Consider the following 53,265-nt stretch of genomic DNA (forward strand, 5'->3'; position numbering starts at 1 on the left):
ATGTATTAAATATAAGATTAGCTTAACCGCTAACGGGCGATTTCGCTATCCGTTGACGCTAACCTAACCAAGAAATCGACCAGATAGCTTAATCCATGTCAATTTCATGTCATCTTTCTCTCATTTTTGACCTTCCACTCACTCGCCTCAAGGGCTTTTATTTTGATGCGGAAAATAAAAATGTTGCTGTGTTTTACTAAAGCTTAATATAAAAATCAAACAAAAAAGGCCCAATTTGGGCCTTTGTTGTGGGAAGAAACCAGTTGAAGATTGCTAACCTGCTGTTACTGCTCTGTTTCCAGCTCAGTGAACATGCCAGCAAATAGTGGCGAACTGAGATAACGCTCGGCGGCACTTGGTAAAATTGTGACAATCGTCTTATTCGCAAACTCGGGGAGCTCGGCAATTTTGTTCGCGGCGACAACGGCTGCGCCTGATGAGATCCCACCTAGGATACCTTCTTCTTCCATCAAGCGGCGTGCCATGGCAATCGCTTCATCTGAGCTCACAGAAACGACCTGATCAACTAACTTAATATCCAAGTTTTTTGGGACAAAGCCGGCGCCGATGCCCTGAATTTTATGAGGGGCCGGTTGTACGTCTTGGCCAGCAATAGTTTGAGCAATCACGGGTGACTCCGCAGGCTCCACCGCGACGGTGGTAATGGCTTTCCCTTGCGTGTTTTTGATATAGCGGCTCACACCGGTCAGTGTCCCCCCGGTGCCGACACCGGCAACAAACACATCGATTTCACCGTCAGTATCTTCCCAGATCTCAGGGCCTGTGGTCTTTTCGTGAATTTCTGGGTTGGCTGGGTTGTCGAACTGCTGGAGCATAAGATATTTACCAGGCGCTTGCGCCATGATTTCCTCTGCTTTCGCAATTGCGCCTTTCATCCCTTTAGGCGCTTCGGTGAGCACCAATGTCGCGCCCATCGCTTTAAGTAGCTTACGACGCTCAAGGCTCATCGACTCTGGCATGGTAAGCGTCAATTTATACCCGCGTGCTGCGGCAACATAAGCCAGCGCAACCCCGGTATTACCACTCGTAGGTTCAATCAGCTCAATGCCTGGTTTCAGGGTGCCTTTTTTTTCCGCATCCCAGATCATGTTGGCACCGATGCGGCACTTCACACTAAAGCTTGGGTTACGTGCTTCTACTTTTGCTAACACATTCGGCTTAGCAACACGGTTTAGGCGTACCAGTGGGGTATGGCCAATTGTTTGCGTATTGTCTTCGTAAATCTTGCCCATTGTATCGTTCCTTCATGACACCGATTTAAATTACTGCTCCAAGCATATCGCTAATGCCTGTTTTTGAAAGGATCGGTTGGTTATATCTTATTGTGAGTGTGAAAGCGTAAGGGGCGCTAATTACGCCCCAACTGCTCTTTATGGCGATCGACCCACATGGCGGTTGCACCACATACTGCGGCAGGCATGACGATGAGATTCAGTAAAGGTGTCATAGTAAACAACATGACGACTGCGCCAAAGCTCAACGAGGTGCCTCGCTGTTGTTTGAGAGTATCGCGCATGGTTGGGAAAGCGACCTTATGGTTATCGAACGGGTAGTCGCAATACTGAATGGCCATCATCCAAGCGCTAAATAAAAACCAAAGCACAGGGCCTAAGGTTTGGCCAATGGCGGGGATCCAAAGCAATAACAATAATCCGAGTGCTTTGGGTATGTAATAGGTTAGCTTTTGCCACTCGCGCTTCATAACACGCGGTACATCCTTGATAAGTCCCGTGATCCCATCGTCGGGCGCGGGGGCACCGGTGAGTTTCGCTTCCAGATGCTCAGACAATAAGCCGTTGAATGGCGCCGCAATCCAGTTAGCGAGAGTACTGAATGCGTAGGAGAACACCACTAAAATCGCAATCACGACCAAAGGCCAAATCACAAACGAGAGCCAGGATAACCACTCAGGTAGCATAGCCATCCAGTGATCGAGCCATTCACTAAATTGTGAGAGTAAATAGATAAACGCCCCGCCAAGTAGCAGCACATTTACGAGGATCGGAATGATCACAAAGCGGCGTAATCCGGGTGTCATCATTAATGAAAACCCCTGAAAAAGGTAGCCCGCGCCGCTTTGAGGACGAGGGCGTGTCGCGTTGTTCATTGTTTCTCCTTGATGGTTTACGGTATCGACTGACGGTTTGCGGTTATAGTATGGGGGAGCCATGGCGATGACAATGACCCCATAATGGGAAAGTTTACGGATTTGTGTGTCTCGATTCGTTAAATTCTTCCCAACTTTTGATACAGTTAACTAAGTTGACCATGAACGCATTGCGTCAGCCATCGGGCCCCGCTTATGATTCCACTAACGTTTGCAAAGCTGTCGGCGTTGTGACATAAGCTAATCAAAACGCTGAACATAGATAGATTTGAGAATCAATGATGCAGGAATTGCGCCTTGTACTGATTGTTTTGGGAGCATTAGCAATTGCAGCTTTGCTGTTGCATGGTCTCTGGACAAACAAGAAAGAAAAGACGACCAAGTTCGGCGAAAAGCCGTTGGGAAAACTGGAAGACGATAACGACGCGCAAAAGTTTGACCAAGACGGTATTGGTGCGGTGAGAGTGGTCAGTAATACTAAGCATGGCAATGAAAAGCCCGCGCGTCAGGAGCCTGCTGTCAGCTTCGGCGACAAGCCTGATGTTGATCCTCTATTTGCCGGTGACACTCAGGTGGCGTCTGACTCAGAACAAACGCTTTACCCGTCAATGTCGGCAACCGATGATGATCCTAGCTTTGCCTCTGCGTCGGTTGCCTCCAATGATGGCGACGAGACAGGAGAGACAGAAGCTGCCAATATCGCCTCCGCGCAACCAGAAGCGGAAACAATGCATACCGACGGGGCGACTCAAGCTGAGGTTGATGAGCATGAAAGCCACGAGCGTGCGTCAGAAAAAACGGCAACCCAAGCCGATGAGCCCGACGATACCGAAGTATTAGTCTTACACGTGCATGCCAATAATAATGCGGTATTTAGTGGTTTGGACTTAATTCCGACCCTTGAGCAATATGGACTGCGCTTTGGTGACATGGGGATTTATCATCGTCATTCAGACTTATCTGGCAGTGGTAAGGTTCTATTCAGCGTCGCGAATATGGTCAAGCCCGGCACCTTTGATGTGAGTCACTCAGAGAGCTTTGAAACGCCTGGGATCAGCTTTTTTATGACGCTACCTTGCTACGGTGAGCCAGAGCAAAACTTTAAATTGATGCTGCAAACGGCACAACAAATTGCGGATGAGTTGGGTGGATTGGTATTAGATGATGCCCGCTCAATGATGACACCATCACGCCTTGACGAATACCGTGAGCGAGTGAAAGCCTTCAACGCCTCGTAACGCGCTTAACACCGATTGATGATTGCTTAGACGGACAGCGGGACATGGCTCCCGCTGTTGGCGATTTATCGATATACTTGCCTGCAACTCTGCTGATACGACGAACCAAACCATGGCTTACAGTAAACAACAACTTGATGACATTAAGCATCAGCTCAACTATCACGCCTACCGTTATTACGTTGAAGACAGTCCTGAGCTGCCCGATGCCGAATACGATCGTTTGATGCAAACGTTGCTGGCCATTGAAGCTGAGCATCCTGAATGGGTGACGTCAGATTCGCCTAGCCAGCGTGTAGGCGGCGCGCCACTGAGCGCTTTTGAAACCGTTACCCATGAGCTGGCGATGTTGTCGCTTGGTAACGCGTTCAGTGATGATGATCTCGTCGATTTTGAGCGCCGAGTCAAAGACAGACTCGGTAACACTGAACCCGTCACCTATACCTGTGAACCAAAGCTTGATGGCTTGGCTGTCAGCCTGATTTATGAAAACGGTGTATTGGTGCAGGCCGCGACGCGAGGCGATGGGACCACGGGCGAGAATATTACGCACAATGTAAAAACGATTCGCAATGTCCCATTGACCTTGCAAGCAGGGGATTGGCCTGAGCGTTTAGAAGTGCGTGGCGAAGTGTTTATGCCGAAAGCAGGCTTTGAAGCGCTTAATGAGGCAGCGTTAAAGCGTGGCGATAAAACCTTCGCTAACCCACGGAACGCTGCGGCGGGTAGCCTGCGTCAACTTGACTCGAAAGTCGCCGCCAATCGACCGCTGAGCTTTTATGCCTATGCGGTGGGCGTGATGTCGACACCGTTCGGAGAAGGGCAGAGCGAGCGCTTAAATAGGCTTAAAAAATGGGGGCTTGCCCTGAGCCCAGAAGTAAAACAAGTGTCGGGACTTGAGGGCGTTAAAGCCTACTACCAAGATATTTTGGCCCGCCGTGATGATCTGCCCTATGAAATTGATGGGGTGGTGATCAAAGTGGACAAGATAGCCAGCCAAGAAACGCTCGGATTTGTTGCACGGGCACCACGCTGGGCGATTGCCTATAAATTTCCGGCACAAGAAGAAATCACCCGCCTCAACGATGTTGAATTTCAAGTTGGCCGCACGGGCGCTATCACCCCAGTGGCGAAGCTTGAACCTGTTTTTGTCGGGGGCGTGACGGTGAGCAACGCGACCTTACATAACGGTGATGAAATAGAACGTTTAGGCGTGCACATTGGCGATACTGTGGTCATTCGCCGTGCGGGTGATGTGATCCCACAAGTGGTTGGCGTCGTGGAAAGCCGGCGTCCGGTGCAGGCGAAACCGATTGTGTTTCCCGACGCCTGTCCGGTCTGTGAGTCGGTCGTGACCCGCATTGAGGGTGAAGCGGTCGCACGCTGCACCGGCGGGCTTATTTGTCTGGCTCAGCGTAAAGAAGCGATCAAACACTTTGCCTCACGCAAGGCAATGGATATTGACGGCCTAGGCGATAAAATTGTCGAGCAGTTAATTGAAAAAGAGCTGATTGAAACGCCTGCCGATCTCTTCACTTTAACCCCAGGGCGTGTGACTCAACTAGATCGAATGGGGCCGAAATCGGCGCAAAATTTGGTTGATGCATTAGACAAAGCCAAAGCGACGACGTTATCACGCTTTATCTATGCGCTTGGGATCCGAGAAGTCGGTGAAGCCACCGCGCAAAATCTTGCCCTGCATTTTAAAACCTTAGACGCTCTGCGTGCAGCGAATGAAGAAGCACTGATTGCGGTGCCTGATGTGGGCGCCATTGTCGCGGGCCATATTGTTCGCTTTTTTGCTGAGCCACATAACCAAGCGGTTTTAGATGCGCTGCTCAACACCGGCATTCACTGGCCAGCGGTGAGTGCGCCATCAGACGAACAGGCACAACCGCTGGCGGGGAAAACCATTGTGCTGACCGGTACGCTATCGCAAATGTCACGCACCGATGCCAAAACGGCGTTACAGGCACTGGGCGCGAAAGTGACCGGCAGTGTCTCGGCAAAAACCGATATGTTGATCGCCGGTGAAGCGGCTGGCTCTAAACTGACGAAAGCACAAGATCTTGGCGTAACAGTCCTCGACGAAGACGCGATGATCGCCTTAATCAACCAGTAGTTTACATGGCCATGTGCAGCCTCTGCACATGGCCTGATTGTGGAATTTACCTGGACTGGTAAACTAACCGTTACTCATCATTCTCAGCACTGGGATAGGGATCCTAATGACTATCAAAACCCGCTTTGCCCCCAGCCCAACCGGCTTTTTGCACGTGGGCGGTGCACGTACCGCACTGTATTCTTGGTTAGCAGCACGCAGCCAAGGCGGTCAATTTGTCTTGCGAATTGAAGATACTGATATCGAACGTTCAACCCAAGAAGCGGTTGATGCTATTTTAACCGGCATGGAATGGTTAGGTCTTGATTGGGATGAAGGGCCGTACTACCAAACCAAGCGCTTTGATCGTTATAACGAATTAGTCGATCAGTTGCTGGCCGAAGACAAAGCCTACAAGTGTTATGCGCCCAAAGATCTTTTGGACACCATTCGTGAAGAGCAAAAAGCGAATGGCTTAAAGGCACGTTACGATGCTAATCACGCCAAAGTGGTTGAAGCAAACAGCCAAGCCAAGGCGGATGACCCGCATGTGATCCGTTTCCGCAACCCGAAAGAGGGTAAGGTTGTTTTTGACGATAAAATTCGTGGCCGTATTGAGATTGCCAACAGCGAGCTTGACGATCTGATTATTCGTCGAACGGATGGCAGCCCAACTTACAACTTCTGCGTCGTCGTGGATGATTGGGACATGGGGATCACCCAAGTTGTCCGCGGCGAAGATCACATTAACAACACGCCGCGCCAGATTAATATCTACGAGGCACTGGGCGCGCCCGTTCCTGAGTTTGCTCATTGCTCGATGATTCTAGGCGACGATGGCGCCAAATTGTCTAAACGCCACGGTGCGGTCAGCGTCATGCAGTACCGTGATCAAGGCTTCTTGCCGCAAGCGTTGCGTAACTACCTTGTGCGTCTTGGTTGGTCGCACGGTGACCAAGAGATATTTTCAATGGAAGAAATGATTGAATTTTTCTCATTGGGAGCGATCAGCAAGTCGGCGTCAGCGTTCAATACGGAGAAACTGCATTGGTTGAACAACCATTACATTAAGCATGGTGATCCGGACGAGGTCGCTAAGCACTTGCAGTGGCATCTTGATCAACAACAGATTGACGCTAGCCAAGGCCCTGCCTTGACAGACGTTATTGGATTGGTTGGCGAGCGCTGCAACACCCTGGTGGAATTAGCCGCACAAAGCCGTTACTTCTACCAAGACTTTGATGAAATAGACGCGACCGCCGCGAAAAAACATCTGCGTCCCGTCGCTTTAGAGCCGTTGCAAGTGGCAAAAGGCAAGATTGAAGCGCTGGATGATTGGACGGTTGATGCCCTGAAAGCGGTGATTGCCGATACGTGTGCAGAGCTAGACGTTGGTATGGGTAAAGTCGGCATGCCATTGCGTGTTGCAGTCACGGGTGGCGGTCAATCCCCATCTGTTGATGCGGTGATGCACCTGATTGGTAAAGATCGGGTAGTTGCCCGCATCGACCAAGCGATCAAGCTGGTTGAAGCGCGCGCAGCACAAAGCTAAATCCGGTTATCTTGAAGACTAGGTACGTTAGTCTGATGACAAAAGATAAGGGCGCTGAATGTCAGCGCCCTTTTTAATGGATGAAGGTTGGGGGATTAGTGCTTTTCTTCTTCCATTTGCGCACTGTCAACAATATGGTTTTCGCCCATTTGGCGCGGGAGTACTAAGTTGAGCACAATCGCTACCACACCACATAGGCTAATACCTTGCAGGCTAAAATCGCCAATGCCAAACGCCATGCCGCCGATACCAAATACCAAGGTGACGCCAACAATGGCAAGGTTACGCGAATCATGTAGGTCGACTTGATTACGAATTAACGTATTGAGCCCGACGGTCGCAATAGAGCCAAACAGCAAGATCATAATCCCGCCCATCACTGGTAAAGGAATGGTAAGCAGCATTGCCCCGAGCTTACCCACAAAGGCGAGTACGATGGCAGTGACCGCCGCATAGGTCATGATTTTGGGGTTAAACGCTTTGGTCAGCATTACCGCGCCCGTCACTTCACTATACGTGGTATTGGGTGGCGCGCCGAACAGTGAAGCGGCAATGGTTGCGGCACCATCACCGGCCATCGTACGGTGTAGGCCTGGCTTTTTCAGGTAGTCTTTACGGGTGACATTAGAAATGGCCAGCATATCGCCTACGTGCTCAACGGCAGGCGCGATGGCGACAGGGATCATAAATAAGATGGCATTGATGTTAAACTCTGGGAGGGTAAAAGCAGGCATCATCAACCAGCTCGCATTCGCAACTTGAGTAAAGTCAACAATACCAACGACGAGGCTGGCAACATAGCCCACCACAATCCCTGCCATAATCGGGACTAATTTGAAAAAGCCTTTCGCAAACACACTCACTGCAATGGTCGTGAGCAATGACAGCAAAGAGATCCAGATAGCCATGTCCCCCGCAATTAACTGCTCACTCCCATCGCCGGTTTTACCGAGTGCCATATTCACGGCGGTGGGAGCCAACCCAAGGCCGATAACCATAATCACAGGGCCAACTACAACCGGTGGCAGGAGCTTGTGAATAATATCCACGCCTTTAATCCGAATGATGGCGCCCATCAATAAATAGATCACACCGGCTGCCATGAGGCCACCCATGGTGGCGGGAATACCAAAATTGTTGACGCCGTACAAAATGGGAGCAATAAAAGCGAAGGAAGAGGCAAGGAAGATAGGGACGGAGCGGCGGGTGATGACTTGGAATATCAGGGTACCGATCCCGGCCCCAAAGAGTGCGACGTTCGGGTCGAGCCCGGTTAACAGTGGCACTAACACCAAGGCACCAAATGCGACGAACAGCATTTGTGCCCCTTGTAAAACTTGCAACATAATCTCACCTCCAAAAAAAATCGCGCAATGCTAGCACAAAGCGTTTATGTGATTCCCATCATGTTTTTAAATGTGAGATCGGTAGCAAATAAATGATGTAACGGATTTCATTTTAATCCATATGCAAACATAGTCAGCCTCATGATCGCTTGCTCGCCTTGATGGCATCGAATCAATGGTGTTTGCTGGTGGTGCGACCCCCTTTGTCCTCTCTTTTTTACAATTGAGGATTGCTGAACCTAGCGCTATCCGCTTATGATCGCTGGACGCCCATTTATCCATGTGGAAAAACTATGAATCGATTTTTGTTGGCCCTTATTGCCTGTGTTTGGTTGCCAAGTGCGATGGCAAGCCCCCTTTATCATGCCAGTATCCCGCTGGATAATGGCGCGCAAACCTCACAACAAGCGGCAAAAAAACAAGCGCTGATCGCGGTACTGACTAAAGTTTCGGGACAACGCGAGGTATCGGATAATCCTGCGGTCGAGCAAGCGCAGCAAGACGTCGATGGTTTCATCTCTCAGCTCGGATATGGAGAAAGCAAGGATCAATCTGATGGTGCCGCACAGCGAACACTCGAAGTCGGCTTTGATAGTCAAAAAATTCGCGCCGTGCTGCGCCAGGCAGGGTTGCCCTTATGGGGGAGTCCTCGCCCAGCGGTATTAGTGTGGCTCGTCGATGACCGTGATGGCGACCGGCAAATTATTTGGGAGCAAAGTGGGCGTCCTGTGATTGACCAACTACGTGATGCAGCGGCCATACGCGGCCTGCCGGTGTTAATTCCGGTGGGTGACTTTGATGATTTGATGGCGATCTCTAGCAGTGATCTGTGGGGCGGCTTTATTGATCCTGTTGAGCAAGCCAGTCAGCGCTACCAGCCCGATGGCATTGTGATCGGAAAGTTGACTGAGCAAGGGATCCGTTGGCAATTCTTCCCCGATACCAGTGACATGCAATCAGATCAAACTCGCGGGCAAGCCAATAATGCCCAAGCCATGATTGATACTATTGCTGATTACTATGCCGAGCAAACTGGTGTGGTACTCGATAACGATGATGAGCGTGCATCGCTTCAAATTGCCATTGCAGGCATGGATAACGGCGATGACTATGTCGATCTTGAGCACACATTAGCGGGGTTAAATGCGCTACAACAGGTGCACTTAGCAGAATTAAACGATGATACCCTGATTTTCGATGTACGTTTAGCGGCCTCTCAACAAGCACTAATCAACGAGCTCACCGCCAATCGACATATTCGCTTGATGACGCCTCAAGAGCGTGAGGCACGTACGATGGCACCCGCTGAAGAGCAAGATAGCACAATGTCAGAGGACAAGAGTGAGACTGCTGTATCCGACACTGATAGTGACAAGCAGACAACCGAGTTATTGTTTGCTACCCCAGCACTGACGGATAGCCGCGATGCCGATTCAACCGACAATCAACGCCTGTGGTTTGTGTGGACGTCTTAATCTGACCTGAAAAGCAATAGTCAAATATAAAGGCTAGCGACGACCGCTAGTCTTTTTGTGGATAAATAGTACGACACCAAGCAATCAGGCTCACCAGGCCACTGATAACAATCCACACCCAAAGCGGTCCGTTTCCCCATTGACGATAGGGTGTCAGCCCCTGTGTTTGAGTAATTTGTGTGGTTAAAACTTGCGTCTCAAATTGTGGCAATGAGGCGTCAATCTGGCCGCGTTCATCGACTAAAGCCGTCACCCCGTTATTGGTGGCTCGGATCACGGGTAAGCCGAACTCGAGCGCGCGCATACGCGCAATTTCTAGATGTTGCCAAGGCCCAATAGAGCGCCCAAACCAGGCGTCATTCGAGAGGGTAATAATGGCGTCGCTACTGGCGGTGAGGTTTTCACGGATTTGCGCGGGAAACGCAATTTCATAACACAGGGCGGTAATGTATTCCCAGCCGTTCGCAGGCAAAGCCGGTTGAATCGCTTCGCCTGGGGAAAATGACGACATGGGCAGATTAAAAATCGGCGCCAAAGGACGAAGCAGTGATTCAAACGGCACAAACTCGCCAAAGGGGAGTAAGTGATGTTTGCTGTACTGGGCGGGTGCTGGATACTGATAGCGCGGCGTTTTTGCACCGAGCGCGAGCACATTATTAAAATAGGTGCCATCCTCACGCTGATCGAGCGCCCCCGTGATCACCGTGGTTTGATTGTGCTTGCCCGCTTGGTCCAGCTGCGAAAAAAAGCGGGGGAGATCTCGCTCTAATGCGGGAATGGCGGCTTCTGGCCAAATCACCACGTCACTGTCCCAATGTTGACGGGTTAAATCCAGATACTTCATCAAGGTTGGCCAGCGTTGGTCGGCGCGCCACTTGAGTGCTTGAGGGACGTTGCCTTGGATCAGTGAGACCGTTTGCTGCTGATCGGTTTTGGTTGTCCACTTGACCGACCCGAGCCCTTCACTGACGGCAAAAAACCCTATGATAGCGATCATACCGAAGAGGCGAGCACGCCCCTGCCATTGTCCCCAATGGGGGGTCACCAAGGCGGCTAAGCCCGCAAGCGACACCAAGACGAGCGTGATCCCTTGTACACCCAGTACCGGGGCGATACCCGCAAACGGGCTGTCTATTTGGCTATAACCTGGCCATAACCAGGGAAAACCGGTAAATACCCAGCCTCTTAGCCAATCAACCACTAACCACAAGGCAGGTGCCAGCATCGTCCATTTTATGCCCGCTTGCTTGATGGGTGATTTATGTATCAGCCAGCCGAATAGCGCGGGGTAAAGCGATAAATAGACGATAAGCAGTGCCATCAAAAACAGGCCTGCGATCACAGGCATCCCGCCAAAATGGTCAATACTGACATACACCCAGCTTACCCCAGTTGTAAACTGGCCGAGCCCCCAGCTAAAACCTATCCAAGCCGCGCGTTTGGGCGAGGAAGCAACTTGCAGAAGAAGCAACAAGCCCCAGAGTGCGACCAACATAAAGGGCCAATAGGAAAAAGGGGAAAAGGCGAGGGTGGCGAGCGCACCAAAAAGGGCAGCCAATAATGGCTGCCCCAATGGGCGTAAACGGTTAGGCGTTTTCACTGTTCGATTCGCTACTGTCTGGAATGGTGACTTGTAGCTGAATGATACGACGACTATCAGCGGCCGTCACTTTAAAATGGTAGTCACCAATGTCGACTTCTTCACCACGATCAGGAAGATGACCAAAACTGGTCATAACCAACCCACCGATAGTGTCTACCACGTCATCTTGGAACTGGGCGCCAAAATGCTCGTTAAAGTCTTCTAAGGTGGTCAGTGCTTTCATCGAGAAGGTATGGCGACTGAGTTGGCGAATCTCTTGCTCTTCCTCATCGTCATACTCGTCTTCGATCTCGCCTACAATTTCTTCGAGAATATCTTCAATGGTGACAACACCCGATACCCCGCCGAATTCATCGATGACGATCGCCATGTGGTAGCGTTCTTCTTGGAACTCTTTAAGTAGACGGTCAACCCGCTTACTCTCTGGTACCACCACAACAGGGCGTAAGACCTTTTCGATGTCGAAATCTTCAGCATCGGGGCGCAGATAGCGCAACAAATCTTTCGCAAGCAAGATGCCTTCAACATGGTCTTTGTCATCACTGATCACAGGATAACGTGAGTGTTGGGCATCAATAATAATATTAATGATCGCTTCCAATGACTGCGATCGTTCAACGATTACCATCTGCGAACGGGGTATCATGATATCTCTCACACGCATGTCAGAGATTTGCATCACACCTTCCAGCATATCCCGGGTGTCCTGATCGATCAGGGCGTTTTGCTCTGAGTCGCGAAATACGTCCACCAGTTCTTGTCTGTCTTTTGGATCAGCTTGGAAAAACTGACCCAGCCGTTCGAAGAAGGTCTTCCTACTCGGACCGTCTGCGTTTTGCGAATTATCGTCGTTCATTCAATTTCATTCAGTTAGTTAACGCTCAATGAAGTCATTAGCATAAGGGTCACTGACCCCCATGGTTGCCAGGATCTTTCTTTCCAAGGCTTCCATTTGCTCGGCTTCATCATCCTCAATATGGTCGTAGCCCAATAAGTGTAAGCTACCATGGACGACCATGTGTGCCCAGTGATCCATCAGCGTTTTGCCTTGCTGCTGTGCCTCTTGCTCAACAACTTGGCGACATACCACCAGATCACCGAGTAAATCTATGTCTACCCCAGGAGGTGCTTCAAAGGGGAAAGATAACACATTCGTCGGTTTATCTTTGCCACGATAGTCGCGATTTAAGCTCTGGCTCTCACCTTCATCCACAATCCGGATCGTCACTTCCGCTTGAGGCTTGGCTTCGCGTATTGCATGTTCAAACCAAGCTTGAAGCTGGTCATCACTGGGCAGTCCCTGTTCGTCATCACAGGCGACCTGGACATCGACGTAATAGCTCATGATGGGTCCTGTGGTGGGATAGAGGTTGGTTGCACCGCGACTTGCTGTGCTTCACGCGCTTCTCGGCGACGTGCTTCAGCCTCTTTGCGTGCCTTCGCATCTTCTGCTTCCCACTTATCATAGGCCTGAACAATACGGGTAACCACTTGGTGGCGCACCACATCGTCGGCTTGGAAGAAGTGAAAGCTAATTTCATTCACGTCAGACAGCACTTCAATCGCATGGCGTAGCCCTGAGCGGGCATTGCGCGGTAAATCGACTTGGGTAACGTCACCGGTGATGACGGCCCGTGAATTAAAACCAATCCGAGTCAGGAACATTTTCATCTGCTCGACCGTGGTGTTTTGGCTTTCATCTAGGATGATAAAAGCATCATTCAAGGTTCGGCCACGCATATAAGCCAGCGGCGCTACCTCGATCACATTACGATCAATCAGTTTTTCGACCCGCTCAAAGCCAAGCATTTCAAACAAGGCATCGTACAAAGGGCGCAGATAAGGATCGACTTTTTGGCTGAGATCGCCGGGCAAAAAGCCCAGTTTTTCACCGGCCTCTACCGCAGGACGTGTCAGCAAAATACGGCGAATTTCTTGGCGTTCCAGCGCGTCTACCGCGGCTGCGACGGCGAGGTAGGTTTTACCTGTGCCCGCCGGACCAATGCCAAAAGTAATGTCATGATTGACCATATTGGCGATGTATTGCGCCTGATTTGGCGTGCGCGGTTTAATCACCCCTTTTTTGGTCTTGATGTTAATCTCTTTACCGTAAGGGATGCTCGATTCGGTGTTCTGTTCTAACACGCCAGACTCTTTGATCGCCAAATGAATAGCTTCGGGCTCAATGTCGGGCGAACTGCCACGCACGGGGGCCGTATCCACATACAGCCGCTTTAAGATGTCGACGGCGGCGTTGGCGGTGTGGGGTTTGCCCATCACCGTAAAGGCATTATGGCGGTGGCTAATTTCAACACCCAAGCGGCGCTCTAGTTGTTTGATATTATCGTCAAACGGGCCACATAAGTTGGCAAGACGGGTGTTGTCGGCAGGTTCTAATGTAAGGTCAAGAGAGATGATTTTAGACAAGATTATCCTCGCTTTCGGCGCCGGTCACCCGACGCCGTTGAATTGATGAACGCGTTATGGCGTGTATACACCAACACCAAGCTCGTTTTCGTTGCGCGTCTTCGCCATGATTTCGGTTGGCGAGACGGCGACACGCAAGTCCATATCTTTTTCGGTACGAACCAGCTCACCGCGGAGCGAGTTTGGCATCACTTCAGTAATTTTTACGTCAACAAATTGGCCAATCAAATCGACAGAGCCTTCAAAGTTGACCACTCGGTTATTCTCAGTACGGCCACGCAGCTCCATAAGATTCTTACGCGATGGCCCTTCGACTAAGATACGTTGTTCGGTTTCTAGCATCATACGTGAATAGCGCATCGCTTGGCTGTTCACTTGCTGCTGCAAACGGTACAGGCGTTCTTTTTTCACTTGCTCTGGTGTGTCGTCAGGCATATCTGCCGCTGGCGTCCCTGGGCGAGGTGAATACACAAAGCTGAAGCTCATATCAAAGTCGATATCGGTAATCAGCTTCATGGTCGCTTCAAAGTCTTGCTCGGTTTCTCCCGGGAAGCCGACGATAAAGTCTGAGCTGATGGTGATATCGGGACGTGCCTGACGCAACTTACGGATCTTGGATTTGTACTCAATCGCCGTGTGCGGGCGTTTCATCATGGTCAAGATTCGATCAGAGCCACTTTGTACCGGCAAGTGCAAAAAGCTCACCACTTCTGGCGTATCACGATACACCTCAATGATATCATCGGTAAACTCAACCGGATGACTGGTGGTGTAGCGAATGCGATCAATACCATCGATAGCGGCGACATAGCGCAGTAAGTCAGCAAAGGTACAGATGTCGCCATCATGGGTCTCACCGCGATAGGCATTCACATTCTGGCCTAGCAGGTTTACCTCACGCACACCTTGCTCGGCAAGCTGGGCAATTTCGAACAGCACATCGTCGAGCGGACGGCTCACTTCTTCGCCGCGCGTATACGGCACAACACAGAACGTACAGTATTTCGAGCAGCCTTCCATAATGGAGACAAACGCTGTCGCGCCATCGGCACGCGGTTCAGGCAGACTGTCAAACTTCTCAATTTCTGGGAAGGTAATGTCCATCACTGTGCCGCTATCGCCACGTGATTGTTTTATCATTTCAGGCAGGCGATGTAGCGTTTGGGGGCCAAAAATGACGTCCACATAAGGCGCACGCTCGCGGATGTGATCGCCTTCTTGGGTTGCCACACAACCACCAACGCCGATCACCAGCTCTGGATTCTTGTCTTTGAGTGTTTTCCAACGCCCCAGTTGGTGGAATACCTTTTCTTGTGCTTTTTCACGAATTGAACAGGTATTGAGGAGGAGAACATCTGCGTCTTCTGGTTGTTCGGTCAGCTCATAGCCACCGGCAGAATTTAGCAGATCTGCCATCTTGGATGAGTCATACTCATTCATTTGGCAACCCCAGGTTTTGATCAGCAGTTTCTTAGCCATGTAACTTCACGCTCATTATTAATCTTATGGTCGACATTACCCTTTCAAGCTGTATGGTTTTTAATCAGTCAATCAGCTTGGCAAGCCGCGTATTGTACTGCTTTCCTATATCGCTGACCAGATCACAGGTTGGGAGAAATGGTGTCAATCTGGATAAGTGATTGAGCCGACGCCGCAAAACGAGATCGGAAAAGCGAATTTGCCCCCACTTTGATCGGATTGATATCGAATTCTCGTTTACCTTCAGTAGAATGCTGGCATTAACGGGACAAAGAGACAGTCATGAATCAATTTGAAATTATTATTGTCGGCGGTGGCATGGTCGGTGCCGCTGCCGCATTAGGACTTGCCCGCCAAGGTCGGCAGGTGGCATTGATAGAACGCCAAGAACCGGATCCTTTCCATGCGTCACAACCGATGGATTTACGAGTGTCTGCGATATCTCATGCGTCTGTCAGTTTGCTTCAAGACTTAGGCGCATGGGCCGACATTGAAGCCATGCGAGTCTGTCCCTATCGACGATTAGAAACCTGGGAAGCAGAAGACAGCCGTGTGTGTTTCAGTGCCGACCAACTCGAATTACCACAGTTAGGATATATGGTCGAGAACCGCTTGATTCAACTCGGCTTGTGGCAACAGTTTGCTCGTTTTGACAATTTGCACCTTGTCTCACCGGCCTCGATCACGGGTATGGCGCAGGCGGGCGGTCTGCATCAACTCCAATTAGACAGTGGCGAAACACTAGAAGCGCCCTGGTTGATTGGTGCCGACGGTGCCCACTCGAAAGTGCGAGATTACGCGCAAATCGGTCTTACCAGCTGGGATTATCGTCAGCATTGCATGTTAATTCATGTCGAAACGGCCGCGCCCCAACAAGATATTACCTGGCAGCAATTCTTTCCCTCAGGGCCGCGGTCATTACTGCCATTGTGCGGCAACAATGCCTCATTAGTGTGGTATGACAGCCCGGCGCGAGTTCAACAGTTGTGTCAGCTCAATGCTGAGCAGCTTAAAGCCGAGATAGTGAGCCATTTCCCACCACAAGTGGGTGATGTCACCCCCATCAACTGGGGCGCGTTTCCGCTAACGCGTCGTCATGCCCAGCAATACCATCGTAACGGCGTAGTAGTCATGGGAGATGCCGCCCACACCATTAACCCGCTCGCGGGGCAAGGGGTGAACTTAGGCTTCAAAGACGTGAGCGCGTTGCTGGATGCCTGTGCCGATGCAGGCGCACAATGGCAAGCAGAGTCAACGTTAGCGGCGTACGAAAAAGCACGCCGTACGGATAACATGATGATGCAAACCGGGATGGATGTGTTTTATGCCGCGTTTAGTAACCGAATCATGCCTTTAAAACTGGCACGTAATGCGGTGTTTAAACTGGCTGAACACAGCGGCCCGGTGAAAAAACATGTATTGAAGTATGCGTTAGGGCTTTAGTCTTCGCGACAAGAACAAGGAGGTGACATGGCGAGCTACCAGAACATTATTTTTGATATTGGCAATGTGATCGTGCGTTGGTCACCAGAAGAGATTATCCGTCTAACCTTGGGGGACGCGGTGGATGCTCATGCATATGCCAATCAAATCTTCCCAAGTGACACTTGGCAAGCGCTGAATCGTGGCACGCTCACCGAGGCGCAAGCCAAGCAGCGTTTTGCCAATGACACGGCGCTTAGTCCCGAGCAGCTTGAGGCGCTGTTTTATTACATTAAACAGACTCAGATTTGTCTTTACGGCAGTGTCGAGTTACTTCACTCGGCCAAACAGGCCGGATATGGGGTTTATGCGTTAACCGATAATGTGCGCGAAATTGTTGCGTTCTTAAAACAGCGCTATGCGTTTTGGTCGCTGTTTGATGGTGCCATCGTGTCAGCCGAAGTAGGGTGTTTGAAACCTGAACCTGCTATTTATCAACGCTTGTTGGATGACTACCATCTTGACCCAGCTTCTTGCGTGTTTTTGGATGACAGGGTTGCGAACGTAGAAGGCGCGAAAGCGCTGGGCATGGCGGGCATACCCTTTACCGATGCACAGCAATGCCGCGCGGAACTAGCCAAAATGGGGATAGCGCTTTAACGGATTAAGTGAACACGAGCCCCTAAACGCAAAAAAGCCCACATGAAGTGGGCTTTTTTATATGGCTGGGGTACCAGGATTCGAACCTGGGAATGACGAGATCAAAACCCGTTGCCTTACCGCTTGGCGATACCCCAGTAGGTGTTACCTAACCCGGCCATTTAAACATCATGCCGAATTATAAAATTAATGGTGGCTACGACGGGATTCGAACCTGTGACCCCATCATTATGAGTGATGTGCTCTAACCAACTGAGCTACGTAGCCACTCTGTCAGGCATAGTGCCTTAAGACGCTGCGAATTATGCGGATCTGGGCGAAAGTCGTCAAGGTCTCGTTATTGTTTTTTTTGCGATTTTGCATTCATTGGCTGCAATAATCGCCATTTTGAACAATTTAACGGCAAAGCCTACCGAGTAGGTGGCGGAGAACGTTGAATGATGAGAATAAAAAAACCAGCCCGGAGGCTGGTCTAAATATCAATAGGATGGGGTCTCGACAACGCACCCTAAAGCATAACGTATGTGCGTATTAAACGTTGAAACGGAAGTGAATCACATCGCCATCTTTAACGATATATTCTTTCCCTTCCAAGCGCCATTTACCGGCATCTTTGGCGCCGTTTTCACCATTGTTAGCGATATAATCATCATAGCCAACCACTTCGGCACGAATAAAGCCTTTTTCAAAGTCGGTATGGATTTTACCCGCCGCCTGTGGCGCGGTCGAGCCAATCGGCACTGTCCAAGCACGTACTTCTTTCACGCCTGCGGTAAAATAGGTGTGCAGAGTGAGTAGCTCGTAACCGGCGCGAATCACGCGGTTTAGGCCAGGCTCTTCAAGGCCCATTTCATCCAAGAAAGCCGCCGCTTCTTCGGCATCTAGCTCGGCAATCTCGCCTTCGATTTCCGCACACACGGCCACCACGGTTGCGTCTTCTTGGGCGGCAATTTCACGCACTTTGTCGAGGTACGGGTTGTTTTCAAAACCATCATCATTGACGTTGGCAATGTACATGGTCGGCTTAAGCGTCAAAAAGTTAAGATATTGTACTGCTGCGGCTTCTTCTTTGCTCAGTTCGACCGAGCGCAACATCTTGCCTTCTTCTAGGACAGGGAGCAGTTTTTCAAGCACGGTTAGCTCAAATTTGGCATCTTTATCGCCACCTTTGGCTTTTTTGGCGTTGCGCTGCATCGCACGCTCACAGCTTTCAAGATCAGCCAGCGCAAGCTCGGTGTTAATCACGTCAATATCATCAGCCGGATCCACTTTACCTGCCACGTGAACGATATTGTCATTCTCAAAGCAACGTACCACATGACCAATCGCATCGGTTTCACGGATGTTCGCTAGGAACTTGTTCCCTAAACCTTCACCGCGCGATGCGCCGGCAACTAAGCCGGCGATGTCAACGAACTCCATCGTGGTGGGGAGCACTTTCTGTGGATTGACAATTTTCGCCAGCGCATCCAAGCGTAGATCAGGGACAGGGACCACGCCCGTATTGGGTTCAATCGTACAAAATGGAAAGTTAGCCGCATCAATGCCGGCCTTGGTCAGTGCATTAAACAGAGTGGATTTGCCTACGTTTGGTAGACCCACGATGCCACATTTAAAACCCATGAGATGGTAACCCTTTAATCAAAATTACTGTGCTTTGAAGGTATGTAGACGATTTTGCGCCTTGGCGAGATCATCTTTGAGCAGGATCTCGAGGCTGCGTACTGCCTCGTCAGTGGCCTGCTCTAGCAGGCTCTGCTCATTAGCGGGGGCTTTGGTAAGCACGTATCCCGCTACCTTATCCTTGTGACCCGGATGACCGATGCCTATCCGAAGCCGATAAAACGATTTGTCATTTGCAAGTTTGCTAATGGTATCACGCAGGCCATTATGGCCACCGTGTCCACCACCTTGCTTAAACTTGGCCACACCGGGTGGTAAGTCTAGCTCGTCATGCGCCACCATGATGGCGTCGACGGGAATATTGTAAAAGTTGGCCATGGCTTGCACCGCTTTACCCGACAAGTTCATGTACGTGGTCGGGATCAACACACGGAGATCGTGTCCATGTACATTGATACGGCCGGTTAAGCCGAAGAACTTTTTCTCTTCTTTTAGCGGCACGTTGTGAATACGTGCTAGCTCCTGAACGACCCAAGCACCGGCATTATGGCGCGTTTGGCTGTATTCAGGGCCTGGATTGGCCAATCCCACTAGTAAGCGGATTTGATTACTCACGACGTTTCTCGCTATCTATCTACTTATCGTAGCCGGTGAGCATCGAGCCCACGCAAAAAGGCGCCATATCCTACCATTGATATGGCTAAAGGATCGAGTCAGCCATTCAAAATGGGCAATAAAAAAACACCCTGCACAAGGGCAGGGTGTTTCTTGTCGGTCTATGACAATGCGTTAAGAATTAAACATTGCAGAGATCGACTCTTCATTACTGATACGGCGAATCGCTTCTGCCAGCATGCCCGACAGTGTTAATTGAGACACACGCCCGGTTGCTTGAATTTCGGCGCTCAATGGTGTGGAGTCAGTGACCACAATTTCATCAATGACGGACTCAGCGATATTCTTCGCTGCATCCCCCGAGAATACCGGATGCGTTGCATAGGCGAATACACGCTTAGCGCCACGGTTCTTCAGGGCTTCGGCGGCTTTACACAGGGTGCCACCGGTATCAATCATGTCATCAACAATGATGCAGTCACGGCCTTCAACGTCGCCAATCAAGTGCATGACTTGCGACACGTTAGCACGCGGACGGCGCTTATCAATGATGGCAATGTCAGTGTCATCCAATAGTTTGGCCGTCGCACGCGCTCGCACAACCCCGCCAATATCAGGAGAAACGACCACTGGGTCTTCTAAATTTTTCGCCAGCATGTCTTCAAGCAGCACAGGGGTACCGAAGATATTATCAACAGGGACGTCGAAAAAGCCTTGGATTTGTTCTGCGTGGAGGTCCACAGTGAGTACGCGGTCAACGCCAACGTTAGAAAGGAAATCTGCAATAACTTTTGCGGTGATAGGAACACGGGAGGAGCGTACGCGGCGGTCTTGACGGGCATAACCAAAGTAGGGGATAACTGCGGTTATGCGGCCAGCCGACGCACGTCGGAACGCATCTATCATCACGACCAATTCCATTAAGTTGTCATTGGTCGGTGCACAGGTAGATTGGATGACGAACACGTCACTACCGCGCACGTTCTCGTTAATCTGAACACACACTTCACCGTCAGAAAAACGGCCAACAGTGGCGTCACCCAGTGACATGTAAAGACGGTTTGCGATACGTTGGGCGAGAACGGGTGTCGCGTTACCAGCGAACAGCTTCATATCAGGCACGGTGGAAACCTCGGGTTGCATCCATTTAATAGTCACTGGCTCACAGTGTGTTGCTGTAGCGCATCGAGTAGGGGCGATCGGTTCAACCCTCGTGCAACAAACCCTGTCAGCCAGTTAGGCATAGTGTCGAGTGTGTTCTGGGCATCATGTGCGGTGTCAAACTCGGCAAACACGCACGCGCCTGTCCCAGTCATCCTAGACGGCGCATATTCTAGCAGCCACGAAACAGCCTTATCAACCTCGGGGAATTGTTTACGGGCTATCTTTTCGCAATCGTTTTCGTATTTTTGCTCCATAAGCTCAGAAACTGTGCGCTTTGGCGTACTTCTTTGCAAGTCTGGATGAGWAAAAATTGCAGCGGTGGAAATAGACACGTCAGGCTTAACCACCAAGTAATATTTCTCATCAGGGCATACAGACGTCAATTTTTCGCCAACGCCTTCCGCCAACGCCGCATGACCGTGAATGAAAATAGGCACGTCAGCCCCCAAGCCTAGGCCAATGTTTGCCAGTGTAGTCTGGCTCACCTGGGTTTGCCATAAATGATTCAACGCCACCAAGGTCGTGGCTGCATCTGATGAGCCTCCGCCCAGCCCGCCGCCCATGGGCAAATGTTTTTCCAGATGAATATCTGCGCCTTGTGAGCATCCGGTATGGTTTTGCAGCGCCTTGGCGGCTTTGATAATCAGATTGTCTTCCTCATCGACGCCGTCAATGGCGGGGCTAAGGTTGATCGTGCCGCTGTGATTGGGCGTAATAGCCAAGGTGTCGCCATGATCTAAAAACTGAAACAAGGTTTGCAGTTCGTGATAACCATTAGCTTGGCGTCCATTGATATAAAGAAATAAGTTAAGTTTCGCTGGCGCTGGCCAGTAGGTTGTGTCAGTCATTATCGAGTGTCCAAGTAGAAATCATCAGTTTGATCGTTTGCTGGTCGTTACTGAGCGTGATTCGAGTTGGAAGCGCAGGCTGGGTCTCGGCGCTGTAGTCTTGATAATCGATATCCCAACCTTGTGTGTCGTCGAGGGCGGCCAAGCGGTTATCGGGGCCGAGTGAGAAGCGGTCTTGTGCGCGTGGTAGGCCAATCAACCAAGGGGCAAGCGCATCAACGGGTAAATGGGCGTCGGTCAAATAGGCGATCAAACGGGCTGGATTAGGGTCTTGGTATTGCTTGCCCTGATCATCAACCAAGGTTGCGCCTTGCGCATTCATGGTTAGGGACAACAGGGTGGTTCCCAAAAAATTCGTTAGCCGCAGTGTCGATTCAGTCGGAGAATGGCGCCAGTAAAGGTTGGCAGAAAAGCGCGTATCTGGTGCGATAAAAGCCACCTTACCGCGTGCGGTATAACTGTCTATGGTCTCAAGCGATGCGCGATGCGTTTGCCATTCTGTGGTAGGAGCCGGCGCCGTTGCACAGCCAGAGAGCACCGCAAAGACGACCGTCAACATACTGATTCGTATACAAGAGAAACCAGCGCGTATACAAGGGAAGCCAGTGCGCATAAAAGAGAAACCAGCGCGTATACAAGAGAAAACAGTACGTATACAGGAGAACATGAAAGCGAGTATCCTTTTATAACGTCAACAGACAGTGATCAGCATTTGGCATTACTTTGCCATAAGCGCCGAGGTGAGAGAAGTCAGTTAGGCACTTAGCCGTGCGGGAGGAAAGAATGGGTATAGTTGTTGTTGGCCAGTCTGTCATCAATCTCGTGAGGCTTCACATTTCCGCACCACGAAAATACTGCGATACAATGTTCGCTTTAATTCACGGGGGGCATCAAGTAAAATCCCCCGCTCCAATCCTTACTGGTGCTGTCGGTAACAACGCTTCATGAGCCTGTTAGTTCTCGGAATCAATCACAAAACGGCCCCCGTCGAGCTGCGGGAAAAGGTCGCCTTTTCGCCGCAACAACTGGAGCAGGCGTTAGGGCAGCTTTCCGAGCATCCGCAGGTGCGCAGCTGTGTGATTGTCTCAACCTGCAATCGCACCGAAATCTACGCCGAGTTAAACCAACCTGGTGTCGGGGTCTTGGTTGAATGGCTCACACGCTTTCATCAACTCAGTGGCGAAAGTTTGATGGCAAGCATTTATTATCACGAGGAACAATCTGCGGTGAAGCATCTGATGCGTGTTGCCTGTGGGTTAGATTCTTTGGTGTTAGGTGAGCCGCAGATATTAGGTCAAGTTAAACAAGCGTACGCGAGTGCCAGTGATGCCGATATGATTTCCGGCTCGTTGGAAAAATTGTTCCACAAAACCTTTGCGGTGGCAAAACGGGTACGAACCGAGACCGAAATTGGTGGCAACGCGGTATCTGTTGCATTTGCGGCCTGTACGTTGGCCCGCCAGATTTTTGAATCCTTAGCGGACGTCACCACATTGTTGGTTGGCGCGGGAGAAACGATTGAACTGGTTGCGAGACATTTGCATGAGCATCAATGCAGCCAAATTATCTTTGCGAACCGTACGCAATCGCGCGCTCAATGTTTAGCTGAACAGTTTGATGCCAAAGTGATTGGCTTAGACGCGTTACCCGAGCAGCTTTGCCACGCCGATATCGTGATCAGTTCAACGGCGGCGCCCATGCCTTTGATTGAAAAAGCGATGGTTGAAAAAGCCTTGAAACAGCGACGCCACCAACCCATGCTGTTAATCGATATCGCGGTACCACGAGACATAGACGAGAAAGTGGGCAACTTATCGGATGCTTATTTGTACAGTGTGGATGACTTACAATCTATCGTAGAGCACAATCGAGAACAACGAAAGTTGGCCGCGATCCAAGCAGAAGCCATTGTCACTGAAGAAAGCGCCGACTTTATGCGCTGGTTACGTTCACGCGAAGCGGTAGATAGCATCAAGCAATACCGGACACAGTCCGAACACATTAAACAGGCGGAGCTGGCGCAGAGTATTCAAGCCCTTGCCAATGGGGCTGACGCAGAAAGCGTATTACGCCAGCTTAGTAACCGCCTGACCAATAAACTGATCCACCCTCCGACACAAGCGATGCAGCAGGCTGCCCAAAATGGTGAGCCCGATAAACTGGCCGTGATGCGTACGTGCTTGGGGCTGGACAGCGACAACTAACGAAGAGATTTATGAAAGCATCAATATTAGCGAAGCTAGAATCGCTGGCGGAGCGCTACGAGGAAGTACAACACCTGCTCGGAACGCCTGAAATCATTAGTGAGCAGAACAAATTTCGTGCGCTGTCGAAAGAGTACGCGCAGCTGGAAGAAGTGATCAAATGTTTTACGGCGTTTAAGCAAGCCAAAGAAGACCTCGCGGCAGCGCAAGAAATGGCCAACGAAGATGATCCTGACATGCGCGAGATGGCGCAAGAAGAAGTCGCGCAAGCCGAGCAAAGCATTGTTGCGTTGACCGATCAGCTGCAAATCTTATTGTTGCCGAAAGACCCGAACGATGACCGTAACTGCTTTTTGGAAATCCGTGCTGGAGCCGGTGGCGACGAAGCCGGGATTTTTGCGGGTGACTTGTTCCGCATGTATAGCCGTTATGCCGAGCAACGCGGTTGGAAGCTGGAAATGATCAGTGCCAGTGGAGGAGAGCACGGCGGCTTTAAAGAAGTCATTGCACGTGTGGCTGGCGAAGGCGCCTACGGTGTGCTGAAATTTGAATCCGGCGGTCACCGTGTACAACGCGTACCTGCCACCGAGTCGCAAGGTCGCGTCCATACGTCAGCGTGTACCGTGGCGATTTTGCCTGAAGTGCCAGAAACGGAAGCCCCTGAAATTAATCCGGCCGACTTGAAAGTTGACACCTTCCGAGCCTCAGGAGCGGGGGGGCAGCACGTCAACACCACGGACTCTGCGATTCGCATTACTCACTTGCCGACCGGCACTGTGGTGGAATGCCAAGATGAGCGTTCACAACATAAAAACCGCGCCAAAGCCATGTCAGTACTGGCAGCACGTTTGATTAAAGCGGAAGAAGAAAAACGCGCCGCTGAGGAAGCTTCAACCCGTCGTAACCTGCTTGGCTCGGGCGATCGTTCCGATCGGATTCGGACTTATAACTATCCGCAAGGTCGCGTCTCCGATCATCGCATTAACTTAACCTTGTATCGTTTAGACGATGTGATGCAAGGGGATCTCGATAGCTTGGTGGATCCTGTGATTCAAGAGCATCAAGCGGATCAATTAGCGGCCTTGTCTGAGCATCCATAATGACAGTCACGATAGGCGCGTTGCTGGCCGATAGCACCACTGAGCTCACCGCATTATCCGGTGGCTCGGCGGGCATTGATGTTAAAGCTTTGCTCTGCCATGTGTTAGCGCAACCTACCAGCTATCTCTACACCTGGCCCGAGCGCAAACTCACCGCGGCACAACTGGCGCAATTTCGTCAGCTGTTTGCCCGCCGACTGCAAGGAGAGCCGATTGCATACATTCTGGGCTACCGTGATTTTTGGACCCTGAGACTGAATGTATCGCCAGCGACGTTGATCCCGCGTCCAGAAACCGAACTCTTGGTAGAACAGGCGTTAGCGCTTCTGCCAGCGACCCCTTGTCGGGTGTTAGACTTAGGCACCGGCACGGGAGCGGTGGCATTAGCCATTGCCAGTGAGCGCCCCGATATCACCGTTGTGGGCGTTGATTTGATGCCAGAAGCAGTGATGTTGGCAAGCCGAAACGCGGATGCGCATCAAATTAACAACGTCCACTTTATTCAAAGTGACTGGTTTAAGGCGTTAAGCGATATGCATCGGTTTGATCTGATTGTCAGTAATCCGCCTTACATCGATGAGACGGATCCGCATCTGCAACAAGGGGATGTTCGTTTTGAGCCCATGAGTGCGCTGGTGGCTGAAGACAGCGGGTTGGCAGATATTCGTTATATTGGTCAATCCGCCCCCGATTACTTAGCCGCCTCTGGCTGGTTGATGGTCGAACACGGCTACAACCAGGGAGAAGCGGTGCGTCGTGTATGGAAAGAAGCGGGTTGGCACAATCTCCAAACCCAACAAGATTACGCTGGGCTCGATAGAATCACCTTGGCACAGCGACGTTAATTGAGACTGACAGGAAGCAGGAATCATTATGATCTACATGGCCCTCAAGCACACCCACTTACTGACCGTGGTATTAAGCCTCTCTTTATTCGTGATCCGTTTCGTCTGGGTGATGCGTGATAGCGAGATGATGAACAAAAAATGGGTCAAGGTCACACCGCACGTGGTCGACACCTTGTTATTGACCACCGGTGTCGCATTGATTTTTGTCACCGGTTTTATACCGTTTACAGAGTCTGGTGCGTGGTTAACCGAAAAGCTGACCTGTGTACTGGCCTACATTGCATTAGGCTTTGTTGCTTTACACTACAGCCGCGGCAAACTGTTCCGGACACTGGCGTTTTTTGGTGCATTAGGGTGGGCCTATGCCGCCGCTAACTTAGCACTGATTAAAGTTCCACACCTCATGGGATAAATATGATGCCATTAACCGATCAACAATTAGATTCGCTAACACTGGCAGAAGGGGCTATCAGCCTCAACCATGCCATTGATGCGTCGATCGACGCTCATCAAGTGAAGGCCTCTCTCGATCGTCTCGCGGATGAAGCGGAGCATCAGCTCGGCGCCGAGCCCGATATGGCGCTGCGTCTTGAGGGATTATGCCGTCTTTTTTATCACCAATGGCAGTTTAAAGGCGATATCGAGCAGTACTTTTCTTCCGATAATGTCTTTTTGGATAAAGTCTTAGCACGTAAAACCGGGATCCCCGCTTCACTGGGGGCGGTGTTTTTATACCTCTGTGAGCGCTTATCCTTACCCGTTCAACCCATCGCTTTTCCCAGTCAACTAGTGTTGAGAATTGATCAACTGGATAACGCTCCTGTGTTTATTAACCCCTTCAATGGCGAACGTGTGAGCCAACGTACTTTACGCGGCTGGTTAAAAGGGAGCCAAGGGCCGCTGGCGGAGCTTGAAGATTCACACTTATTGCCGAGCGACAATCCAACCATTATTGGTCGTTGGCTGACGGTGGCCAAAAGTGCTTTATTACGCGAAGAAAAGTACGCCCTGGCACTGCGTTGTAGTGAGCTTGCGTTGACCTTTAGCCCAGACGATCCTTACGAAATTCGAGATCGTGGCTATATTTTTCAGCAGTTGGATTGCGATCGCGTAGCGGCGACCGACTATGAATATTTTATTGAGCAGTGCCCGGACGATCCGGCCGCTGAGCTGTTAAAAATGCAAGTGAAAGCGCTTAACGAAGAGCAACCGACGTTACATTAATGCGTGTTAACGCATGATAAAGGATACCCCTATGACGCAAAAAACCGTCCATATTGGCGATACACCTGTTGCGAATGATCGCCCGTTCACCTTGTTTGCTGGCATGAATGTGCTGGAGTCACGTGATTTAGCGATGCAAATTTGTGAGCATTACGTCAAAGTGACTGACAAACTTGGCATTCCTTACGTCTTTAAAGCGTCGTTTGATAAGGCGAATCGCTCCTCGGTGCACTCTTACCGTGGCCCAGGGATGGAAGAAGGGTTAAAGATTTTTGAAGAGCTCAAGCGCACCTTTGGCGTCAAAGTGATCACCGATATTCATGAGCAATACCAAGCTGCGCCCGTGGCGGAAGTCGCCGACGTGATTCAGTTACCGGCGTTTTTGGCTCGCCAGACCGATTTGGTCGAAACCATGGCCAAAACTGATGCGGTGATTAACGTGAAAAAGCCTCAATTTATGAGCCCTGGGCAAGTGGGCAACATTGTTGATAAATTTGCTGAGTGCGGCAACGAGAAGGTGATTTTGTGTGAGCGTGGTAGCTGCCATGGTTACGATAACCTGGTCGTTGATATGCTGGGTTTTGATGTGATGAAAAAAGCCTCAAACGGTAGCCCAATTATTTTTGATGTGACCCACGCGCTCCAGTGTCGCGATCCGCAAGGCGCTGCATCCGGCGGCCGTCGTCAGCAAACCGTTGATTTAGCACGTGCAGGTTTAGGCACTAAAATTGCTGGCTTGTTTATCGAAGCGCACCCAGACCCAGATAATGCCCGTTGTGATGGCCCCTCAGCCCTGCCGCTGAATAAACTCGAGCCTTTCCTCGCGCAAATGAAAGCCCTGGATGATGTGATCAAAAGCTTTGCAGATATCGATATTCGCTAATCCGACCTATCGATACCCATAAAAAAGCTGCCCAACGTTGGCAGCTTTTTTTGTGCTCATTAGCAACAAACATGATTATGCAAAAGTAGGTGGCACTTAGTCAGAGAGCACAGTTAAAACCAGCCTTTGTGTCCATTCACATAGGTCGCGTCAAACTCTTTATCTGTTTTGATCAGATAAATGATGAATTCAACAAAAGCAATAGTCCCGATAATTATGCTAGGGATGCCCAGCAAGATAAAACCAAATAGGAAGGCTAACAGCATGATAAGGCCTTCTTTGGTATAACCAAGATAGAATTTGTGTACGCCAAATGCTCCAAAGAAGAAGGCCAACAAGGCTGCTGGTATTTTCTTTGAGCTGGTCGCGGATACCGCTTCACCAAACACAGCGGTCGCTTTCCCATCTGATAGCGCAAAATCAACATTCATACCAGTCTCTGGTAGCGTGCCAGATTTCCACTCGTCCATGGTTAGATTATATTCAATCCCGTCTTCACCGGTGATCAGACCTTCGCGCTTTGTATTGTCAAAGCTCTTTATTACCCCTTTCATTTTTACTCCTGTAGCGTAGAAAAAATAGACAAAGTTTTTAGCACACTTTTAATGGTTGTCCAGTAATTCATCTATTATGTTGAACTGGTTAGACGTTTTTTTTAGGGATCACGCCGTGCTGCATGTCTTCATTTAGGCGCGTCACTAAATAGTCAATTAGAGTGCGGAGTCGTTTGGGCATCAAGGTACGATTAGCATACACCAAGCTAATGGGGACAGTGGGCATTTGCCAGTCAGTGAATAATTGCATCAAGCTGCCTGATTCAAAGTGGGGACGACACAAAAACGTGGGTAAAACTGCAATGCCTAAACCATCAAGGCAGGCCTGTAACGAGGCAGTAATGGTGTTAACCCGCAGTCGATAGGGCAGATCGATGTTAAAAACGTCTCCTTCTTCGTCATGCAACTCCCAAGACAGCAGCTTGACTGCTTGGTTATACACTTTGACTTGGCGGTGTGGTGGACGAAGATCTGAGGGAGCCGTGACAGTGCCTGTTTCAGCCAAATAAGCCGGACTGGCTGCCACAACTCGAGTCGCATTGGTCAGTAGCCGAGAAACGAGGTTTGAGTCTTTGCGTGTCCCCACTTGCGCGTAGAGATCAATGCCTTCACCAATAATGTCGACTTCACGGTTACTCATCTCAAGGTGTACGCGAATATGCGGATGCAGCTTGATGAATTCGTTGATGTACGGCCCCAATACCTGATGGCCGAGCTCTACGGGCATCACCACATTCAAATCCCCTTGGATCAATTCTTGGTGAGCGGTGATTTCAACTTCCGCCTGCTCCATGATGTCTTTCGCCAACAGGCACGATTGGTAAAAGCGCTCGCCCTCCGCGGTCAGCTTTAAGCTGCGCGTGGAGCGCGTGATCAAACGCACACCTAGATTGCGCTCAAGATCAGAGACTTTTCGACTGACCGTCGATTTTGTCATTCCCAGTGCCTCAGCCGCTTGCGTGAAACTGCCTAATTCCACCACTTTCACCAAGATAGCGAGCGCATTGAAGTCCAACATCCTTCCTCTAATTAAGTTTATTTTTGCAACAGTGTTTTTGATTATAGCGCGATTATTAATTAATACGATTGGTTTACAATTCGAAACACTTTGCTTGGTATTGATTTAACTAACATTAGTGAGACCTCATGACAGCCTCAACCGCTTCGAAACGCATTAAAGCGCCGCTATTGGCGACCTTGATATTCCTCGTGATTGGTGTGCTTGGCGCCGGGTACTGGTGGATGGAGGGGCAGTACCATGTCTCGACCGATAACGCCTACCTAAAAGGGGATATCGTCACCATCAGTCCCAAAGTCGCTGGCTATATCGTTGCCCGATATGTCGACGATAACCAGTTTGTAAAAGCCGGGACCTTACTGGCCGAAATTGACGATCGCGATTATCGCACCGCGGTCTCACAAGCTAAAGCAGCACTCGCCTCGGCAAGCGCTAGTGTCGAGCATCTGCACGCACAACAAACCTTGCAGAACAGTAAGATCCGTCAAGCCGCGAGTCAGATGGCATCCGCGCAAGCCGAGTACGATCGTGCCAAGCAGCAAGTGGCCCGTACCCAGCGTTTAATCGCGCAACATTATTCCTCTGAAGATGAACTGGATGCCCAACTTGCGCAGCAAAAAGTACGACTCGCCCAGTTGGAACAAGCTAAAGCCGCGCATCATGCCGCCAGTGACCAATTAGCTGTATTAGCCAGTGAGCTGAAACAAGCCCAAGCTGCGATTGATGATGCCACCGCTAAGCTGACACAAGCGCAGCTTAACTTGGATGACACCCGCCTTTATGCGCCTGTTGATGGGGTGATTGGTAAACGGAGTTTGCGCGTTGGCATGCTGGTTCAGCCGGGTATGCCGTTAGTCAGCTTGGTGCCTCAAGGGAAGGTGTGGGTTGAAGCGAATTTTAAAGAAACACAGATCGCGCATATCCAGCCGGGGCAATCGGTGGATATTGAAGTGGACGCGTTTCCCGGACAAGCACTACATGGCGTGATCGATAGCTTCTCGCCAGCCACGGGCGCACAGTTTGCGCTGCTGCCCCCTGAAAATGCCACGGGGAACTTTACGAAAATTGTTCAGCGGGTGCCGATTAAAGTCCGGATCCCTGATCAGCCACTTAAAGCCAAGTTATTGCCAGGGTTATCCGTGATTGCAACGGTAGATACACGAGGCTGAAGATGACCGCGACTACGTTAACGGCTGATGCCTACAGCGAGCAGGTGCCGCTCAAAAACTGGATTGCTCTCTTGGGTGGGTTGATTGGGGCCTTTATGGCCATTCTCGACATTCAAATCACCAATGCATCGCTAAAAGATATTCAAGGGGCGCTGTCGGCGACCTTGGACGAAAGCTCGTGGATCTCGACGTCCTATCTGGTGGCAGAGATGATTGCGATCCCACTCAGTGGTTGGTTGTCGCGGGCGCTGGGCGTACGGCGCTATCTGACATGGACTACTGCGGTGTTTACGCTTTCGTCTTTTTTATGCTCACTGTCTTGGAATATGAGCGCGATGATCGTGTTTCGAGCGATGCAAGGCTTTAGCGGTGGCGCGCTGATCCCATTGGCTTTCTCGCTGGTGGTGCAACTGTTACCCGCCAACAAACAGGCGATTGGTATGGCGATGTTCGGTGTCACGGCGACGTTTGCGCCTGCCATTGGACCGACCTTTGGTGGCTGGCTGACGGAAAATCTGTCGTGGCACTATATTTTCTACATCAATATTCCACCAGCAATGCTGGTGATAGCCATGATCCGCTACGGACTTGAGGATACGCCGTTATCATTGTCATTGCTGAAAAAGGCCGATTGGGTCGGAATTGCCACTATGGCGTTAGGGCTCGGCTGCTTAGAAGTGGTTCTTGAAGAGGGCAATCGTGAAGATTGGTTTGGCTCGTCATTTATTATCACGCTCAGTGCGATTTCCGTGGTGAACATTGTCTACTTTGTGATTAACGAGCTGCAGCACCCCCGTCCACTGGTGAACTTGCGGCTACTGAAAGACAAGCAATTTGCCTTATCCTGCTTTGCCTATTTAATTTTGGGTATGGCCTTACTGGGCTCGATTTACGTGTTGCCGTTGTATCTCACCCAGATCCAACACTACAACGCGATGCAAATTGGCCAAGTACTGATGTGGATGGGGTTGCCTCAGTTGTTACTCTTTCCGCTCGTGCCTAAGTTAATGCGCGTGTTTCGCCCAACCCACATGGTGACATTTGGCTTTGTAATGTTTGGGCTAAGTTGTTACGTCAACACACACATGACCGTCGATTTTGGTGGTCAGCAGCTGGTTTTATCCATGATCCTGCGTGCCATTGGTAGTCCATTTATTATGGTGCCTTTGTCGATAGTGGCACTGAAGCATATCCAGCGTGATGACACGCCAGATGCCTCCACACTCACCAATATGATGCGTAATTTGGGCGGTGCGTTTAGCATTGCCATGATAGCGACCTTGCTAGATAACCAAACACGCTTGCACTTGGCGAACATCAAAGCCACCTTGTCCACAGTGAGCGAGCAAGGTTGGCAGCGTTTGCACCAACAAACAGATTGGTTTATCGCCACAGGCAGTGATGCCACCACCGCGTTGCATCAAGCACAAGCCAGCGTGCTGAATGTGATGCAACGTGACGCCGCCATCATGGCGTACAACGATGCCTTTATGGTGATGACCGGCTTCTTAGCATTGGCAGCCGTGGTGATCCTCTCGCTCGAAGACTAACCCCCGCTCGATAGTCACAACGCAAAATGGGAGCGGTGTACCGCCGCTTTCTTCGCTATCCTTCCTGATAAGTCCAAGTAGCTCGACCGACAAACAGCGTTGTCCGATGTATTCGGCTATTGTCGCTGTCTTTTCGTCTGCCACAGTGTCACTTGTTTGGGTTCGCCTTGCTGGCAAGATCAGCTTTGGTTGCGAAACACTGTCTAGCAGTGAGTACGAGCCGTTGAGGTTTTTAGATGTTTAGACGTCTATTTGTTGACTGGACGGCTAGAGGGCTGTAATCTTGTTGACAGTTTTATAAGAGGTATAACAAAACTGCCATGACAACATCAGCAAACACCACACCGAAGCCTTCTGCGCTTGCACTGCTTCCCCTGATTTTATTTTTAATCCTTTTTATTGGATCGGGCGTGTATTTTACCTTAGAAGGTGTCGACTACGCCTTTTATCAATTGCCTGCACACGTCGCGATTTTACCCGCGGTAATCTTGGCCATTGGCCTAAGCCGCGAGCGCCTGAATACGGCCATTGAGCAGCTCATTCGTGGCATGGGACATGGTGATATTATTGCCATGTGTTTAATCTATTTGCTGGCTGGTGCGTTTTCTTCGGTGGCGGATGCAACCGGGGGCGTGGAAGCCACGGTCAATCTTGGGTTAGCGCTGATCCCCGAAAGCCTTATTCTGCCGGGCTTATTTGTGATTGCGGCGTTTATTTCCACCGCAATGGGCACCTCGATGGGCACCATTGCCGCGCTTGCGCCTTTTGCATTGAACATGGCCACTGCAACCGGTCAATCGCCCGCTGTCATGGCAGGTGTATTGCTGAGCGGCGCGATGTTTGGCGATAACTTATCGTTTATCTCTGATACCACAATCGCGGCCACGCGCTCACAAGGCTGTAGCATGCGTGACAAGTTTAAAGAAAACGTTGGCATTGCCATTCCTGCTGCCATCGCTGCGATCATTCTGTTTGTATTTAATAATCAAAGTGCGCCAGTTGAAGCGCCTGAGAGCATTAACTACTTGGCGGTTATCCCTTACCTTTCGATCATCGTATTGGCACTGGCGGGACTAAATGTGTTTGTTGTCCTGACTTCAGGTATTTTGCTGGCGATGGGCGTGGGTCTGATGAGCACGCCTGACTTTACCTTGATGACGTTTAGCCAAGAGGTCAAAGACGGCTTTGCCAGCATGCAAGAAATCTTCGTACTCTCGTTAATGATTGGTGGTATTGCTGAATTGATGCGTTGCCAAGGTGGATTAAGCTTTTTGACCAACACAGTCAATAAAGTGATTGTCCGCTTTCAGAAAAACCAAGGTCAGCATCACTCTCGTGCGAGCGAGTTTGGCATCGCCTTGTTAGTGTCTTTCGCTAACTTATGTACGGCCAATAATACCGTGGCCATTGTTGTATCGGGCCAAGTGGCTAAAAATATAGCAACTGAGCATTCCGTACCGGCTAAGCGAAGTGCAAGCTTGTTGGATATCTTTTCATGTGTCGTGCAGGGCATGATTCCTTATGGCGCACAAATTCTGTTACTCGGTGCAAGCTTTGGGCTATCTCCTTTAGTGATTGTCAGCCATTCTTACTACTGTTTCTTTTTAGCCGCGTCTGCCTTAATTGCTGTTAGTAGTCGTCATTGGTGGCAAGCGCGCCGCGCGTAACCGTCACTTGATAAAACCACGGTGCTGGCTTTGCCTGTCTCATTAGATAAGCAAAGGCTGCACCGTTTTTTAATGGCTTAGAATCTTGGCTCTAGAAATTTTGCCCCGATCACCAAAGTCAGTAATTTTGGATATCGTATAGTGATCATCGCAACAAAAATATGAAATGGCTCAGCGCTATAGCAACAATTCTTTTAGACTAGACAGCGTTTTCTAACCACCGACAATGATGTCGATGGTGGTTTATCCCTCGCTAAAAAGGTCTATGATCATGAAGGAACGTCTTTGTTTAAAGGCAGCGGTTAGTGCTGCGTTAATTGCATCATTGGCAGGGTGTGCCAACTCAGGCTCTGAGACACCAGAGCAAGGTTGGGCGCCAGATACCACTTATAAACTCACCATTCTTCATACCAACGACAATCACGGTCGTTTCTGGCACAACCGCTATGGCGAATACGGCATGGCCGCGCGCAAAACGCTGATCGATGAGCTGCGTACAGAAGCACAAGCAGAAGGCAGTGAAGTGCTACTGCTCTCAGGCGGTGACATCAATACCGGTGTCCCAGAGTCTGATCTACTCCACGCGGAACCGGATTTTAAAGGGATGACGCGCATCGGTTACGACGCCATGGCGATTGGTAACCACGAGTTTGATAACCCATTGAGCGTGCTCGAGCAGCAAATGCAGTGGACCGATTTTCCAATGCTGTCTGCCAACATTTACGATAAAGAAACGGGCGAGCGTAAATTCCAGGCCTACGAGATGTTTGAGCGCAATGGCCTAAAAATTGCTGTTGTCGGTCTGACCACAGAAGATACCGCGAAAATTGGTAACCCTGAGTACATTGGCTCGCTCGACTTCCGTGATCCGAAAGCAGAAGCGAAAAAAGTGATCGCCAAGCTCAAAGAAACCGAAAAGCCGGATATCATTATTGCGGCAACCCATATGGGCCACTATGCCGATGGCAAAAGCGGTGTAAACGCCCCGGGTGATGTGGCGTTGGCGCGCTATATGGATGATGGCGACCTTGACCTTATCATCGGCGGCCATTCACAAGAGCCGGTTTGTATGGAAGGACCGAACACGTATAACGAGAGTTTCGAGCCCGGTGATGCGTGTACCCCAGACCAGCAAAACGGCGCGTGGATCATGCAAGCCCATGAATGGGGTAAATATGTCGGTAAAGCGGAGTTTGAATTCCAGAATGGCGATTTAAATCTTGTCAGCTACGATCTTATTCCTGTGAACCTGAAAAAGAAAATCAAGGTTGATGGTGAGAGCCAGCGCGTCTTTATTCAAGATGAAATCGCAAAAGACCAAGCTTTGTATGACTTCTTGAAGCCATACCAAGACAAAGGCCAAGAGAAGCTCAACGTTAAGATTGCTGAGAGTAACGGCAAGCTAGAAGGCGATCGTGATGTGGTGCGCTTCCAGCAAACCAACCTAGGCCGCTTAATTGCTAAGTCGCATATGGAACGCGCTAACGCTGACTTTGCGGTGATGAATTCAGGCGGTGTGCGTGACTCTATTATCGCCGGTGATATCACTTACAAAGACGTGCTTAAAGTGCAGCCATTTGGCAACATGGTCACTTACACCGACATGAGCGGTAAAGAAGTGATGGATTACCTCAATGTGGTTGGCACCAAACCCGCAGACTCTGGCGCGTATGTCCAATTTGCCGGCGTTTCAATGGTGGTTGAAAACGGCAGCGTTCACGATGTGAAAATTGGCGGCGAACCGATTGATATGGAAAAAACCTATCGCTTTACCGTGCCAAGCTTTAATGCGGCCGGCGGTGACGGTTATCCAAAACTGACTAACCACCCAGGTAACGTCAACACAGGTTTTGTCGATGCGGAAGTGCTTAAAGACTACCTTGAAGCAAACAGCCCTATCGACGTCAACGATTATGCGCCACAAGGTGAGATTGTTTACAAATAAAACCGGATAAAATGGCGATAAAGATAAAGCGGCACCGATGCAGTGCCGCTTTTTTTATGTAATGATAATGCGGTGTTGGAGTAGTAGAGAAACATTATGACGCCAGCAATAAAATTGGCAGAAAAACAGGGGATTGCCTTCTCGGTTCATCAATATGCGCATGATCCAAATAATCCAAATTTTGGCGATGAAGCGGTTCAAGCGTTGGGGCAGGATCCGGCCCGAGTCTTTAAAACCTTATTATTTTGTATCAATGGTGACAGTAAACAGCTGGCCGTTGCTATTGTGCCGGTAAAAGGAAGCTTAAACCTTAAAGCCGCCGCAAAAGCCGCGGGCGGGAAAAAAGCAACCATGGCCGACCCTCAGGTGGCACAACGCGCAACCGGATACCTTGTCGGTGGCATTAGTCCGCTCGGACAGAAAAAGCGTCTACCGACGTTTTTAGATGCCTCAGCAAAACAGTTTTCAACCCTGTGCGTTAGCGCGGGCCGTCGCGGTTTAGAAATTGAACTATCCCCGGACGATCTGATGACGTTAACCGCGGGGCAGTATGCCGCGATTGGCGAGTAAAAAAGAGGATAAACAAGCATGACATTGACCATTTGGGCATCGTTAGCCTTAGTTTGTATGCTGGGAGCGATGTCACCAGGGCCCAGCTTGGTGGTGATGGCAAAACATAGCCTCGCTAACAGCCGCCTACATGGCATTGTCGCCTCATGGGCCCATGCGTTTGGTGTTGGCCTGTATGCGTTAATTACCATGTTAGGGTTAGCGGTTATCTTTAAACAATCGCCTATCTTGTTCACGATTATCGCCTACGCAGGGGCGGCGTATCTCGGTTGGTTAGGGATCAAATCACTCCTGAGCAAAGGCGGCGTCGCGGCAAAGCTAGAGGCGGGCAAAACCGCAAGCCTTAGCGAAGCGGCGCGTGATGGCGCGATGATTTCCATGCTAAACCCTAAACTGGCGCTCTTTTTTATTGCCTTATTCAGTCAATTCGTCGCAGTAGGGTCTGACTTATTCAGTCGCAGTGTGATTGTGCTAACCCCGTTATTGATTGACGGGCTTTGGTATACATTGGTGGCATTTTTGCTCTCAAGCCCCACCATTGTTGACAAAATCCGTCATCGTGGCGCTTGGATTGACAAGCTGTCAGGGGTGGTTTTAATCGCGCTGGCAATACGCGTGGTATTTACGCTGCAGTAAAGCAGTAAAGCAATAAAGCAAAAAGACTGGCAACTCGCCAGTCTTTTTGTTGTTCAGGCACGGTGACTGAGATGTCGTTCGCGGGTTTCTAACTTTTTCTCTTGGCTCTTTTTGAGCATCACATACAGCGCACCCGAGCCGCCTTGATGCCGCAGAGCAGAATGAAAGCAGAGCACGTCAGAAATTTGTTGCAGCCACTGGCAGACATAGCTTTTCATCATTGCCGGTGGGTTGCTCCTTTCGCCTTTACCGTGAACGATAATCACGGTACGCACGTCCATTCGTTGGCACTGCTTTAGGAAGCGGAGAATTTCATCACGAGCTTTTTCCAACGACATCTTGTGCAGATCAAGCCGAGCATTAATGTCATATTTACCCAAGCGTAGCTTGCGAAAGACCCCGTCTTGCACGCCATCCCGCTTATAAGCCATGACGTCGTCGGGTTTAACCATGGTGGCATAATCCAGTGATAGATACTCAGGATCACTGTGAGCTAACCTTTGTGCTGCGTACTGACGGGCAAGTTGCGCTTCAGTCGGCGAGTGTGGTCCGGCTTGGTCCTCAACCGTGTCCTGTTCGATTGGCGCCACGTCAGACATCATTTCTCGGAATAGCTCAAATTCGTTTTTATCACTCATCACTACAGGGCCATCTACGTCGTGGAGTCATTTGGGACAGTATAAACGAAAATAAAAAAAGAAACCTAGCGCCACACTCTGTGACCAACCGTGTAACACTAGGTTAAGCAAGTTTGCTTAAAGATAGGTAGGCAATAAAACAGGTTATTGAGGTTTAGATGTCATCACTTTGTAGACAAAATAGCCGCCAAAGAAACTGATCAGGGCAAATGTACAGATGATGACAATCATGGATGACAAGCCCACGGCGTTGCCGAAAAGTAGATCAAGCCAAAAGTCCATAGTCTGTACCCTCGTGTCCGTTAATGTAGGGTCAGAATGCCAATAGGAACTGTGTTGAATACTGATCAAGATCAATAGAAATGTCGAACAATTTATCAACACTTGTTAACCACGATGCGATCACAATTTGCTCGCAACTGATGCGACTTTCACCGTTTAACTGAGAGGGGAGAAAAAATACGTGATTAGGGCTTGAGGTTTCGTGATGCTTGAGTATGATAGGCGACCTCAGCACGGGGATGCATTTGATCGCATAGCTCTGTGCTTGACAAGACGAACATCAGTTCGTAAAACTTGTCATATGTCGGTGAATAGCGCAGTTTGGTAGCGCATCTGGTTTGGGACCAGAGGGTCGGGGGTTCGAATCCCTCTTCACCGACCACTATTCAGGTAGTGGAGAGCGTATTTGGTCGGGGGCCGGGAGCCCGGTCGCATCAAATCCCTCTTCACGACCACTATTTTAAAACTGAGTAATCTAAGGTTACTTGGTTGACGTAAAAAGTATTAACGGTGAATAGCGCAGTTTGGTAGCGCATCTGGTTTGGGACCAGAGGGTCGGGGGTTCGAATCCCTCTTCACCGACCACTATTCAGGTAGTGGAGAGCGTATTTGGTCAGGGGCCGGGAGCCGGTCCAATCAAATCCCTCTTCACCGACCAACGCAAAACCCCAGCCTTTTGGCTGGGGTTTTTTCGTTTTCTCGGTCCAGCACTTAAGGCTTAGGGTAGTGCTGGAATGCTTGGGTATTGCCTGCCTTATCAAACGCCATGACCGTATAAGGCTGTTGACGATCGCCGTATTCCATACCTGGTGAGCCAATCGGCATGCCTGCAACGGCCAGTCCTTCTAACCCCGTATTGGTGGCCAGGAGCTTTTTCACCTCTTGGGCAGGAACGTGTCCCTCAATCACATAGCCATTAATACGTGCGGTATGACATGACTGCATATCAGCTGGGACGCCCATGTCTTGCTTGACTGACGCCATGTTGTCATGCGGTTTTACCTCTAGCTCAAAGCCGGCTTGCTCCATATGCTCAACCCAATCGTCGCAGCAGCCACAGCTGGGGGATTTATACACCACACCGCTCGCGGCCATCGCCGAGGCACTCATTAGGCCTACTGTTGCTACAAGTAGTTGTAAACGCTTCATTATCGCTCCTTGTTACTTATCGTCTGATTTTATTTTGAAAAAACGTAATCGGTTTGCATTGGTCACCACCGTGATCGAAGAGAGCGCCATTGCGCCACCCGCGATCACCGGACTGAGCAACATGCCGGTAAAGGGGTAAAGGATGCCGGCAGCGATCGGGATCCCCAAGGTGTTGTAGATAAAGGCACCAAAGAGATTTTGTTTCATGTTGCGTACCGCGGCTTGAGATAGCCCAATGGCGTCTGCCAAGGCGCCAAGGTGTTGGTGCATCAGCGTAATTTGCGCGCTTTCTATCGCAATATCGCTGCCGCTGCCCATCGCCACACCGACATCGGCTTGCGCAAGTGCCGGCGCATCGTTGATACCATCACCGACCATGGCAACGCATTTACCTTGCTGTTGGAGAGACTGGATTTGTTCCGATTTTCCATCAGGCAGCACACCGGCAATAACGTGATCAATGCCCAGCTGACGGCCAATGGCATTGGCGGTATCTGGGTGGTCGCCAGAGAGCATGATCACCTCAAGCCCCTGTTGTTGCAGGCGAGCGATAGCGTCTATGGCATCATCACGAATCGGATCACTGACACCAATAAGCGCTTGTACGCTGTCCGCATTGGCAAGGTAAATCGCGGTTTCGCCACGCTGAGTCATGGCGTCGATATCGGTTTGGTGGGCGTCAGTATCTATCTCTTGTGCCTGCATCCACGCTTGGTTGCCGATGTAGTAACGTTCACCGTCGATCTTGGCCTGGATCCCTTTGCCAGATTCACTGTTAAAGTCATTTGATGTCGGCAACGCAAGTGTCTGCTGCTTGGCATAGCCAACAATCGCTTGGGCCAATGGGTGCTCGGAGTGTTGCTCCAGTGAGGCAGCAATTGCCATGAGGCGCTCTTGGTCGCCGTGAATAGCATTCACATGCGTGACTTCGGGCTGGCCGCGGGTCAGTGTGCCCGTTTTATCAAACACCAAGGTGTGCAGTTTTGCCGCGGTTTGCAGCGCATCAGCATCACGGATTAAGACCCCGACTTCGGCGGCGCGACCCACCGCAGCGGTAACGGATAGAGGGGTCGCCAAGCCAAGCGCGCAGGGGCAGGCGATGATCAACACCGTGGTCGCGGTGACCAGCATGTAGCTGACCGACGGCTCTGGACCGACAAAATACCAGATAGCCGCGGTAACAATGGCAATGGCGACCACGATAGGCACAAATACCGCTGAAATACGGTCGGCAAGCTTCGCCAGTTCAGGCTTACTACTTTGTGCTTCGCGCACTAAATCAATAATACGTGCCAACATGGTATCGCTGCCCACGCCAGTGGCTTTAAAGGTTAAGCCACCTTTTTGGTTCACGGTCCCGGCATGAAGCGTGTCCCCCGCTGTTTTATGAACAGGCACAGGCTCACCGGTCAGCATGGATTCGTCGATATAGCTGCTGCCATCAACCACTTCACCATCAACCGGTACCTTAGCGCCAGGTTTAACCCGCAGTGTCATTCCCTGTTTCACTTCATCAAGCGGACGCTCTGTTTCTTGTCCGTTTTCAATGACTAAGGCTGTAGGTGGCTGTAAATCAAGTAATTGGTCGAGTGCTTTAGACGTATTGGCACGGGCACGTGCTTCAATCGCATGGCCTAAGCTAATCAAACCAATGATCATGGCTGAGGCTTCAAAATACACATGACGGGCTTGCTCTGGGAATAATGCAGGCGCGATGACCACCGCGGTGGAATACAGCCACGCGGCACCGGTACCGAGCGCCACCAACGTATCCATGGTGGCACGTTTGTGCATCAGCGCTTGCCAGGCATTGGCAAAGAAGTGACGGCCACCGGTTGCAAGAAGCAAGAGGGTTACCACCGCAATGGCGCCCCACGCCCACTGATCTTGGCTCGATTGAATGGTCATACTGCCACCGAATACGCCCCAAGCCATCAGTGGCGCCCCCAAGCCTAAGCCCGCGAACGTACTGCGTTTAAAGTTTTTTAGCTCGTTGGCTTGCTGGGTTTGCTGGCGCTCACGCCGATCATTATCGTCTTCGACTTTTTCCGCGCCATAGCCAGCGTTTGCTACTGCCGCAACAATGGCGTCTGACGATGCACTGCCTTTAACAATCGCGCTACGCTCGGCTAGGTTAACGCTCACGTTCGCCACGCCATCCACACCGCTAATCGCGTTTTCTACGCTTTGCACGCAGCTTGCGCAGGTCATACCGGATAATACGTATTGCTGACGGCTGGCCTTGCTTGAATCTGCAGGATTATCGACCGAGGATGACTTGGCTTCCGATGCTTCTGATGCTTCTGAGGTTTCTGGATTCGCGTCACGTGCGTCTGTCTGCGCTGGTGATTCGTTGTCAGTGCTCACGTTTGCGTCATTATCAGATGCGCGTGCCGCTTGATAACCCAGCTGGTGGATAATCTCAATCAGTGCATCAGCACTCAAGCTCGTGTGCACCTCGGCATGGGTTTTACTGACGGCGTGTGTAAACACGGTGGGCTGCTCGTCCAATGCTGCTTCTACTTTAGCGACACAGCGGCCACAGTTTAAGCCACTTAACGTGAAATGATGGCGGTAGCCGACATGATAGCCAAGCGATTCAATTGCTGAGACGGCTTGGCGAAGAGAATATTGTTCGCTTTCGCCCCAGGTCTCAAGCGAGAGTGATTGGGTGTCAACGTCCTCAATGCGAACGCCGTCGATATCCTCGAGCGCTTTCGTCACTTTTTTCACACAGCCTTGGCAGCTTAGGCCACTTAACGGCAGTGTGTAATAGGTGATCTTGGTGTCGGTCGTCGTCATTGCCTCTCCTTGATAGCCTCTCATCGTGAGATGTTGGCGGTTGTCGCAATTTCAGTTAAGCTAAACTGTAAACCTTATAGTTACTGGAAGGTCAAGCGACGAATATGAAAATTCAACAAGTGGCCGAAAAAACCGGCTTAACCAGCAAAACCATCCGCTTTTATGAACAAAAAGGACTGATCACCCCGCCGCATCGTGCCGATAATGGTTACCGGGATTACGGCGAACAGCATGTCAGTGAGCTACAAATGATTCGCCGTGCACGGCTGGTGGGTTTTACATTAGATGAGAGTGGCGATTTATTGGCGTTATCGCGCGATCCGTCTTTGCGTAGTGCCGATGTCAAAGCGCGAGCAGAGAGTAAACTGGTCGAAATTGATGAAAAAATCGCAGAGTTGGCGGCGATGAAAACCACACTGCATGCCTTGACTCAGGCTTGTCCGGGCGATGGTGACGCGCAGTGTCCGATTATCGAAGCACTGCGCGGTGACAGTGAGTTAGGCGATTTAAAAGCCGATGCCACAAGTTGTTGCGCATCGGGGACCCAATCGCCAGCAGTCAATTAAACGATCAGTAAAGCAGTGAATAGAGCTGGCGGCGATAGCGTGAGGCGATCTCGTTGCCTTGGCCGAGTGCTGCTAAAATATCCATAAAGGTTTTCTTGGCTTCACCGTCGGCGTAATTAAGATCGCGACGCAAAATACCCATCAAGAGTTCAAGCGCATCTTCACTGCGGTTAATGTGATTAAACTGCAAAGCCAGCTCGTACGCGACACCTGCATCCCCTGGATTTTCTTCAAGCGCCGCTTGCAGGCGTCGAATTTCGGGGCCATCTGCGGCTTGATGGTGCAATTCAATTTTTGCGATCAATGACTTATAAGTCGCGTCTTGATCTTGCAGCAAAATGGTCTCAAGAATGGCTTGTGCGGCATCAAACTGGTGGGTTTCTACCAAGCATTCTGCAAGGGCAAGCTTGTATTCCGCTTTATCGCCAAGGCTGGACTCCAGCGGCTTAATGATCACAAGCGCATCGGTATAATTGCCCTCTGCCATTAACTGGCGCGCCTGATCAAAGGCTTGGCTCTCTTGACTAGGTAGGTGCTTATCAAGCATTTCGCGCACTGTGTCGTAGTTTTGTGGGCCAGCTAAACCGTCCACTGGCTGACCATCTTTGAACAATGCCAGCGTTGGAAGCGCACGGACACCGAATTGGGCGGCAATCATTTGTTGCGCTTCACAATCAATGGTTGCAAGGGTAAAGGTGCCATGACTGTCGTGAGCAATTTGTTCGACGGTGGGTTTTAGCTCCACGCTTTCGGGCATCATATTAGCCCAAAAGTAAATCAGCACAGGCGTGCGTGACGATGATTCGAGAATTTGCTGAAAATTATGCTCGGTTAATTCGACGATATAGTTTGCGTTCATCATGGATCCTGACGATGTGGATTTTCACTAAGGGTGGGGGCAAACGCGCAGAAATTCAAGCAACTGGCCCTGTAATTGCGTGTTTAAGCTCGATGGAATGTGCAAAGCCGACAAGGGGGCGAGAAACGAAAAAGCCACCTTTTGGTGGCCTATTTCGTCGGTCTGCAAACAAGCGACGTTTTAACAATAACACGTGCGGGTTAGAACAAGAGCACCACGCACAATGCGACGCTCAAGCAGAGCCAGTTTAACTGATGTAAGGTCATCCGCCGGCTCCTGTTGTTGTGTTTGTCTTTATAATACTACCTGTTAACAAGAAGGCCCCGTTGCCCAGAGCCTTTGTCGTCATTACAAATTAGATTAGCCCACCTCTATGACAAAAGTATGACAAATGAGGCAGTCAGCACATTTTTTACCGCGACGACTTATTGTTGCATTAACTGCCTTTGAGCAAGACCCGATCCAGCCAACCGCTAGGGAGCAGTCGCTTGAGAATCGCCATCCATACGGTGGGTTGAGTGACGCGATAACGCACCTTGGGGCGAGGCGAGAACAAGGCATGCGTCAGTGGCGCAACCAGCGCGTCGGCGGGTAGGGTATATTTGTTGCCGCCTTCGTCTGCAGCAAGACGGTCGATTTGGCTTTGATAGGCTTGCTGGTGGCGACTTTTATTCGGGTCGACCCAGTGTTTAAAGGCGCTGAGCGCATTGGCACGAAACGCCGTTTCAATCGGGCCAGGCTCAATCAAGCTCACCTTAATCGGCGTATCGCTCAGCTCTAAACGCAGGGTATCGGTCCAGCCTTCAAGCGCAAATTTACTCGCATTGTAGGCTCCACGGTATTTGAGCGCGACAATGCCAAGCACCGAGCTGTTTTGCACAATCCGTCCCCCGCTATGACTGAGCAGCATCGGTAATAAGGCTTGGGTTAAATGGTGCCAGCCAAACACATTGGTCTCAAACTGAGCGCGCAGCGCGCCGGTGGGCAAATCTTCCAGCGCGCCAGGTTGGCCGTAAGCGCCATTATTAAAGAGGCCAAACAAGACCCCACCGGTCATTTCATCAATCGTGGCCACCGCGCGATCAATGCTGTTGCTGTCCGAGACATCTAACTGAATGCAGGTTAATCCTTGTTGCTGCAACCGTGTGACATCCTCCGCTTGTCGGCAGCTTGCGATCACCGTGTGGCCCTGAGCATGCAAGGCGTTGGCACAGGCAAAACCGATCCCTGTTGAACAACCGGTGATAAGGATCGCGTTTTTTAAAGGGGTGGTGGCTGTCATCGTTATCCCTATTGGTTGATTATTGTTGATTAACTGTCAGGCTGTGACAGATACGGTACCAGTTGCTCTGCCATAAACTCGGCAATCCACGTTTGGGCGGCCGGCATCGGATGAATGCCATCATCACGCATCCATTCAGGCTTTTGGATCACAGACTCCATAAAAAAGGGCAGTAAGGGGGTTTGTGTTTGCTCTGCCAGTGTAGGATAAATATCAGCAAACCCTTGCGCATAGCGCTGGCCGTAATTAGGCGGGATCTGGATTTGTACTAACAACGGCTTGGCATCGCCCGTATGTGCCTGAGTGATCAATTGCTTAAGGTTGTCTCGTATACGGTTGAACGGCCAACCCCGCAGGCCATCATTGCCGCCGAGCTCGATCAGCACCCACTCAGGTTGGTGGTGCTCAAGCAGTTGCGGCAAACGTTGTAGGCCATTGCCTGTGGTGTCACCCGATATACTGGCATTGATCACCTTAACATCAAGGTCGCGATCTTGCAGCGCGCGCGGTAGCTTGGCAGGCCAGGCTTGTTCAGCTGCCATTTGGTAGCCAGCGCTTAGGCTATCACCGAGGACGAGGAGCGTTTGTGCACTCGCACTGCTCACCCACAAAAAACACAACAAAGTAAGGATGCGTAACATGGCCTCTCCTGTTATTCGAGCCGAAAAAATTGCAAAACATGTCGTGACACGCGAACAGCCGCTTACCATTTTGCAGGATGTCTCGCTACAAATCGAGGCGGGTGAGTCGATTGCATTAATGGGCGTGTCGGGCGCGGGAAAATCGACCCTTATGACCTTGCTTGCCGGGTTAGATACGCCCAGTGAAGGCGAAGTCGATCTGCTCGGGCACAAGCTTTCCACCTTGAACGAAGATGCCCGTGCCGCCCTGCGCGCGGAATCAGTAGGGTTTGTGTTCCAAAGTTTTTTACTGGTGCCATCACTGAATGCATTAGAAAATGTGATGCTACCACTGACCATTCGTGGCGAAAACGAAGACGAAACCCGCGCCAAGCAACTGCTGGCCTCGGTAGGATTGCAAGGACGGGAAACACACTTACCTTCACAGCTCTCTGGCGGCGAACAACAGCGTGTTGCCCTCGCGCGCGCCTTTATTATCCGCCCGCACGTGTTATTTGCCGATGAGCCAACCGGTAACCTAGACCAAAAAACCGCCGCAACCATTATTGATTTACTGTTTGAGCTGAATGAAAAGCATGGCACCACCTTGGTGTTGGTCACTCACGATCCGGCGCTAGCCAAGCGTTGCCAGCGTACCTTGATGATGGACAGCGGCAAACTACAGGAGCGAGTGAATGGCGAGTAAAAACGGACTACTCAATCGCTGGGCGTGGCGCGAACTGTTACACGGGCAAATTTGGCCAGTGGCGGTGGCGCTGGCACTGATCATCACCTGTGTGTTTGCGCTTTCGGCATTGGCCGATCGCATTGAAAACGTGCTCACCCAGCAAGGGCGCAACCTGATTGCCGCCGATACCGTGCTGCGTGCTCGTCAGCCGCTTAATACCGAACAAATTGAGGCGTTTAAACAAGCCGGTGCCACGGTATCTGCACAAACCCGCTTTGGCACCATGGCGTTCAGCGAGCAAAACATGCAGCTGGTGAGCGTGAAAGCAGTAGATAGCCTTTATCCGCTGCGTGGCGACTTGGTGCTGGAGCAAAACGGCCAAGCGATTGGCGGTGACCGACGCATTCAGCCTGGTGAGCTATGGCTTTCCGAGCGGGTGTTCAGTCTGCTAGATGTCAAACCCGGCGACAGCGTCTCGATTGGTAACCTTGATCTCAACGTCAGCGGCACCTTGGCCGCCGAGCCGGAGCTGTCTTTTAATCCCTTTAGCCAAATGCCCGCGGTGATGATGCATCGCGATGATGTGCCTGCTGCTGGCGTGGTGCGCGAAGGCAGTCGGGTGCGTTATCGCTACTTTTTAACCGGTGACGAGCCCAGCCTAAGCGCGGCTAAAGCCAGTTATACGCTGCAAGATGGTGAGCGCTGGGTGGATGAAAACACCTCTGATCGCACTGGCGATATGCTGGATCGCAGCCGCCAGTATCTATCGTTAACCGTGGTGCTGGTGATTGTGATGGCCGCGGCCACCTTAACCCTAACCTGTCAGCACTATGCTAAAAGTCGCGCCGATTTGGTGGCGATGCTAAAAAGCTTAGGTGCCAGCCAACAATGGGTGCGACGCTGGCTGGCACGGCAGTTAACCTTATTGTTTGTCCTTGCCACCGCCGTGGGGTTAGCGGCGGGTTACACGCTTGAAGTGCTATTGCGCTTGCCGCTGACCGATGTGCTGCCCTCCCCATTACCCAGTTATGGCTGGGTGCCTTGGGTGCTTGCGCCCGGCGTCGCGCTGTTGGTGGCGCTGCCTGCCTTGGGCGTGCCGCTGCTTAAATTGCTGGATGCACCCGCGTTGGCCGCCGTGCAATCGCAGGCGGCTCGTGGGCGTCGCCGTCGTGGCACTGCGGCTGTCTTGATTGCGATACCGGTAGGGGCGCTTGCACTGTGGGCGTTCGACAATACCTTGCTATGGACAGTGCTGGGAGCGATGGCGGTGATGATCGTCTTGCTGGCATTGGCAGGCTTAGGGCTGCTTAGGTTGGTGAAATCACGGGTGCGCGCACCGTCGGTCAAGCTTGCCTTAAGCCGAATTACTCGCAACAAACTGGCTAGCAGCGTGCAGTTAGGGGCGCTCGCGATCTCCTTTATGCTCTTGGCGATTATCTGGCTGCTGCGCACTGACTTGCTCGCCGATTGGGGACGGATGTTGCCACCCGATGCGCCGAATGTGTTTGCGGTGAATATCGCCCCCAGTGAGCAGCAAGACTATGTGGGTGAACTCGATGACGCCAGCTTGATGCGCTCCGATGCCTACCCCATCGTGCGTGGCCGGCTGGTGGGCAAAAACGGTGAGCGCTACCAGATCCCCACCGATGAAGCTGAACGTGATGAAGCCGATGAGGCTTTGCGCCGCGAGCTTAACTTCACCTGGCGCGAAACCTTGCCATCACACAATGAGGTGATTGCCGGAGACTGGCCAACCGAGAATGGTGTGTCAGTGGAGGCCGACATTGCCGAGCGCTTAGAGATTGAGATAGGCGACAGCCTGACCTTTAGCGTGACCGGCCAAGACTTTACCGCCACGGTGAACTCGATTCGTGAAGTAGAGTGGCGCAATATGCGGCCTAACTTCTACTTTATTTTCGACCGCGAGACACTCGCCGACAAACCCGCCAACTGGCTGGTGAGCTTCAGGCTCGACGAATCGCAAACGCCCTTGCTCAATCGCTTGGCGCGGGAGTATCCGACCGTCACGCTGCTTGATTTGCGCACCATGAGCAGTCGTATTCAATCGATTTTGCGTCAAATTGGCTTGTCGCTCTCTGTGTTGGCAGGGCTAGCGGTGATCAGCGGCTTGCTACTGCTGCTGACCTTGCTGCGTATCAGCCTGAGCGAACGCCAGCAGGAAATTAACCTCTACCGCACCTTGGGCGCTAGCCGCACCCGTATTCAGCGTACCTTATGGAGCGAGTACGGCGTAATGGCCTTTGTGTCTGGCCTGATGGCGGTGCTGGGCGCAGAAGCGGCGATGGTTGGCTTGCTGAAATGGGGCTTTGAAATGGAGGTACGCCTGCACCCTGAGCTTTGGGCGGTATTGCCGGTGTTGGCGGTAGCGCTGGTGTTTGTCACGGTCGCCTCGATGCTGCGTAAACTGATTGATCCGCAACGGCGTTAACAGGGGCGGTAAGCATCCTTGTTTCACGCATAACAAAGCGGGTATCAAGAAAGTTGATACCCGCTTTTTTGTGTACAACGTCTAGCAAAATCCGGCTAATAACACCGCTTGTGCGAAAGGCAAAAGCCGCTACTTAAACAAAGACTGCATCGCTTCTTCCACCTTGGGGTGCTGGAACTCAAAGCCCGTGTCCTCCAACGCATGGGGCAGAGCGCGCTGGCTATCGAGCAGCAAGTGCGAGGCTTCCCCCATCATGGTTTTAATCGCCAAAGTAGGGACAAAGAACACGTGTGGGCGTTTTAAAGCACGGGCAAGCGCCTGACTAAAACGTTTATTGGTGACCGGCTCTGGCGCGGTGCAGTTAAACGGCCCTTTAAGCTCAGGGGTGTTGAGCAGGTGGATAATCGCGCCGACCATATCCTCTATATGGATCCACRGCATATATTGCTGCCCTTTGCCGATCGGACCACCGAGCCCAAGCTTGTACGGCAGCATCATCCGCTTCAACGCGCCCCCCTCGGCGCTTAACACCACGCCGGTGCGCAGCAAACACACTCGGGTGTTGGTTGAGGCGCCTTTCAGTGCAATTTTCTCCCACTGATGACACACGTGCTGGGCAAAGTCATCGGCATGAACCATCAAAGTTTCATCAAAGGCGCGATCTCGCTGATCGCCGTAATAGCCCACCGCCGAGCCACTAATAAAGGTGTGAGGTGGGGTGCTGCTGGCATGAATTTTTTCAACCAGCTTTTCGGTTAGCCCCCAGCGGCTGGTACAAATAATCCCTTTTTGTTGCTCACTCCAACGTTTATCGGCGATAGGTTCACCGGCCAAATTAATAATGGCATCAATATCATTGAGGTGAGGGAGATCATCAAGGCGCTCTAACGGCGTGACTTTATCGCCAAAGCACTGGATGACCTTTTGCTTCGAGCGCGATAACACAGTGACCTGGTGCTCGGTCAGCAAGCGAGGAATTAACGCCTGACCAATCAGGCCAGTGCCGCCAGTGATTAACAGTTTCATGCCTGATGTCCTAACGTCGAGTAATGGGTAATATAGATAACGCTAAGAGGGTTTTAGACTTAGCGCAAGTGATTGCTTTGTATCCTGTTACGTACCGCAACCAAAATCGGTTTGATCGCGCAGTTTTCTCTTCTGCCCCTCGCACGCTAAATTGGGAGTGCTAACATAAATAGGCACATCAAAGGTGTGTTTTTCATTTTACTACGCAGGGAGTCATGTCGCCTACATGCAAGCGTTATTCAAATCATTGCTAGGAAGCTTTCGCGATCTGTTACCCATCATCCTAGTGATTGGCTTTTTTCAAGTGATTGTTCTGCAACAACCGCTGCCCAACTGGATCTCAATTACCTTGGGGTTGGTGCTAGTGGTGGTCGGGCTGACCTTATTTGTATACGGCTTAGACATGGGGCTGTTCCCGATTGGCGAATCCATGGCGCATTCGCTGGCCCATAAAGGCAGCTTGGGTTGGTTGGTAGTGTTCGCGTTTTTGCTCGGCTTTGGCACCACTATTGCGGAACCCGCACTCACCGCGGTAGCGGCGGAAGCGGCAGATGTCGCCGCTAACGGCGGAATGATACACACCAGCGAAGCGGCCAAAGATAGCTATGCCAACGGACTACGGCTAACCGTGGCGCTTTCGGTTGGTTTTGCGATTGTGCTGGGGGTGGTGCGAATCATGAAAGGCTGGCCGATCCACCGTTTAATCATTGGCGGCTACTTGCTGGTGGTGGCAATGACCATGGTCGCACCGCCCAGCATTATCGGCATTGCCTACGACTCGGGTGGGGTGACCACCTCGACCATCACAGTGCCGCTAGTCACCGCGCTCGGCGTGGGGCTGGCGACCGTGATTAAAGGGCGTAACCCCATGGTGGATGGCTTTGGCTTGATTGCCTTTGCCTCGCTATCGCCGATGATCTTCGTGATGGCCTACGGCATGGTGGTGGCATGAACAATCCACTCACTTTGTTTCTCGACACCTTTTTCTCCACCGTGCGCGATGTGATCCCGATTATCGCGATCATCTTTGGCTTTCAGCTGTTTGTATTGCGCAAAGCGCTCAACAACCCCAAACGGATCTTTCTCGGCTTTTTCTATGTCATTCTCGGCTTAAGCCTGTTTTTAATGGGACTCGAGCTGGCGCTGTTCCCGCTGGGGTCGTCGATGGCCGAGCAGCTGACCGCTCCCGATTTTGTCGGCGCAGCGCTCAAAGCCGGCGGCGAGATTAATTGGCAAGCCTACTACTGGGTGTATCTGTTTGCCGCGGCGATTGGCTTTAGCACCACAGTGGCTGAGCCCTCGTTAATTGCGGTGGCAATCAAAGCAGCCAAGGTTTCGGGCGGGGCGATCCGGGTGAATGGGTTGCGCGCCTCGGTGGCGCTCGGAGTCGCCATGGGGATTGCCTTGGGGTGCTATCGCATTGTGGTGGGCGATCCACTTCATTACTACATCATCACCGGCTATGTGGTGGTGGTGATCCAAACCTATTTTGCCCCGCCGTTTATCGTGCCCTTGGCCTATGATTCTGGCGGGGTCACCACCTCAACCGTCACCGTGCCTTTGGTGACAGCGCTGGGGTTGGGGCTAGCCTCCACCGTACCGGGAAGAAACCCGATGCTCGACGGGTTTGGCTTAATTGCGTTTGCCAGTTTGTTTCCGATGATCACCGTGATGGGCTATGCCCAAATCACAGCCTATTTACAGAAAAAGCACGCACAGCGTTCATCGTAAGGAGAGCCTATGCGGTTCAAATTAATCATGGCGTTTATTGAAGATGCCAAAACTGATGCGGTGCTCGATGCCGCCAGACAAGCCGGCGCCACCGGTGCGACCATTATTAACAACGCGCGTGGCGAAGGCTTGGTGAAAAAGAAAACCTTTTTAGGGCTGACGCTGGATGTGCAGCGAGACGTAGCCATCTTTCTGGTGGAAGAGCACTTAGCGCGCACCATACTCGAAACCATTAATGATGTGGGTGAGTTTGATGCCACCTCCGGCAGTGGTATCGCGGTGCAAATTGATGTGGAAGATGCCGTGGGCGTGGCCCACCAAATGCAAGAATTAACCGAAGTGGTGAAGGACGAGTTATGAAACAACATAAAACGGTCAGAGATGTGATGCATGCCCATGCCGTGTGTATTGATGGGCTCACCACGGTCGAAGAAGCGATCCGCATTGCACGCCAAGAAGATGTCAAAGCACTGATTATTAATAAACGCGATGATAGCGACGAGTTCGGCCTGGTGTTAATGAACGACATTGCCAAAAAAGTGCTCGCCAAAAACCGCGCCCCATCACGGGTGAATGTTTATGAAATTATGACCAAACCCGCGCTTAGCGTCTCTCCCGATATGAATGTGAAATACTGCGCCCGTTTATTCGAACGCTTCGGCATCAGCCGCGCCCCTGTTATCGAAAACGGCCAAGTTCTCGGTATGGTCAGTTATAACCTGATCGTGATCTACGGCATGCTCGCCGAAGAAGTGGAGAGTCAGCATAGGAAGGATTAGGTGGATAGGGCAACCGCATGAGTAGATTAATTGTGAACGAAAACCACTCTCTTTGTTAACTCGCTAAGAGTTGAGCTGTGTAAGTCCAGATTCATGCGGTCAAAATACAAACAGGGATAAAGGAAAAGCACCTTCAAATAATCACCTTGCGGTTAGTTATTTGTGAAATTTAACATTGATTCAACTAATGCGCTCGCCCTGATTAGGAAGATAGGTGGTTTTATGAGTGTATAATTATATTTTTATTATAATGATTTTTTACATTCATTAATGCTAATGATTTTTTTATATTAGAGTTTGGTGAATTTACGTTTTGGTTTCAGTTGGTGGTGATAATAATGACTTCATTTAAATTTAGAAAAAACGCAAAAATTGGCAACTTGGACGCGGAGACTGATAGTTTTTTAGATTTGTGTTTTTACGAGTCTGATGTTTTCCGTGGGATTATAAATTTTGATTCTTCTAACGAAAACCCAGATTTCACTAAGCGTATTATCGTTGGAAGAACCGGTAGCGGTAAAACTGCCCTTCTTAACCAAATAGTAGAGCATGGAAATGTAAAAGTTCACGATACAATCGAAGCTGAGAATACTGTTTTTGAACATATAAATAATAACATATTTGTCTCTGATTTAGTTAAAAGTGGTGTTGACTTGAGGGTTTTTTACAAGTCCCTTTGGTTGCATGTGTTACTTGTAAAGGTTATTCAGCAAGTATATCGCTCATCTTATGAAAGTTTGTTTGATTATATCAGAGGGTTGGTGAGCAGCTCTAAGAAAAGATATAAGACCGATGTTGTTAATGAGTACATGGAAGCATACAAAGATAACTTTTTTAATGACAATATAGTTACAGAAATAACAAATAAAATGCAGAGTGAGTTATCTGGAAAAATATCACTTGAAGGTGTTTCTTTAGGAGGAGGGTTAACTGGAGAGGTTCTCCAGAAAATTCAGAGGGAGACATCTAGTTACGTGAGTAGAGAGTTACTCCGTAAGCAAAAGGAATTAATTAAATTGATAAAAGATGAGTTTTCCGACTCAAGAAAACAACTAAGAGTGATAATTAGTATAGATGACTTGGATAAATCATGGTTGAGTTCTAGTGGGATAAGGTATGATTTTATTAATGCACTTTTAGAAGCATTCAAAGAGCTCTTAGATATAGAATCTGTCAAAGTGCTTATCTCAATAAGGACTGATATATTAATGGGTATATATCATAATAACTTGAGGCAGGATGAAAAAGATCAGTCATTAATTTACGCAATATCTTGGAACGAGGCGGAAATTAGAGAGATACTAAACTTAAGGATTAACCGTTTGGTTAAGGATCAGTATCGTGC

General features: G+C 50.6%; 49 protein-coding genes and 4 tRNA genes. 28 read left to right on the forward strand and 25 right to left on the reverse strand.

Features of this window, described 5'->3' with window-relative positions; translation table 11 throughout:
* Positions 1–284: 284 nt before the first annotated feature.
* Together cysK and cysZ are read right to left on the reverse strand one after the other, a co-directional pair.
* Entirely contained in the window at positions 285–1,253 is a 969-nt protein-coding gene (cysK, locus tag BZG81_RS11755; RefSeq protein ID WP_077461598.1) for a cysteine synthase A, read from the reverse strand.
* A gap of 116 nt (positions 1,254–1,369) precedes the next feature.
* On the reverse strand, positions 1,370–2,128 hold the full coding sequence (gene cysZ, locus BZG81_RS11760) for a sulfate transporter CysZ (RefSeq protein WP_025744477.1): 759 nt from the start codon (positions 2,126–2,128) through the stop codon (positions 1,370–1,372).
* A 278-nt stretch (positions 2,129–2,406) separates the two neighbouring features.
* Between cysZ and zipA the strand changes: the two genes are divergently transcribed.
* From zipA to gltX, 3 genes are all read left to right on the forward strand, one after another.
* On the forward strand, positions 2,407–3,366 hold the full coding sequence (gene zipA / locus BZG81_RS11765) for a cell division protein ZipA (RefSeq protein ID WP_077660750.1): 960 nt from the start codon (positions 2,407–2,409) through the stop codon (positions 3,364–3,366).
* Between the two features lie 112 nt (positions 3,367–3,478).
* Positions 3,479–5,488: an NAD-dependent DNA ligase LigA gene (gene ligA / locus BZG81_RS11770; RefSeq protein WP_077677468.1), complete on the forward strand. Its 2,010-nt coding sequence runs from the start codon at positions 3,479–3,481 to the stop codon at positions 5,486–5,488.
* Positions 5,489–5,594: 106 nt separating this feature from the next.
* On the forward strand, positions 5,595–7,019 hold the full coding sequence (gene gltX / locus BZG81_RS11775) for a glutamate--tRNA ligase (protein ID WP_077677469.1): 1,425 nt from the start codon (positions 5,595–5,597) through the stop codon (positions 7,017–7,019).
* A 95-nt stretch (positions 7,020–7,114) separates the two neighbouring features.
* Here gltX and BZG81_RS11780 read toward each other — a convergent pair whose 3' ends face one another.
* Positions 7,115–8,365 (reverse strand): uracil-xanthine permease family protein, encoded by a 1,251-nt coding sequence (locus BZG81_RS11780; protein WP_077647135.1) that lies wholly within the window; start codon positions 8,363–8,365, stop codon positions 7,115–7,117.
* 293 nt (positions 8,366–8,658) lie between these two features.
* Here BZG81_RS11780 and BZG81_RS11785 point away from each other — a divergent pair, with 293 nt between their 5' ends.
* The gene (locus BZG81_RS11785; RefSeq protein WP_077677470.1) at positions 8,659–9,840 is read left to right on the forward strand and encodes a DUF2066 domain-containing protein; all 1,182 of its coding nucleotides are present in this window, start codon (positions 8,659–8,661) and stop codon (positions 9,838–9,840) included.
* Between the two features lie 46 nt (positions 9,841–9,886).
* Here the strand turns inward: BZG81_RS11785 and lnt are convergent, their stop codons facing one another.
* Genes lnt through miaB form a run of 5 tightly spaced genes read right to left on the reverse strand, consistent with a single transcriptional unit; the run spans position 9,887 to position 15,349 of the window.
* Positions 9,887–11,440, reverse strand: coding sequence for an apolipoprotein N-acyltransferase (gene lnt / locus BZG81_RS11790; protein WP_077677471.1), 1,554 nt, complete (start codon positions 11,438–11,440; stop codon positions 9,887–9,889).
* Positions 11,427–12,299, reverse strand: a complete 873-nt coding sequence (gene corC / locus BZG81_RS11795) for a CNNM family magnesium/cobalt transport protein CorC (protein ID WP_025744481.1) — start codon at positions 12,297–12,299, stop codon at positions 11,427–11,429. Before corC ends, lnt begins: the two co-directional genes overlap by 14 nt.
* 18 nt (positions 12,300–12,317) lie before the next feature.
* Positions 12,318–12,788: an rRNA maturation RNase YbeY gene (gene ybeY, locus BZG81_RS11800; RefSeq protein WP_025744482.1), complete on the reverse strand. Its 471-nt coding sequence runs from the start codon at positions 12,786–12,788 to the stop codon at positions 12,318–12,320.
* Complete coding sequence (locus tag BZG81_RS11805) at positions 12,785–13,870, reverse strand: PhoH family protein (protein ID WP_077461590.1); 1,086 nt, start codon at positions 13,868–13,870, stop codon at positions 12,785–12,787. Before BZG81_RS11805 ends, ybeY begins: the two co-directional genes overlap by 4 nt.
* 54 nt (positions 13,871–13,924) lie before the next feature.
* Positions 13,925–15,349, reverse strand: coding sequence for a tRNA (N6-isopentenyl adenosine(37)-C2)-methylthiotransferase MiaB (gene miaB, locus BZG81_RS11810; RefSeq protein WP_077461589.1), 1,425 nt, complete (start codon positions 15,347–15,349; stop codon positions 13,925–13,927).
* A 282-nt stretch (positions 15,350–15,631) separates the two neighbouring features.
* On the opposite strand from miaB, the gene BZG81_RS11815 reads away from it, so the two are divergent.
* Both BZG81_RS11815 and BZG81_RS11820 read left to right on the forward strand, forming a co-directional pair.
* Complete coding sequence (locus tag BZG81_RS11815; protein ID WP_077677472.1) at positions 15,632–16,792, forward strand: 2-octaprenyl-3-methyl-6-methoxy-1,4-benzoquinol hydroxylase; 1,161 nt, start codon at positions 15,632–15,634, stop codon at positions 16,790–16,792.
* A 27-nt stretch (positions 16,793–16,819) separates the two neighbouring features.
* A complete protein-coding gene (locus BZG81_RS11820; protein ID WP_077677473.1) occupies positions 16,820–17,431 on the forward strand; it encodes an HAD family hydrolase in 612 nt (203 codons plus the stop codon).
* Positions 17,432–17,493: 62 nt separating this feature from the next.
* Here BZG81_RS11820 and BZG81_RS11825 read toward each other — a convergent pair.
* The 7 genes from BZG81_RS11825 to lolB form a co-directional block, all read right to left on the reverse strand.
* A tRNA-Gln gene (locus BZG81_RS11825) sits at positions 17,494–17,568 on the reverse strand.
* Positions 17,569–17,621: 53 nt separating this feature from the next.
* Positions 17,622–17,698 (reverse strand) — tRNA-Met (locus tag BZG81_RS11830).
* Between the two features lie 264 nt (positions 17,699–17,962).
* On the reverse strand, positions 17,963–19,054 hold the full coding sequence (ychF, locus tag BZG81_RS11835; RefSeq protein ID WP_025744486.1) for a redox-regulated ATPase YchF: 1,092 nt from the start codon (positions 19,052–19,054) through the stop codon (positions 17,963–17,965).
* A 24-nt stretch (positions 19,055–19,078) separates the two neighbouring features.
* Entirely contained in the window at positions 19,079–19,669 is a 591-nt protein-coding gene (pth, locus tag BZG81_RS11840; RefSeq protein ID WP_077460058.1) for an aminoacyl-tRNA hydrolase, read from the reverse strand.
* A 174-nt stretch (positions 19,670–19,843) separates the two neighbouring features.
* Positions 19,844–20,791 (reverse strand): ribose-phosphate pyrophosphokinase, encoded by a 948-nt coding sequence (locus BZG81_RS11845; protein ID WP_025673291.1) that lies wholly within the window; start codon positions 20,789–20,791, stop codon positions 19,844–19,846.
* A 32-nt stretch (positions 20,792–20,823) separates the two neighbouring features.
* Positions 20,824–21,681: a 4-(cytidine 5'-diphospho)-2-C-methyl-D-erythritol kinase gene (gene ispE / locus BZG81_RS11850; protein WP_077677474.1), complete on the reverse strand. Its 858-nt coding sequence runs from the start codon at positions 21,679–21,681 to the stop codon at positions 20,824–20,826.
* On the reverse strand, positions 21,674–22,240 hold the full coding sequence (gene lolB / locus BZG81_RS11855; protein WP_158011846.1) for a lipoprotein insertase outer membrane protein LolB: 567 nt from the start codon (positions 22,238–22,240) through the stop codon (positions 21,674–21,676). The genes ispE and lolB overlap by 8 nt, the downstream gene beginning before the upstream one ends.
* 385 nt (positions 22,241–22,625) lie before the next feature.
* Between lolB and hemA the strand changes: the two genes are divergently transcribed.
* From hemA to kdsA, 6 genes are read left to right on the forward strand one after another with little or no spacing between them, the layout of a single operon-like run.
* Positions 22,626–23,885 (forward strand): glutamyl-tRNA reductase, encoded by a 1,260-nt coding sequence (hemA, locus tag BZG81_RS11860; protein ID WP_077460061.1) that lies wholly within the window; start codon positions 22,626–22,628, stop codon positions 23,883–23,885.
* An 11-nt stretch (positions 23,886–23,896) separates the two neighbouring features.
* Positions 23,897–24,985 (forward strand): peptide chain release factor 1, encoded by a 1,089-nt coding sequence (gene prfA, locus BZG81_RS11865; RefSeq protein WP_077575927.1) that lies wholly within the window; start codon positions 23,897–23,899, stop codon positions 24,983–24,985.
* Positions 24,985–25,830 carry a peptide chain release factor N(5)-glutamine methyltransferase gene (gene prmC / locus BZG81_RS11870; RefSeq protein ID WP_077575926.1) on the forward strand — a complete coding sequence of 282 codons (846 nt, stop codon included), beginning with the start codon at positions 24,985–24,987 and terminating at the stop codon, positions 25,828–25,830. Before prfA ends, prmC begins: the two co-directional genes overlap by 1 nt.
* Before the next feature lie 31 nt (positions 25,831–25,861).
* A complete protein-coding gene (locus BZG81_RS11875) occupies positions 25,862–26,245 on the forward strand; it encodes a SirB2 family protein (protein ID WP_025673295.1) in 384 nt (127 codons plus the stop codon).
* A gap of 2 nt (positions 26,246–26,247) precedes the next feature.
* Positions 26,248–27,057 (forward strand): SirB1 family protein, encoded by an 810-nt coding sequence (locus tag BZG81_RS11880; protein ID WP_025744492.1) that lies wholly within the window; start codon positions 26,248–26,250, stop codon positions 27,055–27,057.
* Positions 27,058–27,088: 31 nt separating this feature from the next.
* A complete protein-coding gene (kdsA, locus tag BZG81_RS11885; protein ID WP_077575925.1) occupies positions 27,089–27,940 on the forward strand; it encodes a 3-deoxy-8-phosphooctulonate synthase in 852 nt (283 codons plus the stop codon).
* Between the two features lie 113 nt (positions 27,941–28,053).
* On the opposite strand, the gene BZG81_RS11890 is transcribed toward kdsA, so the two are convergent.
* Both BZG81_RS11890 and BZG81_RS11895 read right to left on the reverse strand, forming a co-directional pair.
* The gene (locus BZG81_RS11890) at positions 28,054–28,494 is read right to left on the reverse strand and encodes a TM2 domain-containing protein (protein ID WP_077677476.1); all 441 of its coding nucleotides are present in this window, start codon (positions 28,492–28,494) and stop codon (positions 28,054–28,056) included.
* Between the two features lie 88 nt (positions 28,495–28,582).
* Positions 28,583–29,509 (reverse strand): LysR family transcriptional regulator, encoded by a 927-nt coding sequence (locus tag BZG81_RS11895; RefSeq protein ID WP_077660775.1) that lies wholly within the window; start codon positions 29,507–29,509, stop codon positions 28,583–28,585.
* A gap of 131 nt (positions 29,510–29,640) precedes the next feature.
* On the opposite strand from BZG81_RS11895, the gene BZG81_RS11900 reads away from it, so the two are divergent.
* The 6 genes from BZG81_RS11900 (at position 29,641) to BZG81_RS11925 (ending at position 37,049) form a co-directional block, all read left to right on the forward strand.
* The gene (locus BZG81_RS11900) at positions 29,641–30,681 is read left to right on the forward strand and encodes an HlyD family secretion protein (protein WP_077460065.1); all 1,041 of its coding nucleotides are present in this window, start codon (positions 29,641–29,643) and stop codon (positions 30,679–30,681) included.
* Positions 30,682–30,683: 2 nt separating this feature from the next.
* Entirely contained in the window at positions 30,684–32,231 is a 1,548-nt protein-coding gene (locus BZG81_RS11905) for a DHA2 family efflux MFS transporter permease subunit (protein WP_077677477.1), read from the forward strand.
* A gap of 320 nt (positions 32,232–32,551) precedes the next feature.
* A complete protein-coding gene (locus BZG81_RS11910; RefSeq protein WP_077660759.1) occupies positions 32,552–33,898 on the forward strand; it encodes a Na+/H+ antiporter NhaC family protein in 1,347 nt (448 codons plus the stop codon).
* 271 nt (positions 33,899–34,169) lie between these two features.
* A complete protein-coding gene (gene ushA / locus BZG81_RS11915) occupies positions 34,170–35,843 on the forward strand; it encodes a bifunctional UDP-sugar hydrolase/5'-nucleotidase UshA (protein WP_077660760.1) in 1,674 nt (557 codons plus the stop codon).
* Positions 35,844–35,939: 96 nt separating this feature from the next.
* On the forward strand, positions 35,940–36,413 hold the full coding sequence (gene ybaK, locus BZG81_RS11920; protein ID WP_025744494.1) for a Cys-tRNA(Pro) deacylase: 474 nt from the start codon (positions 35,940–35,942) through the stop codon (positions 36,411–36,413).
* Positions 36,414–36,431: 18 nt separating this feature from the next.
* The gene (locus tag BZG81_RS11925; RefSeq protein WP_077460070.1) at positions 36,432–37,049 is read left to right on the forward strand and encodes a LysE family translocator; all 618 of its coding nucleotides are present in this window, start codon (positions 36,432–36,434) and stop codon (positions 37,047–37,049) included.
* A gap of 53 nt (positions 37,050–37,102) precedes the next feature.
* On the opposite strand, the gene smrA is transcribed toward BZG81_RS11925, so the two are convergent.
* On the reverse strand, positions 37,103–37,687 hold the full coding sequence (gene smrA, locus BZG81_RS11930; protein WP_025744495.1) for a DNA endonuclease SmrA: 585 nt from the start codon (positions 37,685–37,687) through the stop codon (positions 37,103–37,105).
* A gap of 144 nt (positions 37,688–37,831) precedes the next feature.
* Positions 37,832–37,969: a DUF3149 domain-containing protein gene (locus BZG81_RS11935; protein WP_025675231.1), complete on the reverse strand. Its 138-nt coding sequence runs from the start codon at positions 37,967–37,969 to the stop codon at positions 37,832–37,834.
* A gap of 305 nt (positions 37,970–38,274) precedes the next feature.
* On the opposite strand from BZG81_RS11935, the gene BZG81_RS11940 reads away from it, so the two are divergent.
* Together BZG81_RS11940 and BZG81_RS11945 are read left to right on the forward strand one after the other, a co-directional pair.
* Positions 38,275–38,351 (forward strand) — tRNA-Pro (locus BZG81_RS11940).
* Positions 38,352–38,477: 126 nt separating this feature from the next.
* A tRNA-Pro gene (locus tag BZG81_RS11945) sits at positions 38,478–38,554 on the forward strand.
* A gap of 126 nt (positions 38,555–38,680) precedes the next feature.
* On the opposite strand, the gene BZG81_RS11950 is transcribed toward BZG81_RS11945, so the two are convergent.
* Entirely contained in the window at positions 38,681–39,118 is a 438-nt protein-coding gene (locus BZG81_RS11950) for a DUF411 domain-containing protein (RefSeq protein WP_077460072.1), read from the reverse strand.
* A gap of 12 nt (positions 39,119–39,130) precedes the next feature.
* Positions 39,131–41,920 carry a cation transporter gene (locus tag BZG81_RS11955; RefSeq protein WP_198533654.1) on the reverse strand — a complete coding sequence of 930 codons (2,790 nt, stop codon included), beginning with the start codon at positions 41,918–41,920 and terminating at the stop codon, positions 39,131–39,133.
* A 104-nt stretch (positions 41,921–42,024) separates the two neighbouring features.
* Between BZG81_RS11955 and cueR the strand changes: the two genes are divergently transcribed.
* Positions 42,025–42,486, forward strand: coding sequence for a Cu(I)-responsive transcriptional regulator (gene cueR, locus BZG81_RS11960; RefSeq protein ID WP_077575919.1), 462 nt, complete (start codon positions 42,025–42,027; stop codon positions 42,484–42,486).
* Between the two features lie 4 nt (positions 42,487–42,490).
* On the opposite strand, the gene BZG81_RS11965 is transcribed toward cueR, so the two are convergent.
* The 3 genes from BZG81_RS11965 to tesA form a co-directional block, all read right to left on the reverse strand.
* The gene (locus BZG81_RS11965; protein ID WP_077460075.1) at positions 42,491–43,345 is read right to left on the reverse strand and encodes a co-chaperone YbbN; all 855 of its coding nucleotides are present in this window, start codon (positions 43,343–43,345) and stop codon (positions 42,491–42,493) included.
* 436 nt (positions 43,346–43,781) lie between these two features.
* Positions 43,782–44,627, reverse strand: coding sequence for an SDR family oxidoreductase (locus BZG81_RS11975; protein WP_077677480.1), 846 nt, complete (start codon positions 44,625–44,627; stop codon positions 43,782–43,784).
* A 29-nt stretch (positions 44,628–44,656) separates the two neighbouring features.
* Positions 44,657–45,268 carry a multifunctional acyl-CoA thioesterase I/protease I/lysophospholipase L1 gene (tesA, locus tag BZG81_RS11980; protein WP_077677481.1) on the reverse strand — a complete coding sequence of 204 codons (612 nt, stop codon included), beginning with the start codon at positions 45,266–45,268 and terminating at the stop codon, positions 44,657–44,659.
* Between tesA and BZG81_RS11985 the strand changes: the two genes are divergently transcribed.
* Positions 45,267–45,953: an ABC transporter ATP-binding protein gene (locus BZG81_RS11985; RefSeq protein WP_077677482.1), complete on the forward strand. Its 687-nt coding sequence runs from the start codon at positions 45,267–45,269 to the stop codon at positions 45,951–45,953. The two genes, tesA and BZG81_RS11985, sit on opposite strands and share 2 nt — an antisense overlap.
* A complete protein-coding gene (locus BZG81_RS11990; protein ID WP_077677483.1) occupies positions 45,943–48,384 on the forward strand; it encodes an ABC transporter permease in 2,442 nt (813 codons plus the stop codon). Before BZG81_RS11985 ends, BZG81_RS11990 begins: the two co-directional genes overlap by 11 nt.
* Before the next feature lie 129 nt (positions 48,385–48,513).
* Here BZG81_RS11990 and BZG81_RS11995 read toward each other — a convergent pair whose 3' ends face one another.
* Positions 48,514–49,410: a TIGR01777 family oxidoreductase gene (locus BZG81_RS11995; protein WP_077677484.1), complete on the reverse strand. Its 897-nt coding sequence runs from the start codon at positions 49,408–49,410 to the stop codon at positions 48,514–48,516.
* A 226-nt stretch (positions 49,411–49,636) separates the two neighbouring features.
* Here BZG81_RS11995 and BZG81_RS12000 point away from each other — a divergent pair, with 226 nt between their 5' ends.
* The 5 genes from BZG81_RS12000 to BZG81_RS12020 form a co-directional block, all read left to right on the forward strand.
* Positions 49,637–50,362: a DUF1538 domain-containing protein gene (locus BZG81_RS12000; protein ID WP_077677485.1), complete on the forward strand. Its 726-nt coding sequence runs from the start codon at positions 49,637–49,639 to the stop codon at positions 50,360–50,362.
* On the forward strand, positions 50,359–51,141 hold the full coding sequence (locus BZG81_RS12005) for a DUF1538 domain-containing protein (protein ID WP_069361068.1): 783 nt from the start codon (positions 50,359–50,361) through the stop codon (positions 51,139–51,141). Before BZG81_RS12000 ends, BZG81_RS12005 begins: the two co-directional genes overlap by 4 nt.
* Positions 51,142–51,150: 9 nt before the next feature.
* Complete coding sequence (locus tag BZG81_RS12010; protein ID WP_077520244.1) at positions 51,151–51,501, forward strand: P-II family nitrogen regulator; 351 nt, start codon at positions 51,151–51,153, stop codon at positions 51,499–51,501.
* Positions 51,498–51,920 carry a CBS domain-containing protein gene (locus BZG81_RS12015; RefSeq protein WP_077575912.1) on the forward strand — a complete coding sequence of 141 codons (423 nt, stop codon included), beginning with the start codon at positions 51,498–51,500 and terminating at the stop codon, positions 51,918–51,920. The genes BZG81_RS12010 and BZG81_RS12015 overlap by 4 nt, the downstream gene beginning before the upstream one ends.
* Before the next feature lie 338 nt (positions 51,921–52,258).
* On the forward strand, positions 52,259–53,265 hold a 1,007-nt coding region (locus tag BZG81_RS12020; RefSeq protein WP_241827388.1), incomplete at its 3' end, for a P-loop ATPase, Sll1717 family.

Source organism: Salinivibrio sp. MA607, from assembly GCF_001996245.1.
Taxonomy (GTDB): domain Bacteria; phylum Pseudomonadota; class Gammaproteobacteria; order Enterobacterales; family Vibrionaceae; genus Salinivibrio; species Salinivibrio costicola.

What these genes read in the sequence shown, in the direction of transcription:
- BZG81_RS11890 (WP_077677476.1), bottom strand. Translation starts at nt 28,494, where the DNA reads ATGAAAGGGGTAATAAAGAGCTTTGACAATACAAAGCGCGAAGGTCTG.
- ligA (WP_077677468.1), top strand. Translation starts at nt 3,479, where the DNA reads ATGGCTTACAGTAAACAACAACTTGATGACATTAAGCATCAGCTCAAC.
- cysZ (WP_025744477.1), bottom strand. Translation starts at nt 2,128, where the DNA reads ATGAACAACGCGACACGCCCTCGTCCTCAAAGCGGCGCGGGCTACCTT.
- gltX (WP_077677469.1), top strand. Translation starts at nt 5,595, where the DNA reads ATGACTATCAAAACCCGCTTTGCCCCCAGCCCAACCGGCTTTTTGCAC.
- BZG81_RS12015 (WP_077575912.1), top strand. Translation starts at nt 51,498, where the DNA reads ATGAAACAACATAAAACGGTCAGAGATGTGATGCATGCCCATGCCGTG.
- cueR (WP_077575919.1), top strand. Translation starts at nt 42,025, where the DNA reads ATGAAAATTCAACAAGTGGCCGAAAAAACCGGCTTAACCAGCAAAACC.
- BZG81_RS11900 (WP_077460065.1), top strand. Translation starts at nt 29,641, where the DNA reads ATGACAGCCTCAACCGCTTCGAAACGCATTAAAGCGCCGCTATTGGCG.
- BZG81_RS11950 (WP_077460072.1), bottom strand. Translation starts at nt 39,118, where the DNA reads ATGAAGCGTTTACAACTACTTGTAGCAACAGTAGGCCTAATGAGTGCC.
- miaB (WP_077461589.1), bottom strand. Translation starts at nt 15,349, where the DNA reads ATGGCTAAGAAACTGCTGATCAAAACCTGGGGTTGCCAAATGAATGAG.
- corC (WP_025744481.1), bottom strand. Translation starts at nt 12,299, where the DNA reads ATGAACGACGATAATTCGCAAAACGCAGACGGTCCGAGTAGGAAGACC.
- BZG81_RS11785 (WP_077677470.1), top strand. Translation starts at nt 8,659, where the DNA reads ATGAATCGATTTTTGTTGGCCCTTATTGCCTGTGTTTGGTTGCCAAGT.
- BZG81_RS11965 (WP_077460075.1), bottom strand. Translation starts at nt 43,345, where the DNA reads ATGAACGCAAACTATATCGTCGAATTAACCGAGCATAATTTTCAGCAA.
- zipA (WP_077660750.1), top strand. Translation starts at nt 2,407, where the DNA reads ATGATGCAGGAATTGCGCCTTGTACTGATTGTTTTGGGAGCATTAGCA.
- ybeY (WP_025744482.1), bottom strand. Translation starts at nt 12,788, where the DNA reads ATGAGCTATTACGTCGATGTCCAGGTCGCCTGTGATGACGAACAGGGA.
- BZG81_RS12000 (WP_077677485.1), top strand. Translation starts at nt 49,637, where the DNA reads ATGCAAGCGTTATTCAAATCATTGCTAGGAAGCTTTCGCGATCTGTTA.
- ychF (WP_025744486.1), bottom strand. Translation starts at nt 19,054, where the DNA reads ATGGGTTTTAAATGTGGCATCGTGGGTCTACCAAACGTAGGCAAATCC.
- BZG81_RS11880 (WP_025744492.1), top strand. Translation starts at nt 26,248, where the DNA reads ATGATGCCATTAACCGATCAACAATTAGATTCGCTAACACTGGCAGAA.
- BZG81_RS11955 (WP_198533654.1), bottom strand. Translation starts at nt 41,920, where the DNA reads ATGACGACGACCGACACCAAGATCACCTATTACACACTGCCGTTAAGT.
- tesA (WP_077677481.1), bottom strand. Translation starts at nt 45,268, where the DNA reads ATGTTACGCATCCTTACTTTGTTGTGTTTTTTGTGGGTGAGCAGTGCG.
- BZG81_RS11975 (WP_077677480.1), bottom strand. Translation starts at nt 44,627, where the DNA reads ATGACAGCCACCACCCCTTTAAAAAACGCGATCCTTATCACCGGTTGT.
- smrA (WP_025744495.1), bottom strand. Translation starts at nt 37,687, where the DNA reads ATGAGTGATAAAAACGAATTTGAGCTATTCCGAGAAATGATGTCTGAC.
- ybaK (WP_025744494.1), top strand. Translation starts at nt 35,940, where the DNA reads ATGACGCCAGCAATAAAATTGGCAGAAAAACAGGGGATTGCCTTCTCG.
- BZG81_RS12010 (WP_077520244.1), top strand. Translation starts at nt 51,151, where the DNA reads ATGCGGTTCAAATTAATCATGGCGTTTATTGAAGATGCCAAAACTGAT.
- BZG81_RS11990 (WP_077677483.1), top strand. Translation starts at nt 45,943, where the DNA reads ATGGCGAGTAAAAACGGACTACTCAATCGCTGGGCGTGGCGCGAACTG.
- hemA (WP_077460061.1), top strand. Translation starts at nt 22,626, where the DNA reads ATGAGCCTGTTAGTTCTCGGAATCAATCACAAAACGGCCCCCGTCGAG.
- prmC (WP_077575926.1), top strand. Translation starts at nt 24,985, where the DNA reads ATGACAGTCACGATAGGCGCGTTGCTGGCCGATAGCACCACTGAGCTC.
- BZG81_RS11985 (WP_077677482.1), top strand. Translation starts at nt 45,267, where the DNA reads ATGGCCTCTCCTGTTATTCGAGCCGAAAAAATTGCAAAACATGTCGTG.
- lolB (WP_158011846.1), bottom strand. Translation starts at nt 22,240, where the DNA reads ATGTTGACGGTCGTCTTTGCGGTGCTCTCTGGCTGTGCAACGGCGCCG.
- prfA (WP_077575927.1), top strand. Translation starts at nt 23,897, where the DNA reads ATGAAAGCATCAATATTAGCGAAGCTAGAATCGCTGGCGGAGCGCTAC.
- BZG81_RS12005 (WP_069361068.1), top strand. Translation starts at nt 50,359, where the DNA reads ATGAACAATCCACTCACTTTGTTTCTCGACACCTTTTTCTCCACCGTG.
- BZG81_RS11820 (WP_077677473.1), top strand. Translation starts at nt 16,820, where the DNA reads ATGGCGAGCTACCAGAACATTATTTTTGATATTGGCAATGTGATCGTG.
- BZG81_RS11905 (WP_077677477.1), top strand. Translation starts at nt 30,684, where the DNA reads ATGACCGCGACTACGTTAACGGCTGATGCCTACAGCGAGCAGGTGCCG.
- kdsA (WP_077575925.1), top strand. Translation starts at nt 27,089, where the DNA reads ATGACGCAAAAAACCGTCCATATTGGCGATACACCTGTTGCGAATGAT.
- BZG81_RS11925 (WP_077460070.1), top strand. Translation starts at nt 36,432, where the DNA reads ATGACATTGACCATTTGGGCATCGTTAGCCTTAGTTTGTATGCTGGGA.
- BZG81_RS11815 (WP_077677472.1), top strand. Translation starts at nt 15,632, where the DNA reads ATGAATCAATTTGAAATTATTATTGTCGGCGGTGGCATGGTCGGTGCC.
- BZG81_RS11780 (WP_077647135.1), bottom strand. Translation starts at nt 8,365, where the DNA reads ATGTTGCAAGTTTTACAAGGGGCACAAATGCTGTTCGTCGCATTTGGT.
- ushA (WP_077660760.1), top strand. Translation starts at nt 34,170, where the DNA reads ATGAAGGAACGTCTTTGTTTAAAGGCAGCGGTTAGTGCTGCGTTAATT.
- BZG81_RS11935 (WP_025675231.1), bottom strand. Translation starts at nt 37,969, where the DNA reads ATGGACTTTTGGCTTGATCTACTTTTCGGCAACGCCGTGGGCTTGTCA.
- BZG81_RS11910 (WP_077660759.1), top strand. Translation starts at nt 32,552, where the DNA reads ATGACAACATCAGCAAACACCACACCGAAGCCTTCTGCGCTTGCACTG.
- cysK (WP_077461598.1), bottom strand. Translation starts at nt 1,253, where the DNA reads ATGGGCAAGATTTACGAAGACAATACGCAAACAATTGGCCATACCCCA.